The organism is Cryobacterium sp. N21, assembly GCF_002929575.1.
In the GTDB taxonomy this organism is placed as follows: Bacteria; Actinomycetota; Actinomycetes; order Actinomycetales; family Microbacteriaceae; genus Cryobacterium; species Cryobacterium flavum.
In genome coordinates this window covers 1-55018 of record NZ_PJJQ01000028.1, presented here as the reverse complement: position 1 = coordinate 55018, position 55018 = coordinate 1, and the positions used below count along the sequence as shown (strand labels likewise).

Below are 55018 nucleotides of genomic sequence, written 5' to 3'. Positions count from 1 at the left end.
TGCGCCTCATGAAGGCCCGCCTGGGGCGGCTGCGCATGCTCGTGCACGGCATCGGCGCCTGGGAGAACCCGCCCGTCAGCACGCAATCCGAGGTCTACGGCCTGCTCGACGGGTGGGGACTGCCGACCAGCAGCTACTTCAAGGTGGTCGAGTCGGTTGCCGAGGCTGCCGAGTTCATCGAGTACTACGGAGCCCACCGCGGCAGCGTGGTGCACGAACTCGACGGCATCGTCATCAAGATCGACGAACTGGCCCTGCACGCCGAACTCGGCGCCACAAACCGGGCACCGCGCTGGGCCATCGCCTACAAGTACCCGCCAGAGCAGGTCAACACGAAACTGCTCGACATTATCGTCAGTGTCGGCCGCACCGGCCGGGCGACCCCCTTCGCCGTGATGGAAAAGGTGCTCGTGGCCGGCAGTGAGGTGCGCCAGGCCACCCTGCACAACCAGGACGTCGTGAAGGCCAAGGGCGTGCTGATCGGCGACACGATCGTGCTGCGCAAGGCTGGCGACGTCATTCCCGAGGTGCTCGGCCCGGTCGTCGAGCTGCGCGACGGCACCGAACGCGAATTCGTCATGCCCCTGAACTGCCCGGAATGCGGCACTCCGCTGGCCCCGGCGAAGGAGGGCGATATCGATTTGCGCTGCCCGAACGCGCGCAGCTGCCCGGCCCAGGTACGCGGCCGGGTCGAGCACATCGGCAGTCGCGGCGGTCTCGACATCGAGGTTCTCGGCGAGGTTGCCGCCTCCGCGCTGACCCAGCCGATTGTGCCGGCCGACCCGCCGCTGCCCACCGAGGCGGGCCTGTTCGACCTCAAGCTGGCGGACCTGCTGCCGATCCAGGTGATCGTGCGCGACGCCGAAACCGGACTGCCGAAGGAAGACGACGACGGGGTCGCAAAAATCCGCATGCCGTTCTCGCGCAATCCGAACCCCGCCGAGAAGAAGGCGGGCCTGACCGGTTTGCAGCCCTCGGCGAGTGCCCTCAAACTGCTCGCCGAGATCGAGAAAGCCAAGACCAAGCCGCTCTGGCGCATCCTGGTATCGCTCAACATCCGTCACGTCGGCCCGGTCGCCGCCCGCGCACTGGCGAACCATTTCGGTTCGCTCGACGCCATTCGCGCGGCCAGCCGGGAGGAACTCGCCGAGGTCGACGGCGTCGGCGGCATTATCGCTGACGCGGTGCTCGCCTGGTTCCTGGTGGACTGGCACGTCGCAATCATCACCCAGTGGGCCGCGGCCGGCGTGCAATTCGCCACGCTGGGGCATTCAGGTCCTGGCGCGGCCGAGGCCGCCGGAGGAGTGCTCGCCGGGCTCACTGTCGTCGCTACCGGCTCGCTCGAGGGCTTCACGCGGGAGGGCGCCCAGGAGGCGATCATCGCCGCCGGCGGCAAGAGCGCGTCGAGCGTGTCGAAGAACACTGACTTCGTCGCCGCCGGGCCGGGCGCAGGATCCAAGCTCGGCAAGGCCGAAACCCTCGGCATCCGCATTCTCGACGCCGACGAGTTTCGTACCCTGCTCGCGGAGGGGCCGGCCGGGTTGGCGCCCGCGTCCTCACCTGCATCCACGTAGGCTGCCGCACAGGTTTCCTTGGTTTTGCGTGAAATTCCACCGGCCGCGCACCGAGCGTCCGACGTTGTTCGTAATGGGCCACTACAGCCAGTCCTCTTGAAATGCGGCTGCTGTCGGTGTAAGCCGAAATCAGGCCGATGCGTTGTCGCCTCTTTCGAAGGAGTGCCATGCCCAGCACATGCGATTACTATTTCTCCGCCGAACTCGTTCGTCGACCATGAGCCTGCTCCGTGGGTTCCTGGGCGGCGCGGCGGCTGGCGCGGCAGGCACCACCGCGCTCAACGCCGTGAGCTACCTCAGGATGGCGCTCAAAGGCAGACCGGCCAGCTCCACTCCGCAGGCCACCGTCGAGAAACTTGCCGACGTCGCCCAGCTCACAATCCCCGGATCTGACGTGGTGAGAAAAAATCGGATCGCGGGCATCGGGCCGATGACCGGTGTGATCGTGGGCGTGGGTGTTGGTGCACTGCTCGGACTCTTCCGCTCTGCCGGTTGGCGACCCGCGCCGGTGATGAGCGGACTGGCGGCCACGGTTGGCGCGCTGATTGGCGGCAACGTGCCGATGACGGTTCTCGGGGTGACCGACCCCCGCACCTGGACCGCCAAAGACTGGGCCAGCGACATCGCCCCGCACTGGCATATGGGGTTGTTGTCGCCGCTACCCTGTGGGGCTTCGGGCGGCAAGCGCCGTCCCGCTGAACGCGCCGTCCCGGTGAACGGGTCCCGGTGAACGGGTCGTCCGGCTGATCAGGGGCGGCACCCGCGAATGCCGCCCCGCCGAACTCGGCGACCATGTCGGTGCCTGTGATGGTTGCGCTTTCGGTTGGATCATTGGACGAACTCGTGTTCACTCCTTCCACGTTCGAGTCCGAGCGGTGAACGCGCCGCGGCGAGTTAGTTCGACAGTGGTCTACTCGGGCTTGAGGATGACTTTGGTCCACCCGTTATTGCGGTCGCCGAAGTTCTTGTAGGCATCCACGGCTTCGCTGAGCGGGACCTCGTGCGAAACGATCCATGAAGGCTTGGCCTTGCCCACGGCAATCAGGTCGCGCAATTGCCGATTGTATTTCTTCACCGGGCATTGGCCGCTGCCCATGCTTTGCCCCTTGAGCCACTGCAGGCCATAGTCAATGGCCAGCTTGCCCTGCTTANTCTGCCGGCAGAAAGACGCCGACAACGCCAATGCCCCCGGTGATGCGCACGGACTGAATCAGCCGATTCAGAGTCATAGCGGGATCTTCGGTGCCCTGTGGATCGTGGGCCTGATAGCCCACGCATTCACAACCCCGATCCGCGCCTTTACCCTTGGTCTGGTCCAGCACGAACTGAACCGGATCCACCTTCGAATCATCAACGGCGGTCGCACCGATCTGCTCAACGAGGGCCAGCCGGTCCGGGCGTCGGTCCACAACCCAGACTTTACTCGCGCCCTTGATCGTCGCGGACAGGGCGGCCATGAGCCCGACCGGACCCGCACCGTAGATCACCACGGTGTCACCGGGGATCACGCCGGCCATCTCGGTAGCGTGATAACCCGTCGGAAAGATGTCCGACAGCATCACGTAATCGTTTTGCTTTTCTATCGCGTCTTCACCCAAGCGCAGGCAGTTGCTGTCGCCGTAGGGCACGCGCAGCATTTGGGCTTGACCGCCGGGATACGGACCCATTCCCGCGAAGCCGTAAGCGGCGCCCGCGCCGACCGGGTCTGGTTGAGTGGTCATGCAATAGTTGGTAAAACCGCGTTCGCAATTCTTGCAAAATCCGCAGGAAATATTGAACGGCAACACGACCCGATCGCCGACCTTGACCGCGTCGACGCCGTTACCGATCTCGATGACCTCGCCCATATTTTCGTGGCCAAACGTGCGTCCAACTTCGAAGTCGGTGCGCCCCTCGTACATGTGCAAATCTGAACCGCAGATATTTGTTGCCGTAATGCGAACCAAAACATCAGTGGGACGTTCGATCTTGGCGTCCGGAACGTCTTCAACACTGACTTCATTTGGGCCCTTGTAAACGACTGCCTTCATTTCTTTTCACTCCTTGACTTTTTTGAATGTGGCTGCGGAAGATCCGTCTTCACTTTCGGAGGTATTGAATGGATGAATGTCCCGACAGTTCTAGACTGTGCGGAAAATGAGCATGCCTCAGTTTTATCACGATCGGACATGATCTGCCACTGCGCACCTCGTGGAGGTGGCTGTCCGGACGGTGACCAAATTCAGAGAACCCGACCTGACCGGAGTGCGCTTCAGGAACGAGCGGACGCCGTCACAGAATATCGAGCGGTTGTTTTCCGCGAGGCACCGGAAATGCGTTATCGAGAGCCAGACAATCTTCAGCATCGAGAACCACCGCGCCCGCGCCGACATTCTGGCGCACGTGCTCGAGAGACGAAGCCTTGGGGATCGCGATGATGCCCGGTTGCCGGATAACCCAGGCCAGGGCGATCTGGGCAGCAGTCACCCCGTGCCATTTTCCCAGTTCGGCCAGCAGCGGATGTTCCAACAGGGACGGTCCCTGCCCGAGCGGCGAATAGGCCATAAGCGGCATACGCTGGTGTTGCTGCCAAAGCAGCAGATCGAACTCGATGCCCCGACTGCCGAGGTTGTAGAGCACCTGGTTGGTGGCACATCCCTCGGGTACTGGCTCCAGATCATCCAGGTCGAAATTCGATAACCCCCAACTCCGAATCTTGCCAGCGGCACGGAGGTGTTCGAACCCGTCGACGGTCTCGGCGAGTGGAATACTGCCGGACCAATGCAGTAAGTAGACATCGAGTCGATCGGTTCCGAGCCGGCGCAGGCTGCGCTCGCACGCAGCGACGACACCGCTGCGGCTCGCATTATGTGGGTAGACCTTGCTGACCAGCACGACCTCATCGCGTCGCCCTCGAATGGCCTCGCCGACGAGTTCTTCCGAGGCACCGTCGCCATACATTTCGGCGGTGTCGATCACGGTCAGGCCGGCGTCGATCCCGGCGCCCAGGGCCGCCACCTCGGTCTTTCGCTTCGCGGGGTCTTCACCGAGATGCCAGGTTCCCTGCCCAATGACGGGTACCCGAACGCCGTTAAAGAAGTCGGTTTCGCGCATGCGGTTCCTTGCGTCGTGTGCATATCCAGACGGTCTGGCTTACGTAGTCTCAAGACTCAGAACGATCTTGCCCAGGTGGGAGTTCCCGGCCATCAGGTCCTGCGCTTGTTGGACTTCGGTCCAGGGCAGAATCCGATCAATCGATGGGCGTAGTGCTTCGAAAGCCGGGTCGACCTCGGCGCGCAGCGCGGCGACGATCTCGGCTTTTTTTCCGCAGCGTCGCGGGTGCGAAAAGTGACCCCAATGATGCTCAATCGTTTAAACGCCAGTGCTTCCAAATCAAGAACACCGTGGGCACCGCCGAGGCGCCCCACACCGACCAGGCGTCCCAGGAGTGCGGCGCAGCGAATATTGTCCGCAAGATACGGGCCACCAACATGGTCGATGATGACGTCGACCCCGCGGCCATCCGTCAGTTCCAAAACCCGATCAGCGAAACCGGCCTCGTTAACGTCGACCACGTGATCGGCACCCTGGGAACGGAGCAGGTCAGTTGCCCGGTCCGTGCGAACGGTTGCGATAACCGCTCCAGCGCCCAGGTATTTTGCCAACTGTACGTACTGAAGACGCACCGATGAGGCAGCCGCATGAATCAGCACCGTTTCGCCCGGCCTGAGGCCACCCGCGGTGCGGAGCGCGTTGTGCTCGGTCATCAACCCGAGGATGGCAGCGGCACCCTCCGCGTAGGACCACGCCCGCGGAATCGGTACGACCAGCGCAGCGTCGACAACGATTTCCTCGCTCAAACCGCCGCTGACGGTGGCCATGACACGGTCCCCGAACTGTACTCCCTTGACCTCGCATCCCACCGTGACGACATCGCCCGCGGCATCCAGCCCCACAACGACCGGTGCGCTGCCCGGGCTGACCGGTTGGTGGGTTCCGGCGCGCTGGGCAAGGTCGGCACGATTCAACGACGCAGTCCGCACACGGATCTTCACCTGACGCGGGCCCGGTTCAGGGCTCGGCAGATCGCGCATCGAAAGCACGGAACCACCCAGGTTCTGCTCAACAACAAGTGCTCTCATATCTAAAGTGTGCTCCTACGCGGTTAGTTCCCGCTGAAATTCTGGCTCCAGGAGACTTTTTTCTCCTCGTTGGCGATGCCAGGCTTCACAGGATCAAAGCGAATGGCCCACCGGTGCCGGTGCCGGTCCAGGCAACGGACACGGACGCCAGGGGCGCGGGTGCGCACCTGGTGCGGTCGGCGGATCGGGCTCGCGGCGGCTGGCGAATAGGATTGGGGTATCCACCCCAATGCGTATCGGAGTTCCATGTCGGAAATCACGGCTGAGCAGGTTGCCCATTTGGCATACCTTGCTCGGATCGACCTCAGCCCCCTCGAGATCACCAATCTCACCCACGACCTCGGCCAGATCGTCGACTCGATTGCCAAGGTCTCTGAGGTAGCCACCGCTGACACCCCGGCCACGAGCCACCCGATGCCGCTGACCAACGTCTACCGTGAAGACGTCGTCGTGCCATCACTGACCGTCGAGCAGGCCCTGTCCGGCGCCCCCGACCGCGCCGGTGACAAATTCCGCGTGCCCGCCATTCTGGACGAGGAGTAACCATGACCTATCTCACCAAGCTCTCCGCCGCAGCGCTCAGCGAGCTGCTGGTCAGCAAGCAGGTCAGCGCCGTCGAAGCGACCAGCGCGCACCTCGACCACATCACGGCCGTCGACACCGACCTGCACGCCTTTCTGCACGTGGCGGGCGAGGCCGCCCTGGCGACCGCCGCCCAGATTGACGCCCGCCGCGCTGCCGGCGAGGTGCTGAACCCGCTCGCCGGGGTTCCGATCGCGATCAAAGACGTGCTGGCCACCCAAGACATGCCCACCACCGCCGGGTCGAAAATTCTTGAAGGCTGGGTTCCGCCCTACGACGCGACCGTCGTTGCCCGACTGCGTGCGGCCGGCCTCGTGCCGCTCGGCAAGACCAACATGGACGAATTTGCCATGGGGTCCTCCACCGAACACTCCGCCTACGGAATTACTCGCAACCCCTGGGACCGCGACCGTATCCCCGGTGGCTCCGGTGGCGGCTCGGCCGCGGCCGTCGCTTCTTTCCAGGCGCCGCTCGCCCTCGGCAGCGACACCGGCGGATCCATCCGCCAGCCCGCCGCCGTCACCGGCTCGGTCGGCGTCAAGCCCACCTACGGCGGAGTCTCCCGCTACGGGGCGATCGCCCTGGCCTCCAGCCTCGACCAGGTCGGACCGGTCTCCCGCACGGTCTATGACGCTGCCCTGCTGCATGACGTCATCGGCGGCCACGACCCCCTCGACTCCACCTCGCTGACCGACAGCTGGCCGTCGATGGCCGCCGCCGCGCGCGACGGTCTCAAGGACGGCGCCCTCACGGGCGTGCGCATCGGCGTCATCAAGGAACTCTCCGGCGACGGATTCCAGGCTGGCGTCACCCAGCGCTTCAACGAAACCCTCGCGCTGCTCGTCGCCGCTGGCGCCGAGATCATCGAGGTCTCCGCACCGAACTTCGAGTATGCCGTCGCGGCGTATTACCTGATTCTGCCCGCCGAAGCGTCGAGTAACCTGGCCCGCTTCGACTCGGTGCGATTCGGCATCCGCGTCAACCCGGAAAGCGGTTCGCTCACGAGCGAGCACGTGATGAGCACCACCCGAGAGGCCGGTTTCGGTCCCGAAGTCAAGCGCCGTATCATCCTCGGCACCTACGCCCTGAGCGCCGGTTACTACGACGCGTACTACGGCAGCGCGCAGAAGGTGCGCACGCTCATTCAGCGTGACTTCGCCGCCGCGTTCGGCCAGGTCGACGTTCTGATGTCGCCGAGCGCCCCAACCACGGCGTTCAAGTTTGGTGAGAAGCTCGCCGATCCGATGGCTATGTACATCAACGACGTGACCACCATCCCGGCGAACCTGGCTGGTGTGCCCGGAATGAGCATCCCGATCGGGCTCGCGCCCGAAGACGGCCTGCCCGTCGGCCTGCAGATCATGGCCCCCGCCAAAGCGGATGCCCGCCTCTACACCGTCGGCGCCGCGATCGAGCAGCTGCTCGAAGCGAGCTGGGGGCACACCATGCTCAGCCAGGCTCCAGCCCTGACCCCGACCGAAATGTTTGCCAGCGAAGAGGGAGCCGTCTGATGAAGGCTGAATTGATGGACTTCGATAAGGCACTCGAACTGTTCGAGCCGGTGCTCGGCTTCGAGGTGCACGTCGAACTCAACACCAAGACCAAGATGTTCTGCGGCTGCGCCAACGAGTTCGGCTCCGGCGCCAACACGAACACCTGCCCGACCTGCCTCGGCCTGCCCGGCGGACTGCCGCAGGTGAACAAGAAGGCGCTGGAATCCAGCATCCGTTTGGGGCTGGCTTTGGGGTGTGAGATCGCCGAACACTCGCGGTTCGCCCGCAAGAACTACTTCTACCCCGACACGGCGAAGAACTTTCAGACCAGCCAGTACGACGACCCGATCTGCCACGACGGATCGATCACGATCGAACTCGAGAGCGGCCGCCTGGTCACCGTCGAGATCGAACGTGCGCACATGGAAGACGACGCCGGCAAGCTCACCCACATGGGTGGCGCGACCGGACGCATCCAGGGCGCCGACTACTCGCTCGTCGACTATAACCGTGGCGGTGTGCCACTGGTCGAGATCGTCACCCAGATGATCGAGGGCGCCGAACACGACGCCCCCGAGATCGGCAAGACCTACGTCGCCGCCATTCGCGAGATCGCCAAGGCGCTCGGCGTCTCCAACGCTCGCATGGAAGAGGGCAACGTGCGTTGCGACGCCAACGTCTCCCTGCGCCCGCGCGGGTCGAACGTGCTCGGCACCCGCACCGAGACCAAGAACGTCAACTCCCTGAGAAGCGTCGAGCGCGCGGTGCGCTACGAAATCCAGCGTCAGGCGGCCGTGCTTTCCGGCGGAGGCACCATTACGCAGGAGACCCGGCACTGGCACGAGGACACCGGAATCACGAGCGCCGGTCGGCCTAAGAGCGACGCCGACGACTACCGGTACTTTCCGGAGCCCGACCTGCTGCCGATGGCACCGTCGCGCGAATGGGTCGAAGAGCTGCGCCTGACCCTGCCCGAGCCGCCCGCGGCCCGTCGCAAGCGCTTGCAGGCGGCCTGGGGTTTTGTGAACCTCGAGTTCCAGGACGTCGTGAACTCCGACCTGCTCGACGCGGTCGAGGCGACCGTCGCCGCCGGGGCATCCGCTCAGGCATCGCGCAAGTGGTGGACCGGCGAAATCGCCCGGCTCGCCAACGTGGCCAACGTCGCCGCCGACTCGCTCGTGACGCCGGTGCAGCTCGCCGCGCTCATCGCACTGGTCGAAGCCGGAAGCCTCACCGACCGCCTGGCCCGCCAGGTGCTCGAAGGTGTCATCGCCGGCGAAGGAACCCCGGCCGAGGTCGTCGAAAGCCGGGGACTGGCCGTGGTCTCCGACGACGGCGCGCTCATCGCGGCGATCGACGCCGCACTGCTCGGCCAGCCCGACGTGCTCGCCAAGATTCGTGACGGCAAGGTGCAGGCCGCCGGCGCCGTCATCGGGGCCGTTATGAAGGCCATGCGCGGGCAAGCGGATGCCGCGCGCGTGCGCGAACTCGTGCTCGAACGCGCCGCCGCAATCGAGTAGCCGGTGACAACTCAGGCTTTCGGAGTGGGCGTGCAGGTCGTGGTGCACCTCGACCGCACCCGCTTTCCCGACTCCCTCATCGACGACCCGATCGGCGTGATCGTCGCGCCGGGGGAGTCGGAGGGCTCCGGGCTCTACGCACCGACCGTGCAGCGCGAGAAGTTCTGGGTCGTGGCCTTCGAGGAGCCGTTCGTCGGCCTCGACGGGTCGGGTCCGCACGACTCCGCGCGCATTCCGCAGAGCTTCCTGGAAGCGGCGCCGGAGGCGTGAACGTGACTGCTCCGGAGCAGGACGGACGCGCGCCGTCGACCCGCGACATCCGTCGGTGGCGGCAATACCTCGCCGACGAACAGGCCGAGGCCGCGGTCTACCGCGACCTCGCCAATCGTCGCGCCGGCGAAGAGCGGCAAATTCTGCTCGCCCTCGCCGACGCCGAAGGCCGGCACGAAGAACACTGGCGGAACCTGCTCGGCAGCGACGTCGGTTCACCGCGGCGCGGTGCTTTGCGCACCCGATTTCTTGGTCTGCTGGCCCGCCGGTTCGGTTCGGTGTTCGTGCTTGCCCTCGCCCAGCGGGCCGAGGGACGCTCGCCCTATCAAGCGGATGCCGACGCGACCAGCGCCATGGCCGCCGACGAAACCGTGCACGAAGAGGTCGTGCGCGGTCTCGCCGCCCGCGGCCGCAAACGCCTCTCCGGCACCTTTCGGGCCGCCGTGTTCGGCGTCAACGACGGGCTGGTGAGTAACCTCGCCCTCGTGCTCGGTATCGGCGCCACCGGTGTGCCGGCCGCGACCATTCTGTTCACCGGCATTGCCGGGCTGCTGGCCGGGGCGCTGTCGATGGGGGCCGGCGAATACGTCTCGGTGCGGTCCCAGCGAGAACTGCTCGAGGCATCCAGCCCCGCGGCTCCCGCCAAGAGCGTGCTCTCCCACCTCGACCTCGCCGCCAACGAGCTGACCCTGGTCTATCGCGCCCGTGGCATGTCCGAGGAGAAAGCTGAAACCTACGCCCGCGGCGTGCTGGCCACCGCGTACGCGGCAACCGGACCGATTGCCGCGGTCACCAAAGCGGCGCCGGAGCCCGACGAGCACGAGGCCATCGGAACGGGCACCGGCGCCGCCCTGTCGAGCTTCTGCTTCTTCGCCTCCGGCGCACTGCTGCCGGTGCTGCCCTACCTGTTCGGTCTGAGCGGCTACGCGGCCATCATCGTCGCGACTGTAATGGTGGGCGTGGCCCTGCTCGCCACCGGGGCTGTCGTGGGGCTGCTCTCCGGTGGTCCGCCGCTGAAACGAGCGTTGCGGCAGCTCGTCATCGGCCTCGGCGCGGCCGCCGTCACGTACCTGCTCGGGCTGGTGTTCGGCACCTCGATCGGCTAGCTCGGCGCCGGCCCGGCCACGATGGCCAGTCCAGTCTGTCCGCACCACTGGAACGTATGACCGGCCGGCAGGCCTGGTGCCCCGCCGGACTGGTCGTTGAGGTGTTCCGATAGACCGGGCAGGCGCAGCAGCGCGCCGGTCGCGAGGTGAGTGTCGGTCGAGACCACCACCCGGCCACTGGAGTTGATGACCGTGACCGAGACGCCGTCTGCGCCGAGGCGCGGTATGAGGCCGCGTTCGATCTCGTCGACCGAGAGGTCGATGCCGACAACCCCGATCAGCTCGGCGGCTCGATACACCGGAAGCGTCAGAGTGAGCGTGTACTCATCCGTGCACAGGTAGTCGACGTAGGGGCCGGTAATGTGTCGGCGTCCCGTCTGTTCTGGAACCCGCCACCATTCCAGCGCGGTGTAGTCCCGAAAACTCTCATCGAGAGGGTCTTCGACCGTTTCCAGATGGCGGATGCCGGTGGCGGGCAGCCCCGACACGGCCGGGTTCTGGCCGCCCAGCCACCAGGCCAGGTGCCAGCCCAGAAAGTTCGGCGCGGACACAAAACCGGCTCCGATGACGCACCCCTCGGAGTCGGTGAACTCGCGGCGCACCAGAGATTCCATCAGGGGATCCAGGTCGGCCCGGTCGGCGATACGATCCGGCCGCGCGGCATAGCGTTCCACCAGGTCTGCCCAGTGTTCCAGCCGAGCGAAGACCGGGTCGAAGACGGCGGCAACGGATGAAAAACCGGCCGCGGTCTGCGGCCCATCGTGCTCGGGAGTGAGCGTTTCGGGCGTCATGCGGGTGCACCCGTGGGAAGTACCGCGGTGGTGCTCACTGTCGCTGTGCTGTCGGTCATCGTTGACCTGCCCTTCAGTTCCAGGAGTGATTTCGCCTCGATAAGCCACTCGATGGACTCGATGATCTGCGTCACGGTCAGCTGTCGGGCGCGAGCGCCGTCCTCGGCGATGAGGGCCGCGACCGTCGCGCGCTGCACGGCCTGGCAGCGTTCGCGGCGGCTCGCGTCCCGCAGGCTGAGCCAGAGCAGGGAACCGAACTCGGCCTGCAGACGCAATTCTTCGCGCACGAGCCGGGCGGATTGGCTGAGCGCGGCCACCTCGAGACGGAAGGTACCCTGACCGCGGCGCGCGGCATCCGCTGTGCCGGCATCGGCGCGGTCGAGGATACGCTCGAGGTTCTCGATATCGGCCGCGCTGGCCCGGTCGGCGGCGAGCTCGGCAGCGAGACCTGCGATCGCGGAATAATGCACGCCCAGGTCGCGAACCTGCACCCGGGACCAGGCCACCAGGCGTTCATCCTGCAGGTCGGTCGCACCCCGCCCGGCGAACGTGACGAAACTGCCGCCGTCGCGGCCGCGCTTGGTGTGCACGAGCTTGTTCCGGCGCAGAATTTCCAGGGCTTCGCGGGCGGTGACCGTGGCCACGCCCAGCTGGCGGGCCAGCTCGGCCTCACTCGGCAGGCGTTCGCCGTCGTGCAGCACCCCGAGCACAATCGCATCGGTCAGCCGCTGCAACACCAGCTCGGCCCGGCCAGCGCCGTCAAGCGGGGCGAAAATGGCCGCGCGCGTTCCCGATCCGGCTCGGATGGACTGCGGCATCGGCGGCTCATTTCAGGTTGTGACACGACCGTAACATCCCGGCGCACATTTATGACATCTAACTCCATATGATTAGCCTGTGAGTGAGCAGGGAGTCGTTGAATGAGTGAGGAGATCTCGTGACCGGTGTGCAGCCCGCCATCCGTCTGACCGGTCTGACCAAGAGTTTTGGAAGCGTCCATGCCGTCGACGGCGTCGACCTGGATATCATCGAGGGGGAGTTCTTCTCCATGCTCGGCCCGTCGGGATCCGGAAAGACCACGGTTCTGCGCCTGATTGCCGGTTTCGAGCAGCCGACCAGCGGAACGATTTCGCTGCTCGGGCAGGACGTCACCGACCGGGCGCCGTTCGACCGCGACGTGAACACGGTGTTTCAGGACTACGCGTTGTTTCCGCACATGAGCGTGCTCGACAACGTGGCCTACGGGTTGCGGGTGCGCGGCGTCGCCAAGCGCGCCAGGCACGAACAGGCCCGTCAAGCCCTCGATACCGTGCGTTTGGGCAGTTTCGCCGATCGAAAGCCCAGCCAGCTCTCCGGCGGGCAGCGCCAGCGGGTGGCCCTGGCCCGGGCTACCGTCGTGCAGCCCAAGGTGCTGCTGCTCGACGAACCACTCGGCGCACTCGACCTCAAACTGCGCGAGCAGATGCAGGTCGAACTCAAGGAACTGCAGCGCACCCTGGGTATCACCTTCATTTTTGTCACCCACGACCAGCAGGAAGCCCTGACGCTCAGCGACCGCATCGCCGTGTTCAACGAGGGCAAAATCGAACAGCTCGGCACCCCGGCCGAGATCTACGAGCGCCCAGCTTCACCGTTCGTCGCGGCGTTCGTGGGCACCTCCAACATTTTCGATGACACCGTGTCGCAGACGCTTCTCGGTCGCGCTGGCACCCACTCGGTGCGCCCGGAGAAGGTTAGCGTGACCACCGAGAACCGGCCGCTTTCAGCCGATCGAACGGCCGCCGGCGTTCTCGCCGAGGTGATCTATGTCGGCAGCAGCACCCAGCTCATCGTCGACCTCGACGCCGGCACGCGGGTCGTCGTGCTCGAACAGAACGATGCGCACCGCGTGGCGACCAACGGGCGCGGCGCACGCGTCACCGTTGGCTGGAACGACTCCGACATCGTCACCCTCGCCCCACCAGTACTCACTTCCCACCCCTGACCGCACATCCCTGACCGCACCTCACGAATGGAGAAAGTCATGAAACGCAGTTCTACCCGTACCCGCTTCACCGCTGGCGCCCTCAGCGGCGTCGCGATCGTGTCGGTTGCCCTTCTTCTCACCGCCTGCGGTACCAGCCAGGGCGGCGGCACCGCTGCGCCGACCGAGGCTCAGGCCGAGCTCGGCGAGATGGAAGGCAGCGTCTCGCTGCTGGCCTGGCCCGGCTACGTCGAAGACGGCAGCAACGATCCAACGGTCGACTGGGTCAGCGCCTTCGAAGAGAAGACCGGCTGCACGGTCACCAGCAAGACTTACGGCACCTCCGACGAAGCGTTCAGCCTCATGAAGACCGGTGACTACGACGTCGTCGCGGCCTCCGGTGATGCCTCCCTGCGGCTTGTCGCCTCGGGGGACGTGGCGCCGGTCAACACCGACCTCATTCCCAACTACGCGGGCATCTTCGACTTTCTGAAGATGCAGTCCTGGAACAGCGTCGACGGTGTCTCCTACGGCATTCCGCACGGCTATGGTGCCAACTTGCTCATGTACAACACGGAGGTCGTGACCCCGGCACCCACGTCGTGGAATGTCGTCTTCGACAAGTCGTCCGACTACAAGGGTGCGGTGACCGCCTACGATTCGCCGATTTCGATAGCGGATGCCGCGGTCTACCTCATGGCGCACCAGCCGGAACTGGGAATTAAGAACCCGTACGCGCTCGACGAAACGCAGCTGGCGGCATCCGTTGAGCTGTTCAAGAACCAGCGCATCAACGTGGGCGAATACTGGTCGGACTACCTCAAGGAGGTGCAGGCCTTCGAAACCGGCGACACCGTGGTCGGTACCACCTGGCAGGTCATTCGCAACTCGCTCGCTGAGGGTACCCCGGCCGAAGTCGTGCTGCCCGAGGAAGGCGCGACTGGCTGGTCGGACACCTGGATGATCGCCGCAGGCGCGAAGAGCCCCAACTGCGCCTACGCCTGGCTGGACTACATCGCGAGCCCCGAAGCCAACGCGCAAGCCACCGAGTACTTCGGTGAGGCACCGTCCAACGCCGGAGCCTGCGACTTCACGGTCAACCCCGACCACTGTGCCAGCTACCACGCCGGCGACGCCGACTACGCGGCGCAGATCTGGTACTGGTCGACACCGATCGCGGAGTGCCTCGACGGGCGCACCGACGTGCAGTGCACCGATTACTCCGACTGGACCACCGCCTGGCAAGAAATCAAGGGCTAATCCGCCTGCTCGAGTCAGACAGAAGGAAGAATCATGACGGTTGACGCTCCCGCGCCACCCACCCGTCGGGCGGTGGTGCCCCAGCACCGTCGCACCATCGCCCGGCGGGGCTCGGTCTTTCTCAGCCGGCACCCACGACTGCGGCTGTCACTGCTGCTGAGTGCCCCCCTGTTCTGGCTCGGCCTGGTCTACGTCGCGGCCCTCGCCGCACTGCTGATCACCGCCCTGTGGACGGTGGACTCGTTCACCGGGCAGATTTCGCAAACCTGGACCCTCGACAACATCGTGGCGGTGCTCACAGGTTCGCTTTACCAAACCGTCACGCTGCGCACGGTCGGCGTGGCGCTGCTGGTCACGATCATCGACATTGTGATCGCGCTTCCAATCGCGTTCTACATGGCCAAGGTGGCGAGCCCTGGCGCCCAGCGGATTCTTGTGATCGCCATTCTGATGCCGCTCTGGGCGAGCTACCTGGTGAAGGCGTACGCCTGGCGATCGGTGCTCTCCCAGGGTGGAATTTTCGAATGGCTGGTGTCGCCGTTTGGCGGGCACAGTCCCGGTTACGGTCTGCCGGCAACGATCATCACCCTGTCCTACCTGTGGTTGCCGTACGTCATTCTGCCGATCTATGCGGGACTGGAGCGGGTGCCGGATTCACTGCTGGAGGCATCCGGTGATCTTGGCGGGGGTACCTGGGCGACGCTGCGCCTGGTAGTACTGCCCATGATCTGGCCGGCGATCATTGCCGGGTCGATCTTCAGTTTCTCACTGTCGCTCGGTGACTACATCACCGTAAATATCGTCGGCGGGGCCAACCAGATGCTCGGCAACCTCGTCTACACCAACGTGGGGGCCGCGAACAACCTGCCGCTCGCGGCCGCGATCGCGCTCATTCCCATTTTGATCATCTTCGCCTACCTCGCCGCCGTGCGGCGCACGGGCGCACTCAACAACCTGTAGGAGCCCTGCCATGCGTCTGAATCGCCCCGCCCGTGGTCTGCTCGCGGCCATCACGGCCGTGGTGCTGGCCCTTATTTATCTGCCCCTGCTCGTGGTCTTCGTGAACTCCTTCAGCACCAGCCAGAACCTCACCTGGCCGCCGCCGGGCTTCACCTTGGAATGGTGGGCCAAGGCGTTTCAGAGCGACGGTGCCCTTGACGCGGTGCTGACCAGCCTGCAAGTGGCCCTGGCCTCGACGGCGGTGGCGCTCGTGCTCGGCACGCTCATCTCGCTCGGGCTGCAACGCTTCGAATTCTTCGGCCGGGATGCCATCAGCCTGCTGGTCATCCTGCCGATCGCGCTGCCCGGCATCGTCACCGGCATCGCCCTGAACAATGCCTTCCGCACCGGACTCGGCGTGCAACTGTCGATTCTGACGCTCATCATCGCCCACGCCACGTTTTGTATCGTGACCGTGTTCAACAACGTGATCGCCCGGCTGCGGCGCCTCGGCACGAGCCTCGAAGATGCCTCGTCGGATCTCGGCGCCGGAATCTGGACCACGTTTCGCCTGGTGACCTTTCCCCAGTTGCGGTCAGCCCTGTTCGCCGGCGGCCTGCTCGCCTTCGCCCTGAGCTTTGACGAGATCATCGTGACGACGTTCACCGCCGGATCGAGTGTGAAGACCCTGCCGTTGTGGATTCTGGACAACCTGTTCCGGCCCCACCAGGCGCCGGTCGTCAATGTCATCGCCGTGGTGCTCGTGCTGGTTTCGATCATTCCCATCTACTTCGCGCAGCGCATTGCCGGCGCCGAAAAGGTTGTGCGCTAGCCGTTCGTGACCGGAACGGGTTAGGGTTTTTCGGTGGGCAGACAGGACGGCAGTGGGCGGCAGATTTCGGCGGACGACGTCGATGACCGATCAGCGACGGTGCTGCACGTTGACCTCGATGCGTTCTTCGTGTCGGTCGAGCTGCTGTCGCACCCCGAATACGTACGCCTGCCGGTGATCGTGGGCCACCGCGGGGGTCGGTCGGTCGTCACGGCGGCCAACTATATTGCGCGGCGCTACGGCGTGAACTCAGCGATGCCGATGGCACTCGCCCTGCGGCAGTGCCCGAACGCGATCGTGCTCGAGCCGCACATGGGCCTCTACAGGGACTATTCCACCCGGGTGATGAGCATTTTCGACGACGTCACCCCGCTCGTGGAACGGCTCGGCATCGACGAAGCCTTCCTCGACGTGGCCGGCGCAACCAATCTGTTCGGCTCCCCGGCCGTGATCGGCGAACTCATCCGCGCGCGGGTGCTCGCCGAGACCGGGCTGGTCTGCTCGGTGGGCGCGGCGTCGACCAAGTTTGTCGCCAAGCTTGCCTCCGGCCTGTCCAAACCCAACGGGCTGCTCGTCGTTCCGGCCGACGAAACGATCGAGTTCCTGCATCCGCTGCCCGTGACGGCCCTGTGGGGCGTAGGGGCGGCCACCGAGCAGACCCTGACCCGCCTCGGCCTGAAACTCATCGGCGACATCGCGCACGCGCCGCTGGACGTGCTGAAAAGGACGCTCGGGGAGGCATCCGGTCACAAGCTGTTCGAGCTGTCCTGGGGGCGTGACCCGCGTTCGGTGACGCTCGAGCGGGAGGAGAAGAGCGTCGGCCACGAGGTCACGTTCAAGCACGACGTGACCGACATTGACCGACTGCGCAGCGAGTTGCTGCGGCAGTGTGACCTCGTTGCGGCGCGGCTGCGGAGGGGCGATCTGGTTGCCAGGCGCGTGTCACTCAAGCTGCGCTACACCGATTTCAGCACGGTCACCCGTTCGCGCACCCTCGCCGAGCCCAGCAATGTCGGGCGGCGCATCTACGAGGAGGCCGTGGCCGCGTTCGACCTACTGGCCGCGGCGGGCATCCGCGTGCGCCTGATCGGGGTGCGGGCCGAGCAGCTGGGTACGGCGTCGGGATCGGTGGGGCTGTGGGATCCCGACGAGGATTGGCGGGGCGCCGAGCTGGCGGTCGACTCCGTGACCGAGCGATTCGGGGCGGGAATCGTGCGTCCGGCCTCGTTCTTCAAACCTCGCCCATAAGGCACGAGTCGACTACCCTGTTGGAATGACCAGCCTCCCGGAAAAACTCGCAGAAACGTTCCGTTCCGCCGGTGTGAAATCGGCGTACGGTGACCCCGTGCAAATCGACGGCGTCACCCTCGTACCCGTTGCGCTCACCTATTACGGCTTCGGCGGCGGCGACGCCGGTGAGGGCGGTGCCGGATCCGGCGGAGGCGGGGGCGGAGTGTCGCTGCCGATCGGCGCCTACGTGAAGTCGGGTGGTACCGCCCGGTTCGAGCCGAATGTCATCGCGCTGCTCGCCGTCGGCGCGCCGTTCCTGCTCGTGGCCGGCCGCGCCCTGGCCCGGGTGATCCGGGCCCTGAAGAAGTAGCCGCCCCTGCTGATGCTGCCCGTGGACGGGGCCCGGGCCCCGTCCACGGGCCCAGTTTATAGACTGGGCCCGTGGTCCTAAGGTGGGCCCGGGCGAGTGCCGCGCGGCTTGCGCGCAGAGCGGATGCGGCGCGGCCAGCGCGGCCGACGCGCGAACCGACCCGCGAACCCGCCCTGCGTGAACCGACGGCGCAGCCAGCGTGGCAGCCGACGCCGCAGCCAAGCCGGAAAGTGCCACGGGCCGCTCACCGGTAGGCCCGCAGCGATACGACGGCGGCGCAGAATGAAGCGGCGCATCAATACGAGGTATAGCCCTGCCAGCACGAGCAGAATGCCGATGCTCATCTCGTGATCCCCATGCCACAAGTCTAAGCGGGGCACTAGAATTGAACACGATCACGGGAGTCCGGTACACCGGGCTGAGAGGAAGCTGACCAAGCTTCGACCGTCGAACCTGATCTGGATCATGCCAGCGCAGGGAGGCTTCTCGATCCCGTGCCCTGTATTCACCTACGGAAAGGGCACGAACAGTGCACGCTACAACGACATCATTCAATCAGTCCAGCCGCGACGCATCGACGGCGAAAAAGCCGCGCAACTTTCGCTGGCGCGTCGTCGACATCGTCGTCGCGAGCGTCATTGGCGTGGCGAGCGGCGTCATCTTCTGGGCCTGGGGCCTCGCCTGGTCGCCGCTCAGCGCGATCCTCACGTTCACGCCCGGCCTCGAAGGCCTGTTGGCCGGCGGCTGGTTGTTTGCCGGAGTGCTCGGCGGCCTCATCATTCGCAAGCCCGGTGCGGCCCTCTACACCGAGGTCATCGCGGCCGTCGTGTCGATGCTGATCGGCACCCAGTGGGGCTTCTCCACGCTCATCTGGGGCATCGTCGAGGGCCTCGGCGCGGAGATCGTGCTGGCCCTGTTCTTGTACGCCAACTGGCGTCTCGGCGTCGCCCTCCTCGCCGGCGCCGGCGCCGGCGTGGCCGTTGGGCTGCTCGACACGACCGTCAGTTATGCGGCACTGGATATCGGTTTCAAGGCCGTCTACTTCGTATCCGCCGTCGTATCGGGCACTGTGCTCGCCGGGCTGCTGTCCTGGCTCGCCGTGCGCGGCCTGGCCCGCACCGGCGCGCTCAACCGATTCGCCGCCGGCCGGGAAGGTTCGCGCGCACCCGCCGCGATCAGTTAAGCGGATGCCAGCCCCTTCGTCGCACGCGTCCGCTCGCGGCCCGCAGATTCGGCCCGTGCAGATCGAAGCCCGAGGCTGGGGCTGGCGCCATGCCGGACGCCACAACCAAGCGGTGTCGAGGCTCGACCTGCGGATCGAGCCCGGCGAACGGGTCTTGCTGCTCGGGGCCAGCGGCGCCGGCAAGAGCACCCTGGTGCACGCGTTGGCCGGAGTGCTCGGCGACGCCGAGGACGGCGACGAGACGGGCAGTCTGCTCATTGACGGCAGGCGCGCGGCCGCGGCGCGGGGTCGGGTCGGACTCGTGCTGCAGGACCCGGACTCCCAGGTGGTACTCGCCCGGGTCGGCGACGACGTGGCGTTCGGCTGCGAGAACCTGGCTGTTCCGCGGGCAGAGATCTGGCCGCGCGTGCGGCGTGCCCTTGCCGAGGTCGGTCTGAACCTGCCGCTCGACCATCCCACGTCGAGCCTGAGTGGCGGCCAGAAACAGCGCCTGGCCCTGGCCGGTGTGCTGGCCATGCAGCCCGGACTACTACTGCTCGACGAACCGACCGCGAACCTCGACCCGGTCGGGGTCATCGAGGTGCGTGACGCCGTCGTGCGCTCTCTCGACCATTCCGGGGCCACCCTCGTCGTCATCGAACACCGCGTTGAGGTCTGGCAGGACGTCGTCGACCGCGTCATCGTGCTCGACCCGACCGGCGGTGCGCTGGCCGACGGGCCGACGCGCGAGATTCTCGCCATCCAGGGCGAGCGGCTGGCTCAGGCCGGCGTCTGGGTGCCAGCCCTGCCACCCCGGTTTCCGGTGCGGCACCCGATCAGCAATCCTCAGAGCCTGTTGCGGGCCGAGGGACTCGCGGTCGGGCGTGTTCCGTTTGGCCGACGCGCGGCATCCGTTGTCGCTGACGGAATCACCCTCTCCGTCGACGCCGGCAGGGCCACCGTCGTGACAGGGCCGAACGGCGCCGGCAAGTCCACCCTCGTCCTGACCCTGGCCGGTCTGTTGAAACCGGCCGGCGGAACGCTGCGCGCGAGCGACAGCCTGGCGGCTGGCATCCCGGCTGAGCCGCACCGGTGGCGCTCCCGGCAGCTGCTCACCCGCATCGGTGCCGTCTTCCAAGACCCCGAGCACCAGTTTCTGGCCGCCACGGTGCGCGGCGACCTGACTATCGGCCCGCACGCCCTCGGACTGAGCCCGGCTGAGCAGACCAGCCGCGTCGACGAGCTCATGCACCGGCTGCGGCTCGACTACCTCGCCGACGCCAACCCGTTCACCCTGTCCGGCGGCGAAAAGAGACGGATGTCCGTCGCCACCGTTCTCGCCACCCGCCCTCGCCTGCTCGTGCTCGATGAGCCGACGTTCGGGCAGGATTCCCGCACCTGGCAGGAACTCGTGGGCCTGCTCGCCGAGCTGCTCGACGAAGGCACCGCAATCGTTGCGGTCACCCACGACGCCCAGTTCGTCAGCGCTCTCGCAGATGAGGAGTATCGACTCGGCACGCCGATCACTCTGGGGGTGGCCAAGCCGTGAGCCTGATGACCCCCAGCATCCGCCCCAGCGTGGTTGCCCGCCTCAACCCGGTGGCCAAGCTCGCCGTTGCCCTCATCGTGAGCTGTGCGCTGCTGCTGTCGATCGACTGGGTGTCGGCGGGCGTGGCCCTGCTGCTCGAGGCCGTGCTACTCGCCTGGTGCGGCCTGAGCGCCCGCCATTTCTGGCTGCGCACGGCGCCGGTCTGGATCGCAGCGCCCATGGCATCGATCACGACGATTCTTTACGGTGAAGACTCCGGCGCGCTGCTCTGGCAGTTCGGCTTCATCTCGGTGACCGAGGGCTCCGCCCAGCTGGGTCTGGCCATCGGGCTGAGAGTGCTCGCGATCGGCCTGCCCGGCATCGTTCTGCTTGCCACGACCGACCCGACCGATCTCGCCGACGCCCTGGCCCAGGTACTGCGCCTGCCAGCTCGGTTCGTACTCGGCGGACTGGCCGGGCTGCGACTCGTGGGCATGTTCATCGACGACTGGCATTCGCTCGGACTTGCCCGGCGAGCCCGCGGGGTCGGCGATGGCGGCGGTCTGCGCGGCGCCGCCCGCCGGTTCTTCGGCCCGGCCTTCTCCCTGCTCGTCATCTCGGTGCGACGCGGCAGTAAGCTCGCCACGGCCATGGAAGCCCGCGGCTTCGGCAGCGACGAGCCCCGTACGTGGGCGAGGCCATCGCGCGTTCGGGCAGCGGATGCCGCTCTCGTCGCCATTGGATTTGCCATCGCCGGCATCGCCATCGGCGTCGCGGTGTGGGCAGAGACCTGGAGCTTTATTCTTGCCTGAAGCCAGCCCCAATATTAACTCGTTGCTGGCACCGCTGCTGCGAGCCCTGGCCGCGGCCGGACCGAACCCGGTCGTGCTCCTCGACGGGCCGAGCGGCGCCGGCAAGAGCACCCTCGCCGAGGCCCTCGTGGCCCACTGGCCGGGCGCGAACACGCCGCAGCTGGTGCGGATGGACGACATCTACCCAGGCTGGGACGGCCTCGACGCGGCGGTCGAGCACCTGCACCGGTGCATTCTCCTACCCCGATACAGCGGAAGCCCCGCGGCCTGGCAGCGTTACGACTGGGCCGTGAACGAGCCGGCGGAGTGGCATCCGCTTGACGCCGCCCGACCGCTGATCGTGGAGGGCTGCGGAACCCTCGCCGCCCGGCACGAAGCGCTCAGCGACGTGCGTGTCTGGCTTGCGGCGGACGACGAGCTGCGCAAACGGCGCGCGCTGGGTCGCGACGGCGAAGCCTTTCGAAGCCACTGGGACCAGTGGCAGCAGGAATGGGCCAGCTACCTCTCACGGGAAACGCCCGAGATTCGGGCAACGGTTCGCCTGCAGGCCACACGGGACTAGATTGGCTTCCATGAGCCCAGACAGTGACACCCCGACCCTGTACATCGCCGAGTTCATCGACGGCCCGCTTGAGGGTCAGATCGATTCCCGCGCGCTCGTGCGGGGAAAACACGCGCCCCGCATCAGCATGGTTGCCGCCGTCGGCGGCCTCGAGTCGGTGTTCTGGTACGACGAGGTCGACGAACGTGACGTGAGCGGGCAACTCCGCGTACGGTACGCCTTCGACCAGGGCGACAGCGACCCCATCGACACCGAGGTTGAGCCGCTGTAGAACTACTGGTCGAGCAGGGCCGTGATCATCACGATCGGATGCAGCAGCCGCCAGCCCGGCCCCGGGTCGGCGATGCCCTGGTCCAGTTTCAGCGCCGCCGAGAGTTTCTCCCCGGCAACGGTGAGCCGCACCTGGCCCACGTTCGCGCCGGTGCGGGCCGTGGCGAAGTCCTTGAGCTCGACCGTTGCGGCCTCGGGAGTCGTGGCCTGCCAGGCGTAGCGGGTGCGCGACACCCCGACCACGGCCGAGGCCTCATCGCCCCACGCCGATTCGAACGTGGCATAGGCATCGCCGGCGGCCAGAACCGGCAGCGGTCCCACGCCAGCCCGCGCGCTCGCCATGAGGGCGGTCAGGTCTGCCGTGAGCGCATCATAGGTCGGCTCACCGATAAACGCACCGGAGAACGTGAAACTTGAGGCGCCGTCACTGACCGTGGCGGTGAACAGAAAGCAGACCCCGGCGGCATCCGTATAGCTGCGCGAAACGCCTGTGATGCCCTCCTCGGGCAAGTACGACGTCGTATTCTGCACTCCGCGACGGTTCGCCAAAGCGGTTGCAGGACTGGCCAGCATCGAAGACACGATCGGGTCGGTCGCGGCCAGGCCGGCGAGGTGGGCCAGATCGGTGGCGGTTCCGGCGCTCGCATCGTGCAGCCCGGTGGCGTCGACGACGGAGGTGCCGGTCAGCCCGTTGTCGGACAGCCAGGCGTTGGCAGCCACCACGTAGGCGTCGACCGAACCGAACGCCCAGCGGGCCACGGTATCGGCGTGATTGTTGCTCGATCCGAGCAGCAGCGCCTGCAGTAGCTCGAGTTCGGCCCACTGCTCGTCGGCGAAGACAGCGACCGAGCGCGCTCCGGCCTTGTCGTAGTCGAGGTAGCTCTGAAAATCGGCGGCCGTGAGCGTCACGATCGGGCCAGACTCGCCCGCCACAATCGGTTTCGCGTCGAGAACGACGAGGGCGGTCACCACTTTGGCAATGGAGGCCAGGGGAAGCGCCTCGGCCGTGCCCGCGACCGCGATCGGCGCCGAAGGTTGCGAACCCTCCGCGCGGGTTGACGTCGTGCCGGACGCGTCGCTGGTCGTGGCGGCGAGAACGGTGATTGCGCTCGCGCCGTTGGCGGGAAGCACCGGGGGAGTGGGTGCCGTGGCCGTGGCGGCGGGCGTGACCGTGAAGGCGGTGACCGGTGGCAGGGGCCCCAGCAGCGTCGCGGGGCCGTAGACGCCGAAACCGAGGATCACCACGGTTCCGACCAGAATGCCAACGAGACGGCCGGGACGGAAGGAGCTCATTCTTCAAGGCTAGACCGCTCGGAGTCAGCCCCAGCCGAGTTCGTGCAGCCTGTCGTCATCAATGCCGTAGAAATGGGCGATTTCATGCACCAGGGTGATGTGAATTTCATCGTGCAGGTCGTCCAGGGTTTCGCAGATCGCCAAAAGCGGCTCACGATACAGCACAATACGATCGGGCATCTCACCAAAGCCGTACTGGCCGCGCTCGGTGAGGGCGACCCCGTCATACAGGCCCAGGATGTTGAGGGTGCCGTCTTCGGGACGGTCTTCGACCACGAAGATCACGTTGTCGAGCCCGTCGACCATGTCGTCGGGCAGAAGATCGAGTTCGTCAACGACGAGGCGCTCGAATGCGGACGCGTCAAGTTGTAACATCGCGGCCTGCCTTCGACGCCCGACAAGCCAGTGTTTCATTGGGGTGAGTAACGGGGATTGAACCCGCGACCTCCTGGACCACAACCAGGCGCTCTGCCAACTGAGCTATACCCACCATGCGTCCCCACGATTTCACGCGGGGCAACTCAGCAATCCTATTACACCTCGGAGGCGAATAAGTGCACAACTTCGGCCGCGTGCGACTTGGCCTCGTCACTGGTCGGGCCCGGGTCGGCCACGAACACCGTCTGACGGTAGTACGCGAGCTCGCGAATTGATTCAAGAATGTCGGCGAGGGCGCGGTGGCCCCCGTCTTTCGCCGGGGCGTTGAAGTACACCCGCGGGTACCAGCGTCGGGCGAGCTCCTTGATTGAGGACACGTCGACGTTGCGGTAGTGCAGCTGGTTGTCAAGGCGCGGCATGTAACGGGTGAGGAAGGCCCGGTCGGTGCCGATAGAGTTGCCGGCCAGCGGAGCCTTTTGCTCGGACGGGATGAACTTCAAGACATATTCGAGAACCTGGAACTCGGCCTCGGCGGCGCTGACGCCGCCCGGAATCTCGGTGATCAGACCAGAGGAGGTGTGCATATTGCGCACGAAGTCGCCCATGTTTTCGAGGGCGGAGTCATTGGGCTTGATGATGATGTCAAGGCCGGGGTCAAGCACATTGAGGTCGTAGTCGGTGATGACGACGGCAATCTCGACGAGTTCGTCGCGGTCCAGGTCGAGCCCTGTCATCTCGCAATCGATCCAAACCAGTCGGTCGGGACTTTTCGACGTCGGGGAGGTCGCGGGGGATGTTGTCGGTGCTGTACCAGTCGTGCTGTTCGTCATTCGTCGAGTCTACCGGTGGCCTGCGACAGGGCCTGTAAACTTGAGGGCTACCGATGTTCAACGCACCACCTGCGAGGCCCTGATGGAATTCACACTGTATTCGTCGTCATTTTGCGAACCGTGCATGCAAACGCGAGCGGTCCTCGCCGAGGCGAAACGGCTGGTTTCCGGGGCGACGATGCGCGAGATCGACGTGGCCGGTGAACCCGAGCAGGCCGAGGCGCTGCTCATTCGCAACACTCCCACGGTCATCATCACCAACGGTGTCGGTGCCGAGGTTTTTCGTGCGGCGGGTGTTCCCACCCTCGCGCAGGTGCTCGTCGCGGCCGCCAAGGCGCTCTGACGTTTACGGCTCGTTGGTCACGCTCCCGCTACGCCGCCCTGCACTGCCCGGCCCTCCGGAGAGATCACATCGCCGTAGTACTCGATCACGAATGACCGCGCCAGCCGGCCGGCCGTGGGCCCGTCACCCGCGGAGATCGCGGCCAGAATTTCCCGGTCGTGGGCCAGCGACAATTCCATCTTGGCCGCCGAGTCGGGTGAACGATCGAGTCCGCCGGTGACCATGTCGATGAGCGCTCCGCGGGTTGCCTCCCCACAGATCTGCATGAGCTGGTTGTCACTGGCGGCCCACACGCTGGCGTGGAACGCGACATCCGCTCGGCTGAAGGCGACCGGACCGTGCGCGATCTCTGCCTGCATGGCGTCTACGGCGGCGCGCATCGCCTCCAGCTGCTCCTCGGTGCGGTGCTGCGCGGCCAGGGTGCAGGCGGCGTCCTCCAGCATGATGCGAAACTCCACGAGCTCCGACAGTGCGATGGTTTCCAGGCGCACCAAACGGTTCACGGTCTTGGTGAGAATGGCCGGAGACGCTTGCAGAACCTCCGGTCCGCGCGGGTCGCCGGGCCGCGAGCGCACCAGCCCTGTGCTCTCGAGTACGCGCAGCGCCTCCCGGATGGTCGACCGGCTCACTTCGAAGGTGAGCATCAGTTCGCGCTCGCTTGGCAGGCGATCGCCGGGGCGGAGGTCGCGTGTGCTGATGGCTGACTCGATCTGCTCGACGACGCGTTCGTAGGCTTTGACAGTTTTCACGGCGGTAAATGCGGCTTTGCGAGTCATTGGCACTCCCTCGAGGTTGCGACCGGCGTCATAGAACTGGCGCCAATTGAAGCGGTGTCAATATCGGGGTCGATCTTGACGATCTGAGATCTACATGTAAAGCTGACTTTGGTACAGAGTGTACTGGTCTGACCATGTATTTCTCCGGTATGGACAGCACATTTCCACAGTATTTCTGGCCGCTCGTTTTCGGGCCAGCCGAACCAGAGGGGCACGTTCGAATGAGGGCACACACCCGGCGAAGCCTGTTCGCCAGCATTGCCACGGTCATGGTTGCGTCGATGGCCCTGGTCGGTTGTTCCACCGGTTCGACGACCGCCGAGGGGGAGCCGGACACATCGTTGACCGTTGGTCTGCTGGCCACGCCCGGCAACCTCGACTACACCACGACCGCCGGTGCCGCCATTCCACAAGCACTGCTCTACAACGTCTACGAGGGACTGGTGAAACTCGACAACGACGGCACCATCATCCCCTTGCTCGCCACATCCTGGACCGTCAGCGACGACGGCCTGGTCTATGACTTTCTGCTGCACGAGGGCGTGACCTTTTCCGACGGGTCGCCGTTCACGGCCGAGAGCGTCAAGTTCAGCCTGGAACGGGTCAAGGACAACTGGACCGCCAACGGGCCGGCCTACCTTGATCCGATCGCCAGCATCGAGGCCGTCAGCGACACCGAGGCCCGCATCACCCTGTCAAAGCCGAGCAACAGCTGGCTCTTCAATATGACTGGTCCGGTCGGCACGATGTTCACCGAATCCGGAATCGCTGACCTGGCCACGGCCCCGGTAGGCACCGGGCCGTACACGGTCAGCTCGTTCAAAACCGGGGACAGCCTCGTGCTTGCCGCCAACACCGACTACTGGGGCGAGGCCCCCTATATGACCGACGTCACCCTGCGCTACTTCACGGACGCAACAGCGCAGACCAATGCCCTGCTGAGCGGCGACATCAACCTCATCTCGGGCATCTCGCAGTTTCAGCTGGTCGACCAGTTCAAGGCCAACGCCGACTTCCAGGTGCTCGAGGGCGCCAGCACGGGCGAGGTTACCCTGTCGATGAACAACGCGAGCGACGCATTCAGTGACGTTCGGGTGCGGCAGGCGGTCGTGTATGCGATCGACCGTCAGGCCGTCATGGACACGGCGAACAGCGGTTACGGCCTGCTGATCGGCTCCATGGTGCCGCCGACCGACCCCTGGTACGACAAGGGTCTGGCCGATCTGTACCCCTACGACCCCGAGAAAGCCACCGAACTGCTCGACGAAGCCGGAGTCAGCGACCTGACTGTGGCTTTCAAGATTCCCAACCTTCCGTACGCCGTGGCCGGGGCGCAGGTCGTCAAGGACCAGCTCGCCAAGGTGGGCATCACCGCCAACGTGACGGCCCTCGAATTTCCCGCCGTGTGGCTCGATGACGTCTTCTCGGGCCACGACTACGACATGTCGCTCATCATGCACAGTGAACCGCGTGACGTGACGGTCTTCGCCGCCCCCACTTACTACGCGGGGTACAACTCGCCCGAGGTGATGACCAAATTTGCCGAAGCGGATGCCGCCGACCCGGCCACCTACATCGAACTGATGAAGGAGGCCACGACCACCATGGCCGAGGAAGCCGCCGCAGATTGGCTCTATCTGCAGCCGGCCATCTCCCTCGCCGACGCTGACCTGCTCGGGGTGCCCAAGAACACGCCGAGCCTCGCGCTGGACCTGTCGACCATCGCACGATAGGGCGAGGTTGCCGGAACGCGTACGGTTGGTGTGAAACAGTCAGAGGAAAGTTATGGTTCTTGTGGTTCTGCGCCGCATCGGCGTGTTCGCCACCACGGTCGTCGTGGCCTCAATCGTGACGTTTTTGATGCTGTCGATTCTGCCCGGCAACGCCGCACGCATCGCCCTGGGCGTGCAGGCGAGTGAAGCGGATGTTGCAGCGCAAGCCACACTCATGGGTCTCGACCGCCCCGCGATCGTGCGCTACCTGGACTGGTTCGGGCACGTGCTCATCGGCGACTTCGGCACCTCCACTGTGTCGCGTCAGCCGATCGGGCCCGAAATAGCGGATGCCCTCGGCATCACCGTGATCCTGGTGCTGACCAGCGTCGTGCTCGCCCTGCTGTTTGCGATCCCGTTCGGAATCCTGACCGCAGTCAGGCAGCGAAAGCCCGACGGAGCGATTCTCTCCGGCATCAGCCAGATCGGCGTCGCCGTGCCGGGGTTTCTGGCCGGGATGCTGCTCGTCACCGTCTTCGCCGTGACGCTCCGCTGGCTACCGGCGGGCGGCTGGGTTGACCCCGGCGAGGACTTCGGCGGATTCCTCGAGCACCTGATCCTCCCCGCGATCGCCCTCGGCAGTGTGCAGGGTGCCGTGCTCAGCCGCTACGTGCGCTCATCCGTTTTGGAGGTCATGCGGGAAGACTTCATCCGCACCGCCAGGGCCAAAGGCCTCGGCGCGGGGCGGGCACTGTTTCGGCACGGGCTGCGGAACGCTGCCGTTCCGGTGATGACCGTGCTCGGCCTGCAGATTGCCACCCTTTTGGTCGGCGCCGTCGTGATCGAGCGGGTGTTCAGCATTCCCGGCCTCGGCAGCCTGCTGCTCGACAAGGTCGCCCTGCGCGACCTGCCCGCCGTTCAGGGCATCGTGCTCGTACTGGTCGTGTTCGTGCTGGCGCTGAACTTTCTGGTCGACCTCGCCTTCACCGTGATCGATCCCCGACTCCGGAGCGCCACATGACCGCCATCAAGCCAAGGACGCCGACGCGACGTGCTGCCGGTCACAGCGGCCGAGCCACGCTCTGGGCCGGACTCGTGCTCATCGGCCTCGTCGTGCTGGCCGCCGTCGTCTCGGCTTTCTGGACCCCGTTCGATCCCGAAGGCGTCTTCTCCGATTCCATCCTGCGCCCGCCCGGCGCCGAACATCTGCTGGGCACCGACAGTTTCGGGCGAGACGTCTTCAGCTCCATTCTGCGCGGCGCACAGATCTCACTGCTCGTGGGTACGGTCGCGGTCGGGATCGCGGCCGTGCTCGGCGTGCCGTTCGGTATCGTGGCCGGCATGAATCCGGGCCGACTCGACCAGTTCATGATGCGCGGCAACGACATCTCGCTCGCCTTCCCGGCCCTGCTGCTCGCAATCATCTTCGGTGCCATCTTCGGCGCCGGCACCGTCACGGCCATGGTGGCCCTCGGCATCGGCACGGCACCGGCGTTCGCCCTCATCGCCCGCAGCGGCACCATGCAGATCATGAGCCGTGAATACGTGCAGGCCGCCCGCGCCTCGGGCAAGAGCGGCCTCTTCATCGGCATGCGGCACATTCTGCCCAATATCAGCGGCATGCTCATCGTGCAGGCGTCGGTCTCCTTCGGCATCGCCGTTCTCGCCGAAGCAGCCCTCTCCTATCTGGGGCTCGGCACCCCGCCGCCGACCCCGTCGTGGGGCCGCATGCTGCAGGATGCCCAGGGTTATCTGTTCATTGAACCGCTGCTCATCGTCTGGCCGGGAATCGCCATCGCCATCGCGGTGCTCGGCTTCAACCTGCTCGGGGATGGCCTCCGCGATCGCTTCGACCCCAGAATGCAGGTGAATCGATGACCGTGCCTACCCTCAGCGTAAACGACCTACGGGTTGCCTCGCCCTTCGCCGACCTGCTGCACGGCATCAGCTTCGACATCTCCGCCGGCGAACGGGTCGGCCTGATCGGGGAATCCGGGTCGGGAAAGTCGCTCACCGCGACCTCCGTCATGGGGCTGCTGCCGGAAACCCTCACGGCCACCGGCACGATCCGGCTGAACGGGGTCGACGCCGACCTGCTCACCGCGCCCGAACGCCGCCTGAACCAATTGCGCGGCACCACCATGGCCATGGTTTTTCAGGAACCGATGACCGCCCTGAACCCGCTCATGCGGGTCGGCACCCAGGTTGCCGAGATCATGACGGTGCACCACACGGAAACCGGGCGGCGCCAGGCTCGGCAGCGGGCCGTCGAGCTTCTGGCCCTGGTCAAACTACCCAACCCTGCCGAGGCGGCCCTCGCCTTTCCGCACCAGCTCTCCGGCGGGCAACGCCAACGGGTGATGCTAGCGATGGCCATGGCCAACGACCCGCTTTTGTTGCTCTGCGACGAACCGACCACGGCCCTCGACGTCACGGTGCAGGCCGAGGTGCTGAAGCTCATCGGCAACCTCGTCACCGAGCGCGGCACCGCGCTGCTGCTGATCACCCACGACATCGCCGTGGTCGCCGAAGTCTGCCAGCGGGTGCTCGTGATGTACCGGGGCGAGATCGTCGAAGACGGGCCGGTGGGGCGCGTGTTGACCGCGCCGCAGCATCCGTACACGCAAAAACTGATCGCGGCCTCCGACCTCTCCTCGGTCGATGACCGCGGCCGCCTGCACACCATGTCGATGCCGGTCGTCGGCAGGCCACCCGCGGCAGTATCCGCGCCCCGTCAGATTCACACGGATGCCGCCGCCGCGGTAATCCGGCCGCCGCACCGCGCCGTCCACCAGCGCCTCGAGCCGGGCGATCCTCCGGTGATCTTCAACGAGGTGACCGGTGCGCCCGCCATCTCGGTGCGCGACCTCAGCCGGCAGTACCGACGACGCGGCGGCGGACTGTTCGCAACGGCACCCATCGTGCATGGTCTGCGCGACGTGTCCTTCGACGTGGCCGAGGGTCAGCGATTCGGCATCGTGGGGGAGTCCGGCTCCGGCAAATCCACCCTCATGCGCATCCTCTGCGCCCTCGACCAACCGACGACCGGCACGGTCGACGTGCTCGGGCAACCCATCGCGGGAGCCTCCGAACGGCACCTGCGCGACTTTCGCAGCCAGGTGCAGATCGTGTTCCAGGACCCGATGGGGTCCCTCGATCCGCGCATGAAGGTGCGTGACATCGTCGCCGAACCCCTGCGCAATGTCAATCGGGCCGAGGCCCTTGCCCGGGTGGAGGCCCAGCTCAATGCGGTCGGGCTCGACGCCGATGTGATGAACCGGCATCCGCACCAGTTCTCCGGCGGCCAGCGGCAACGCATCTCCATTGCACGGGCCCTCATCACCAGGCCCCGGGTTCTGGTGGCCGACGAGGCGGTCAGCGCCCTCGACGTGTCGGTGCGCGCCCAGGTGCTGAACCTGCTCGCCGACCTGGTCGACGAATACCAGCTCACGCTCGTGTTCGTCTCGCACGACCTCGGTGTTATTCGCCACCTCTGCGACACCGTGGCCGTCATCTCCGACGGTCGCATCGTCGAATGCGGGCCCACCGCCGACGTCTACGACAGTCCGTTGCACCCGTACACGCGCCAACTGGTCAGCGCCACGCCATCCATGGACGAGCTGGCCCGCCGCGTCGCCCCCTGAAGCCGCACCTGACCCATTGGAGATGCCATGACCGAGACCGCGCCAATCGAATGCCTGTCGGCGACCGAGCTCGTAGCGCGCTACCGCAGCGGCGACCTCTCTCCGGTGGAGGTGACGCTTGCGGTAGTCGACAAAGCCGAGCGGCTGCAGCCCGAGTTGAACTGCTTTTGGGGCCTCGATCGGGTCGGAGCGCTCGATGCGGCCGCGGCCAGCGAACGGCGCTGGGCCGCTGGGCATCCGCTCGGCACCATCGACGGCGTACCCACCAGTATCAAGGAAAATGTGGCCGTGCGCGGCTTCAGCCAGCCGTCCGGCACCGCCGCCAAGTTCGACGCCGTCGTCGCGACCGAAGACGGGCCGAGCGCCGCGCGCATCCGCGAGGCCGGCGGGGTCATCTTCGGCGTCACGGTCATGCCCGACTACGGCATGCTCTCCTCCGGCGTGTCGAGCCTGCACGGAATCACCCGCAGCCCTTGGAACCCGGCCTGGACCGTCGGCGGGTCAAGCGCCGGCGCGGGCGCTGCGGCCGCGGCCGGAATCGGTCCGCTACACACCGGCTCCGACATCGGCGGCTCCCTGCGACTGCCGGCCACCTGGCTGGGGCTCGTGACCCTGAAACCGAGTTTCGGCCGTATCGCCGTTGACCCGCCGTACATGGGCCGGGTGGCCGGGCCGCTGACCAGAACAGTGGATGACGCCGCCCTGCTCATGGGCGTGCTCACCCAGCCAGACCCGCGCGACTACACCAGTCTCGGCGAGCAGAACCTGGACTGGACCGACGTGCACTGCGGCGGCGACGGGGTCGCGGGACTGCGGGTCGGGTACCACCTGGCCGGCGGAGCGGGTATGGCGACCGACCCGGAGGTGGCGGCATCCGTTTTGCAGGCAGTGGAACGCTTCGCAGCGGCCGGCGCGATCGTGGAGGAGATCGCCCCGCCGATGACCGAGAAGTACCTCGCCGACCTCGACCTGTTTCTGCGGGTGCGTTCCCTCGCCGACTATGAGGTGCTCCAACCGGCCCGGCAGGCGATGGTTCTCGACTTCATTCGGGACTGGGTGCTGGGTGGCGCTGGCGTGTCGGGCACCGAGGTGGTGCGGTGTTACCAGAGCATTCAGGACCTGCGCGCGGCGACCGTCGCGGCCACGGCGCCGTATGACGTCGTGCTGTCGCCGGTGTCACCGGTCGCCGCGTTTCCGGCGGAGTGGCCGATGCCGACCAATGATGCGGCCACCTCGCTCGACCACATCGCGTTTACCGCGCCGTACAACTTCTCGGAGCAGCCGGCCAGCTCGGTGAACTGCGGATTCACGGCCGACGGTCGCCCGATCGGGCTGCACATTGCCGGGCGCCGGTTCGAAGATCTGGCGGTTCTGCGGGCCACCCACTGGTACGAGCAGGCGCGGCCCGAGTCGGCCGAGCCGGTCTGGCCGTTTCACACCGTTCACGAGCCGGCTCACTAACCGACCGGCTCCCTTCGGCTGGCCTCGAGGAGCCCCGCCCACGGGGCTATTCGTCGGTCAGGGGGTGGCCGCTGGTCTCCTCGGTTTCTCCGGGTGGGCGCCACCCGAGTTCCTTGGAGATTGTCGTTGTCGTCGCGAGGAGTTCTGGCAGTAGCTTTCTGAGTTGAGTCAGATCTGCCTTGTTCTTGAACGCCGTGACGGAAATGCCACCAACGACGGCGTTCGCATGGTCCCAAACCGGCGCTGCGATGCAATTGGTGAAGGATTCAAACTCGCCGTCGTCCGTTGCCCATCCCTGCTCCCGCACAGTTTCCAGGAGGACGAGGAAATCCTTCCTCGCCGTGATAGTGGTCGGGGTGAACTTCTCAAAGGTCGCTTGAGCGATGATGGCGTCACGCTGTTCGGGCGGGAGGTTGGCGAGCGTTGCCTTACTCACGCCTGCGGTGTGGATGACGACGAAATCGCCAATCCGGGTGTTGAGACTGATCGCCTGCGCCGGTTCGATCTTGTCGACGTAGATGATGTGGTCGCCTTGCGGGACGGCGAATTGGATGGTGTGACCGAGCCGATCGCCCAGTGCAACAATGTGCGGATGAACGACGCTGCGCAGATCGAATTGGTCGAGGGCACGTTGTGCGAGTCCTGCCAATCGAAAGCCCACGCCGTACCGCCCGAGTTCATCACGGCGCACGAAACCGCCCGCGGTCAGGGTTTGCACTAAACGCAGCGCCGTGGTGCGATGAACCCCCATTTCCGCAGCGACCTCTTTGAGTTCACGTGGGTGCACGCTGCAGAATTCGAGAATTTCGATAGCGCGCCTGACTGTTTGGCTCATCCGTCCATCTCCCGATTCAACTCCGCCGACAGCCCGGATCACTGATGGCTATTGCCTTCACCGGGCGTGCCCGGTGCGGGTACGACGATCGTGCCGCTCCACCTCATGTTACCGATTCACCGTCACCGCGTCGGTGCCCCTGTTTCGGGCCGCCACCGGGGAGTCGATCCCAGTACGCCGACCGTCAGGAGCACGTTCGCGAACCGTCGGACGTCGCCGGTGACGATGCACAGGGCCAGGTCGGGTGATCGCGCAACAGTGTAGAACGTGAAGCGATCCACGAAATCGGCGGTGACCATCCCCGCGATGGTTTCGACGACCTCGTCCTGGACCTGGCTCGGAATGGCGTCGGGCGCAGGACGAATCATGGTGATTTTCTCCACCGGGATCGACTCTAGAATCAGGCATAGGACATCGGGAACGGTGGGCACTCCCGCCTCCAGATTGAGGTGGACCGTCGTGGCGTTGGGACCGACGGCCGTGCGCGCCGGATAATGCCCGTCCGTGATCAGCACGGTTGATCCGTGGCCTGCTCCAGCCAGCGCGCCAAGAATCTGTGGATGAATAAGTCGCGACGTGATCATCAGGCCGTCGCCTAGGCGAAGTACGCTCCGCCGTTGATGTTCACGGTCGTGCCAGTCACGAACGCTGACAGCTCAGACGCGAGCCAAAGAGCTGGACCAGCCACATCCGCTGGAATGCCGGCGCGCTGCAGCGGAATTGTGCTGAGGGTGACCCGTTTCGATTCCGCGGTCGTGAACGTGTCGTGGAAGGGGGTCGCCTCGATGAAGCCGGGGGCCAGTGCGTTGACAGTGATGTTCCGTGGCGCCACCTCCTTGGCTAATCCGCGGGTGAATCCGAACATGGCTGCCTTGGACGCCGCATAAGCCGTTGCACCGCTGTGTGCACCGTTGATTCCCGCGAGAGAGGCGACGTTGATGATGCGCCCGCCATCTCGGATGAACGGCATCGCGTAGTGGGTCGCCAGAAAGGTGCTGTCGAGGTTGGTTGCCATAACCGTTCGCCACAGTTCGAAGCTCATCTCGCCAATGCTGGAACGCTGCACGAGACCGCCGACATTATTTACGAGAATATCGAGGCCACCCAGATCGCGATTAATCGTAGCGAAGGCTGCCTGCACCGCGCCTTCGTCGGTTGCCTCGAGGCCGACGGCCACGAGCGGCGAGCCGGTCGCAGCCTCGATCCGATTGACGAAATCATCGTCTGGCGCGTGCGTACGGTATGTTACGGCGATCCGGGCACCGGAATCGGCAAACTGTAGGGCGATCTCTCGACCGATTCCGACACCCCCACCGGTGATCAGGGCGGTCTTGTTTTCGAGAAGCTGCGTCATAGTGTTCCTTTTGTCTGTTGGTTGGAAAATGTGGGTGGCTATTTCATGCCGCTCATCGCGACACCCTTGACGAGGTACCGCTGCAGGGTGATGAACAGAATGATCGTCGGAATCATGCTGATCATGGTCGCGGCGTTGATCAGGTTCCACTGGTTGAACTCGCCCCCGGCAAAGTTGACGAGTCCAACAGTGACGGTATACATCGACTCGTTCTGGGCCACGAGCATCGGCCAGAGAAAGGTATTCCAGGTGAACATGAACTTGATGATGATGAACACCACGATTGCCGGCGCCACCATCGGTGTGATGATCCGGATCAGAATTCGTAGGTCGCTCGCACCGTCAACCCGGGCCGCCTCGACATAGCTGTAGGGAATACCCTCCATGAATTGGCGCAGAAGGTACAGCCCGAGAACAGTGAACAGATCGGGAAAGGCCAACCCGACATAGGTGTTGGTCAGGCCTGCGCCGGAGATCATCAGGTACATCGGAATCACGAGTGCTTCCTGCGGAACCATGAACAGCGCGAGCACCACGAGAAACAGCGGTTCTTTGAATGGAAAGGTGAAGTAGGCGAAGGCATACGCACCGAGGAGCGCGATAACCAAGCTCGTGACGATTCCGATCCCGGTGACCACGAACGAGTTGACGATGTATCGACCGAAGTCGTATTGCGCAAAGAGTTGCACGTAATTGCTGAAATTGAAGAAGTTGTCCGGAAGCCACTTCACTGGAAGCTGAAGGATCTCGTCGGGAGCCTTGAGCGACGACAGGGCCACCCATGCCAGAGGCAGGAGCATGACGAAGCTGCCAAGGAGCAGGGCGGAAAAGAGGCCGACCTGTTTGATGGATCCCTTGGTGCGGCGCCGAGGCCGGCGGGGAGCGTTGACGGCGCGTTTTTCTGCTCCGGCACTAGTGCTGCGACCTTCTGCTGTCGGAGAAGCGGATGCGAGATCGGTCGGGGTGGTCACTCTGAGATGTCCTTCGTAAAGACCTTGCGGATGATGCCGGTGACGAGCACGAGGAAGACGAACAGCGCGACAACGTAGACGGCCGACTCACCCCAACGATCGAGGCGAAAGGCGAGCTCGTAAATTTCCATCACCATGGACCGGCTGGAGCCGACCGGCCCACCGCTCGTCGCTACGAAAGGAAGTTCGAACAGCTTTAACGCATTCATCACCTCGACGCTCGCGACCAGGACCAACTGCCGGTTGAGCAGTGGCAGGGTCACGGACCACAGCAATCTGATGGGTCCCGCGCCATCCAGGCGGGCTGCTTCGTAGTACGAACGATCAATCGCGTTCAACCCGGCGAGCAGAATGATGACGTTGAATCCAAGCCGTGCCCACACATACATGACGGCGAGGGAGGGGATAGATTGGGCTTCTGACGTGAGCCATTCCTGCCCGGAGATACCCAGACCGCCCAGGATGTCGTTTGCCAGGCCGTAGGCGGGATTGAAGATCCACAGCCAGACGAAGGCGACGGCGGTGAGGGAGGCGACGACCGGAGCAAAGTAGAGCGCGCGCACCAGGCTTGCTCCCCTCGTGATCGTCAGGGCGTTGAAACCCAACGCGACGACGAGCGAGAGGACTATTCCGATTGGTACCGTCAGAAATGTGAAGTAGACGGTGTTCCCGGCTGCGTTGAGAAAACGATCACTCGTGAGGACGGACGTGTAATTGTCCAGCCAGATGAAATCGCGCCGGCCGATAACCGACCAGTCGTAGAAGCTGATCAAAATGTTGTAACCGAGCGGGATGATGAACAACAAGACGACGAAGAAGAGAGTCGGCGCCAGGAAGGCATAGGCACGGATAGTACTTCGACGTGACTTGGCTGATCTGGACTTCACCGCTGGACGGGTCGAAGGCGGTGCCACGGAGGGTTCTGTCGTGGGGGAGATCGTCGTGACCACGACGCACCCTACCGCTCGCCGCGTTCCAGAAGTGAATCCACCTCGGCTACGGCACCGTCGAGGCTCTCTCGCACGTCGGCCCCCTGCAGAGCGGATTCGATGGCGGCTCCGATCGTCACGGCGATCTGGTTTGTGTACGGGGCATCGTAGGTCGGGCCGGCGCCCTCACTGATCTGTCTTTCGACCGCATTGAAATCACTGCGCTCCGTCACCCACGGGTCGGAGAAATTTTCAGTCCACACCGGCATGTAGCCCTCGAGTTGGGCGAGCTCCAGGTCGAGCTCCGGATCGGAGACTGTGCGCATCCAGTCCCAGGCGATGTCTTTGTTGGGGCTGTTGTCGTTGACCATCCAGGCCCAGTTGAAGAGCAGGCTCACCTGCGGGTAGCCTGCTTCACCATCCGGATAGGGAACGACGGCAAAGTTCACCTGCGGCGCATTTTGTTCCAGCCAGCCCTCGTACCACCCTTCGCGAAAGGTCATGGACGAGAGCCCCTGGGCGAAGGTGTCGTCCGGCACGCCGAGTTCAAGGCTGGACACCTGATCCTTCTCAACGAGGTCTTGCATGTACTGAATTCCGGCGACGGTCTCATCGCTGTTAAGGAAGCCTTCTGCGGTTGACTGGTCCTCGGCATAGAGGCGGCCTCCAAAAGCGTGAATGTACGGGAGGGCTTTGTCAACGATTCCGGTCGGGTTGCCCGAATAACGAAGCGCCATGCCGTTGCGTGTGACCTTGTCGCCGTCCCGGATGGCCAGCGCCTGCGCATACTCGCGCAGTTCCTCAAAAGTCTGGGGCGGCTCGGCCGGGTCCAGCCCTACCTCGACGAACTGGTCCTGGTTGTAGTAAAGCTGCATGCCCAAGTCGGTGCTGACTGGGTAGCCGTGCCAGGCTCCGTCGATCTGAAAGTTCTTGCTCGTGACGGGAGTGAGCTTGTCGTCCCACAGCGTTTGAAGGTCGTCGGGGGCTTCGGCGGCGATGCCCAGGGCGCCGCCGTAGTACGACACTTGCCCCATGAAAATATCGGGTGCGTCCCGTCCGCTGGCAAAACCAGCCGTATACCGGGCCTCGTACTGTCCGTAGGGGATATCGACGTACTCGACGGTCACGTTCGGGTACTTCTTCTCAAAGTCGGCGACGTTGTCCTGGTAGAAGGACGTCGTCTTGCGCCACTGATCCTGAGGATTCCACACCCGAATCGTGGCCTCACGCTCAGCATCGGTCGGCGCTGGAGTGCACGCCGTCATCGACACCGCGATGAGGGCTGTGGCCACTGCTGTCGCTATCCGCTTGTTCCGCATAAGTCCTCCTTGACTTATTCAGGAGTGAGCGTTCTTCGCACACCCTGTGCAACATTCGCACATAGTAGAAAAATAGTGGATGCGCCGGCGCCTGTCAAGAGACGGGGGCGCGAAGTTGCGAATGTTTCGACACTGCTGTGGCGCGCCTTTTCGGCGCGAACAATCCACCCGTGCTGCCCGCAGTGCGGCACGGTCGTCGTCCACGGGCGTACTGATTCGGGTGGCCGTGGGTCAGCTGGCGCGCTAAGCGCTCGGCGGGTCGAAGCGGCCGTCGACCGCGGTCCAGCCGCCGTCGACGGTGAGCACCGACCCGGTGACAAACCGCGACGCGTCCGAGGCGAGATAGACCACGGCACCGGCCAACTCGCCCGGGCTCGACCAGCGGCCGAGCGCGCTCTTGGCGGCGTAGGCGTTGTACCAGTCGGGATTGTTCTTGATCTGCGCTGTCAGCGGGGTTTCCACGACGCCGGGGGAGATCGCGTTCACGCGCACCCCGGCCGGTCCGTATTCGGCCGCGGCCGTGCGAAGCAACTGCACCAGCCCGGCCTTGGTCGCAGCATAGACGCCCTGGCCCGGCTCAACCGTGACCGCCCGAATCGAGGCGAAGCCAATGATGCTGCCGCCGTTGTTAGCGGCCATGGCCGGCGCAAAGGCCTGAATGAGCACGAAAGCGGCCCGCAGGTTCAGATTCACCACGCGGTCGAATTCGTCGAGGGTGTAGTCCGCGATGCGTTTGCGCACGTTGGTCGCGGCCGTGAAGACGAGTGCGGCGAGATCCGGCAGGTCGCCGGCAACGGCCCGCACGGCCGCCTGGTCGAGCACGTCAACCTGCAGCGAGGTCGCTCCGGCACCGAGCCCGGAAGCGGTGGCCGCCGCGCTGGCCGCATCGCGGTCGGCACAGATGACCGTGGCTCCGTGGGCGTGCAGGGCGCGGGCGCTCTCCCGGCCGATGCCGCTGCCGGCCCCGATCACGAGAACGCGGCGACCGGAAAACTGGAACAGTTGGGTGTAGTCCACGGTATTTCTTTCTGAATGGGTTACGGGCGGATCATGGCCATGCGGGTCACGGTGAACTCCTCGATGGCAAACCGGGGACCTTCCCGGCCCGTGCCGGAATCCTTCACGCCGCCGTAGGGCATAATGTCGGAGCGAAATCCGGGGATCTCGTTGACCACGACGCCGCCGACATCGAGCTCATTGATGGCGCGAAACGCTCGCTGCAGTGAACTCGTGTAGATCGCGGCCTGCAGGCCGTAACGCGAGCGGTTGACCAGCTCGATCGCCGACCCGAGATCGGAGACGCGCTGCAGAATGACGACCGGTCCAAAGATTTCCTCGCACCAGGCCTGGGCATCCGGCGAAACGTCGGCCAGCACGGTCGGCGCAATGCTGCGCTCGACCAGATGGCCGCCGGCCAGAACCCGGGCCCCACCGGCCCGGGCGGCGGCGATCCAGGCCAGAATGCGCCGGGTGGCGGCCTCGTTGATGACCGGCGCCACCCGCGTGCTGTCATCGCGCGGGTCGCCGACGCGCACCTCGGGGAGGCGGGCCAGCAGCATCCGCTCGAATTCGTCGGCGATCGCGTCGTGCACCAGAATGCGCTGCACCGAGATGCAGGCCTGACCGTTGGCGTAGAAGCCGCCGCGAATCACCGCGTCGACGGCTTTCTCGACGTCGGCGTCGCTCGCGACGATCAGAGCGGTATTGGCGCCCAGCTCCAACACGACCTTTCGTGGTGCAGCCGAGCGCGCTATCTGGTGCCCGACGGCGGCGGAACCGGTGAAGGAGACCACCGCCACCCGGGGGTCACGCACGAGCGCGTCACCGACGTCGATACCCCCGGTGACGAGCTGAACGGCAGCGGGCGACACCCCGTGTTCGCGCAGCACGCCGCGAATCAGGTCGACCGCCCACAGCGTCGACAGCGGGGTGTTCGGTGCCGGCTTGATGATGATCGGGCAGCCCGCCGCAATCGCCGGGGCCAGTTTGTGGCTGGCCAGCAGTAGCGGATAGTTGAAGCCGGTGATGCCCACGACGATTCCGGCCGGCCGCCGCGTCCAGTAGCCGATCATTCCCACACCGCTCGGCTGCAGGTCAAGGGGAACGGTCTCGCCGTGCTGGTGCGCGACTTCTTCGACGCTCGCCGACCATGTTGTGAGGGCGCGGGCCACCTCGGTGCGGCAGTCCACGAGCGGTTTGCCGGTCTCCAGCACGAGCAGCTGCTCGAATTCTGCCGTGCGCTCGGCGAGCGCGTCATGAATACCGACGAGCAGGGTACGACGGATGCCCGTGCTCAGCCCGGCCAGTTCCGCGCGCACCGAGGCGGCGGCATCCACTGCAAGCGAGGCTTGCGCCGCAGTGCCGACCGGCGACAGCGCGACGGGAGAGCCGTCGAATGGGAACACGATTTCCGCCTGCTCGGGGCAATCCACCCAGCGCTCGCCGATGGGGAGCCCGGCAGGGTAGGGAATCGAGAACAAAGTCACGGGACCGCTTTCTGTCATTGCGACGGGAGGTACTGGTCTTCCTACTGGTCTGACCAGTAACCTAACTAGAGTATCGAGCGCCGATGATCAGGTCAATGACCTGCCTCGGCACGAATCTATCAATGGGAGAAACGATGACCAGCACAGCGAGAGTCCACCGGCTGGCCGTGATTCGCGGTGACGGCATCGGCCCCGAGGTCATTGATGCTTCCCTCGACGTGCTCGTGGCAGCAGAGTCGGTGTTCGGTTTTAGCACCGAACTCATCGAGATCTCAGCCGGCGCCCGGCACTACCTGGCCACCGGCGAACTCTGGACTCCGGCCCTGCGGGAGCAGCTCCGCGCACAGGACGCCATTCTGTTCGGCGCGATGGGCGATCCCGCCGTCGCGCCCGGCATTCTGGAACGCGGGTTCATTCTCGAGATGCGACGCACTTTTCAGCAGGCCGTGAACCTGCGCCCGGTCAAGCTTTATCCGGGTGTGGTTACACCGATCGCCGGCCTTACCCCGGAACGCTGCGACCTCGTGATCGTGCGAGAGAACACCGAGGGCTCCTACGTGGGGCGGGGATCGACCGTGCACGCCGGTACCCCGCACGCCGTGGCCGTGCAGGAATCCGTCAATACCCGCATGGGCGTTGAGCGCGTGGTCGAGTTCGCATTTCGCCTGGCCGAGCGTCGGGGTGGCACGCTGACCCTGTGCCACAAGAAGAACATCCTGGTCGAGGCCGGTACCCTCTGGCAGTCGACGGTCGACGACCTCAGCGGGCGCTTTCCGACCGTTCCCGTGGACTACGTACACGTCGACGCTTTCTGCTTTTACCTGCCGACCACTCCGGAACGGTTCAACGTGGTCGTCACCGACAATCTGTTCGGCGACATCATTACCGATCTCGGCGCGGCCATCCAGGGTGGCCTCGGCGTCGCCGCGAGCGCGAACCTGAACCTCGACGGGTCCGGACCAAGCATGTTCGAGGCCATTCACGGCTCCGCGCCCGACATAGCCGGTCGCGGCTGGGCGAACCCGATCGGCGCGATACTGTCTACCGCCATGTGCCTCGCCCACCTCGGCGAGGCCGACGCTGCGCGGGCCATCGAGGCCGCCGCCGTCTACGTTCTGGCCCAGTTGCCGGCGACCGCCGGCCCGGGTATGGGCTTCTCGACCGCCGAGCTGGGCCGCGATATCGCGTCGCTCGTGCGCAGCAGTGCGCCCGTGCCGATCGTGCCCGGCTACTCCGTCATGGACGACCTGGCCGCCCTGCGCTGAGGAGGGGAACGCCGAGTGGTTGAGCGGTCCGTCAGCCGATGGTCATGAATACGACCGTGCCGCCAAGAACCGTCATGAGCACAGCCACGACCATGCCGATGATCGGAACCCAGAACGCACGGCGCCGCTGAACCATCCGAACGATCGAGATCACGATGCTGATGAGAACAACTGACGCTGGGCCGAAGGTAGCGATGCCCGAGCCGATTGTCAGCCCGGTACAGTCGGCGGCTGAGCAGTTTGTCACAGCCAGAAAGATTCCCATGACGCCGAGCACCCACGCGAGTCCGACACTGAGCAGCAGGAGTGCGCTGGTGCCGAGAACCGACCCGAGTGTGCTCGATGGCCCCGCCGGTTTCCCTGGCGGTTTCTCCGCCGGTTGACCGTCAACGGACTTTCGGTGTGCCTGATTGGTCATGGTGCTCCTGGAGTGGATAGGACGGTTGGTGTGAGCTCAGCCTAGGGGTTGATAACCTTGACCAGTCCCGCCCCCGTAGCTCAGTGGATAGAGCACCGGCCTTCTAATCCGATTGTCGTAGGTTCGATTCCTACCGGGGGCACCAAAAAAAAGTCTGACCAGGGTTTCTTGTCCTCACTGATGGGGCAAGACTTGATTCACTCAACGCTTATTCAACGTTTATTCCGCGGCGCCCGACCCCTGTGGGTGCTCGGAAAGAAGGTACGCGACCCAGTTCGATTCACCTAGTGTGACCTTGGGCACCTACGGGTTATGGATGCTACAAGTCTCTCGGGCTCGGTTTGGAACCCGTACTCACGACGAGCGAGCTCACCAAGTATCTCGGCGTGCACGTGCAGGCGATCTACGACCTGCGTACCGATGGCCGCGGCCCATCCGGCATTCGAGTCGGACGGGAGATTCGCTATCGCGTTTCCGATGTTCTTCGGTGGCTGGACGGTCTTCACGAGCCCGTCCCGTCCATGGGCGGCCGCGGGGGCGAGCGCTGATGGCCGGCCGACCCCGACTGCCGATCAGCACGTTCGGCGCGATAAAGACAACCGAGGTCGGTGCAGGGCGTTTCCGGGCGATGGCTCGTTTTCGCGACTGGGACGGTCAGTCGAGGCAAGTCACCGCTACCGGCTCGAGTCGCAACGCGGCGGAGACCGCGCTCAAGGTCGAGCTGGCCACGCGGATGCGCGTCGGTAACGTCGGTAACGTCGGCGACTCAGCGAACGCACGCTCGCCGTTTAGAATGCTGGCCGAGGCCTGGCTGGAGGACCTGATGCTCGACGTCGACCGCGCGAACGGTACAAAAACCGTCTACGAGTACGAGCTTCGCGGGCTTGTGCTTCCCTTTTTCGAGCACTTCACGGTTCGGGAAGTGACCGTCGGCCGCATTGAGCTTTTCCTGAAGGTGCAGCGCGCGATCTCGTACGCGCGGGCCAAGCACTCCCGCACGATCCTCAGCATGGTGCTGGGGTTTGCCGTGCGGCGGGGAATCATCGCGCGCAATCCGGTGAAGGAAACCTCGCGGATGAAGAAGCCCCAGCACACCCCGAAGGCGCTTACGCCGGATCAGGTAGCCGCAATCCGCCTCGCGGCCCGCGACTGGCGCACAGCAGAGGGCAGGATGGGGCCCAAACCCGACGGGCAGGTGCGGGACCTGATCGAGGTGATGCTCGGCCCGGCGACGCGCATCGGCGAGACGCTTGCGCTTCGAAAGTGCGACATAGATATGACCGCCGACCCGCCTTGGGCGCACATCCGCGGAACGCTCGTCGTGCAAAGTGGCGCCGGCGTGCTTCGTCGTCAGGCGCATCCCAAAACGCATGAGTCGAACCGGGTCGTCGCCGTGCCGCAATTCGCGGCAGAGGTGATCGATACCCGAATGACGATGTTCGCCGTTGTACCAGTCGTAGAATTCGGTGCAGAATGAGCGTGCTTCGGCGAGGCTGTAGAAACGGTTGGGGAACTCGGGCCGATACTTCAAAATCTTGAAATGCGACTCCGAAAATGGATTGTCGTTACTCGTATGTGGGCGGGAGTGTGACTTGGTCACGCCCAGGTCGGCGAGCAGGAATGCGACGGGTTTTGACGCCATCGAGGACCCGTTGTCGGAGTGGATTGTCAGCTGGTCTCGACGAATGTTTTGCTTCTCGATGGTGTCGAACAGGAGCCGCTCGGCGAGTTGGTGAGATTCCCGGGTCGCGACCATCCAGCCGACGACGTACCGCGAGTAAATGTCGATGATCGTATACAGATGGAAGTACGACCATTTGGCCGGCCCCTTGAGCTTGGATATATCCCACGACCAGGTCATGTTGGGTCCGGTGGTGATGAGTTCGGGCTTGATGCGTGCCGGGTGCTCGGCTGAGCGCGACGTTCCCCGGTCTCGCCGTGAGCGCGGAGGAGGCGATACATCGTCGCCACCGAGCACAGGTAGGTGCCCTCGTCGAGGAGGATCGCCTGAATCTCCGCCGGCGCTTTGTCCACGAACCGGCTCGACCGCAGGACCTCCAGAACGACGTTGCGCTCCGGCTCGGTCAGTGCCCGAGGCTGCTTCATCGGCTCCGGCCGGGGCCGCGGGGATGAGGGCGGCCGCGGTGCGCGGGGGTGCTGCCGGTAGTGCGTAGCCCGGGATCGTCGCACGGCTCGGCATGCGTGCCTGGTGCCGACGAGCGGGACGAGTTTGGTGATGGTGGCGTCGATTACTTCTCGGTGTTCGTCGCACTGCTGTTGGTCGAGAGTTGATCCAACAGAGCCGAGAGTTTTCCCTGGATCACGATCACCTGCCTCGCCGTATCCAACTCACCCGACAGTCGGAGATTCTCTTTCAGCAGCCGGACCGCGTCCTTCTCCGCGATGCTGGCAGGTGGCGCTCCTGCCGGCCGTGCCAGCGCAACCAGCACTCCTTTATCTCGCTGGTCACGCCACGAGCTGACCAAGGAGGTATACAGCTTTTCTCGTCGGAGCAGCGCCCCGCGGCCCTGCCGATCGAGGCGGTCATACTCGGTCAGAATGTCGCGTTTGTACTTGGCTGTGTAGGTCCGCCGCCGTGCACGCTCGGGAACTTGGGGATCGGGAACATCTTCCATCCTTTTCCATCCCTACAGCCTGCCCGCTCGAGCTGAGCCCTGTCATTACTGCGTTCGTCAAGGGAACCCTTTCCCGCCTTCTACGACACTATTCGGGACGGTCCCGGTGCCTCAAACAAGGTTGACAGAGAGGGGCGCGTGCCGCTGCAGCGGCACTGTCGCGTGCGCTGCACAGCCCTCGATAATTACCCAAGGCGAACTAACCCCAACGGTACGCAGTACTTGGACAGCCAGCAGCCTGCAGCAACTATCCCTCGAACGTGCGTTGCTTCTAGCGGATCCTCAGGCGGAGCTCTGGCTGACAAGTAGGTCGACTGCTTGAGTCTCCAGTCGCGCACGAGGCGACTATCGTTCAGCGCATCATCGACAGCAAATGTGTCGCGGCCTGCCCTTCGGTCATCGCAGTCATCGATGGCAATGTGAGTACGTAGCGTGAGAAGATCACACCGATGAGCGCTGTGGCTATGCGACGGGCGCGCTGCTGGCCGAATTCCACCGTCAGCGTTTCAAATACGGTGTGCTGGAGGTATGACGACAGCGCATGTGCGTGTGGGCCACCAGCGATGAGTTGGCGGGCGAACCTGGTGAGCTGCTCGCCTTGCTCAGGATGCTCCCATACAGCTATCAGCCCGCGCGCGAGGCGTGCGAGATCAATTTTCCCGTCGGGCATTATTGCCGCGGCGATCACGTGGTGAAGGGCTACGCGCAACGAAACGGCCGCCGCAATGAGGTCATCCCTTGACCCGAAATAATAATTGACCAGAGTATGGCTGACGCCGACTTCATTCGCCAGGTTACGGGAAGAGATCTCGGTCAGGTCGCCGACCTCAAAGTGGCGCTGTGCGGCATCGAGCAGGCGTTTTCTGGCGAAGGCTCCACCGAGGGGTCGTCCGCGTACGTTATTGACCACACTCGCATGATTGCATGTTGAGGAGGATTCTGTACGCATGAATAAAAATTTCGAGACCGACTGTGTGATTGTCGGCGGCGGTCCAGCCGGAATGACGACGGCACTATTGCTGCTCCGTAATGGTGTGAAGGTCACTGTGATTGAGAAGCACGCAGACTTCCTCCGCGACTTTCGCGGTGACACGATTCACCCGTCCACCCAGGAACTACTCGAGGAACTCGGTCTTCTCAACGAGTTCCTCGCCCGACCTCACTCCGACATGGAACGCGTGACTCTCAGCTGGTACAGTACCGAGCTTGTGCTGGCCGACTTCAGTCATCTTCCCACCCGCCGCAAAACCATGACGTTCATGCCGCAGTGGGACTTCCTCGACCTGCTCGCTGACGCGTGCTCGAGACATCCTGGGTTCCGCCTTCTCCGATCGACTCGTATCGACGCATTATCCAGCGAGGAAGGTCGGATCGTCGGGGTCACCGGCACTGCGCCCGACGGCGACGTGAGTGTCCGTGGTCGCCTCGTCATCGACGCCTCCGGTCGTGACTCGGTTGTCCGTGCCCAGGCCGGTCTAACTCCGGTCGGTGTCGCGGCGGCAATGGATGTGCTCTGGTTTCGACTGTCGAAGCGGCCCGATGAGCATTACCCGTTCATCCAAGCGGGCGCCGGAATGATCATCACTATCGACCGTGACGATTTCTTCCAGATCGCTCATGTGATCCCGGCCGGCAGCTGGAACGGCTCGGAAGACGACATCGCTCAGATGAAACAGCGCATAGCTTTCATCGCCCCGAGGATGCAGGAAGCCGTTGCAGCCATCTCCGCCGCCGACGTGCAAGTGCTGAACGTACGGCTAGAACGCCTGCGCCACTGGAGTGTCGATGGGCTCCTCTGCATAGGGGACGCAGCTCACGCTATGTCGCCGGCCGGTGGCGTCGGCATCAACCTCGCGATTCAGGATGCCGTCGCGACCGCTCGCATCCTAGGACCCGGGCTGCGCAGCGGAACGCCCAGCCGCGCCGACCTCCGTCGCGTACAGCGTCGGCGATCCTGGCCGGCGCGCATCACTCAGATGGTTCAACGCCGACTACAGGAACCGCTGCTATCCACGCACGCGCCCGGGACCCCGTTGCCACTACCGCTACAACTCCTCCGGGACCACCCTTCCTCCGCCCGGCTTACCGGGCGATTCGTCGGACTGGGCGCGAGGCCAGAGCACATCCATTAAACGTGTGAGACCAAGTCTCGTTGTCCTGAAACGCAAGATCTGTGCTCGTAGTGCCCGACGGTTCCGGACTGAGTGCGGACGGAGCTATCACTAAGCTGGGCAAGTCATTTCGAGCAGGATTACAGATCGAATGGGAGGCGTCACGGGAAAGGCGCCAACCGGGGCAAAGGACGGCTCGAAATCCGACTACTTCTGGGTCGGCTAGCGCCACACTCTTAATCCCAAATTTCATTTCACGGACGGTGAGCGACGCAGTTCGGGCACGAAACCGGCCACCGCTTCAAGAAGCTGGAATTGTGTCACAAGGGAACCCTCTGCGGGGCGCGCCTTGAGGGTAGAGGATTGATAGCTTGACGGGATGATTACTCAAACGCTCATTGTCGCTGCGGTGTGCTTTCGCGACGGCGCCGGCAGGATACTCACCGTCCGTAAGCGTGGTACAAGTTTTTTCATGCTGCCCGGTGGCAAATCCGAGCCCGGGGAAACTTCCGGTGCGGCCGCTCTCCGGGAAGTTTATGAGGAGCTGGGCGTAACGGTCGCGAAGGAAGACCTCGCCCTGCTGGGCAGCTGGACTGCCGCCGCCGCAAACGAGTTGGACACAATCGTCGACGCGACCAATCATCGTAGCGATGTCGTCATAGCGCCGGTAGCGTCGGCGGAAATTGTTGAGCTGAGATGGGTAGATCCCACCGTCACGACCGAACTGGACTTTCCACTCGCGCCGCTGCTCCTTGAATTCGTGTTTCCCGCTCTGGCTGCCTAATGCAGGTCGCAATCTTCACTGGATCCGCGTCTGGTCACCGCCCAGTGTCTGCTGAAGGTGCAGCCCGGCTCGCTCGCACGTTGGCTGAGCCGGAATCGGGATCGTTTATGGCGGCGGCAATGTTGGCTTGATGGGCGTCATCGCGATCGAGGCCGTCAGCCACGGTGGTTCCGTCATCGGCGTTATGCCGGGCTCTCTCGTCGACCGAGAATTGGCCCATCCGGGCCTCACCCGACTGGAAATCGTTGAGTCCATGCAGAGCGCAAAGCCCACATGGCAGAGTTGTCCGACGCCTTCATCGCTCTTCCGGGCGGGACCGAGACCCTGGAGGAATTCTTCGAGGTCTGGACCTGGCAGCAGCTAGGAATCCACAACAAACCAGTCGCTCTGTACAACATCGATGGCTTCTGGGGTCCCCTCATCGCGACGATCGATGCCGGCGTGGACGCAGGATTTCTCCGGAGGACCTACCGGGACTCGCTGATCATTTCCGACAACGCTCAAGACTTGCTCAGCCAGCTCACGATCTGAGGAGCCAGCACCGCATAAATGGAATGAACGAGGCACACCACCCGTGGTTCCTCTGCAGTAAAGTCTTACCAAACGGCCGAACGACAGCCGAGAGCGATAAGGCGACCGTGGCGCCCATGCAGGCGTTCAATATCTGTCTCGGCGACCCCGTAAGCCGAACCTTCATCGCTTCACTTGATGCCCCAGGTCAGCCATGCCCACTGCGATGATTTCGGCCAAAAGCGTGGCGTAGCGTCCGTTGGGATCAAGATCGGGATCGAATACTGTGACTTGGCCTCCGATCGCTCCGGGGGCGAGCGCCTTAAGGAGTTCGACGAGTTGTTCCGGGTTGAGCCCGCCAGGATCGGGGCTGTCAACGGCCGGCATGAAGATGGGGTCGAGCACGTCGACATCGAGGTGCAGCCAGTAGCCGGCGCTCCCAATGGTGGTTCGAGCGGCTCTCGCCGTCTCGGTCATTCCGATCTCGTTCGATCGGCGGGCGGGTAGGACGAGGCCGAGGAAGCGTCGGACCTCGTCGACATGTTGGTCGTCCTCGCGGCATCCAATGTGAACGGTGTTGGCGGGCGAGAAGTACGGTTTGCGGCCGTCGATGTTGGCGACTGCCGGCCAGTGCAGACCAACGGCCGCGGCGAGATCCTCTCCGGCGACGCTGGCGCACTGATCCGAGTTTCCGGGATGACGGAAGTCTGTGTGCCCATCGATGTGAACGAGGCCCGCGTTGTTCTGGAGCGCGAGCCCAGCCGCCACGAGAAGGCTGCAGTCACCTCCGATCACCAGCGGTGCCCGGCCGTTGGCGATGACTCCAGCGATCCGGCGCGCGAGGCGACGCGCGTGGGAGATCAACTGAGCTTCGTTTCGCACGTGGCCGGCGGCGCGAGTGATGTCGTCATCGACGTACCGACCGGGAAGGACAGCTCCTCCGTCGACAGCGCCGTCTACTCTCAAACGACGGAACAGACCCGCTTCTCGAAGTGCCTCAGGCGCCTTGGACGTGCCCGGCACGCTTCCCGGCTCGGGAGGTCGAAGCCCCAGGTTGGACGGTGCAGATAGTAGCGTGATCACGCCCCCAGACTGTCAGGTCCTCATACCGACGTCGACTATTCCCGACGGCCGTACCTGTATAAAAGTCCGCCGAAGCAGAAGTGCCCGTCAACCGAACCCACTACGAGACGAGTGATTTGTCGCGAGAGGTCCGCAAGCGCCCAGGCGACGTGCGCGAAAGTCTCGCCGCCAATGCGATCGGATTTTATAGACGAATCTTCCAAGGTGAAGCCAGGGACGACGAAGCGAATGGACCCATGAACAAGCACCTCGTTGTTGGAGCGGGCCTGATCGGCTGTCCGCTCGCCGAACGCCTCGCGGCGCGCGGCTACACGGTGACCATCGCGACCCGCTCAGGCTCTACCGCCGTCGGCCCTACCACCCTGGTACTGGATGCCAGTGATCCGGCCACCTTTGTGCAAGCTGCAACGGATGCCTCGACCATCTTTGTCTGCACGAATCCGCCATACACCGACTGGGCCGCACAATGGCCGCCCATCTTCGATGCGGCCATCGCCGCCGCATCCGCCATGGGCGCCCGGAACGTCGTGATGGGCAACCTGTACCCGTATGGGTCGCCGACCGGCGCAATGTCCGAACACTCTCCCGCGACGACCACCGAAGTCAAGGGACTGATTCGCCGGGCCGGATGGGCGAAGATACGCACCGCCCACGACACCGGCTACATCAGCGCCGTCGAGGTGCGCGCCAGCGACTACGTCGCGCGGCATACAGCTCTCCGCGACTCAAAACGAAATCCAGTAGACACCGAGCGAACCCACTGCGAAGCGGGCGACTAGGAGCAAGACGATGACCGCTATTGCGATGGTCAGCCAGAGCCGCCATCGGCGGCCGGTATTCGCGATGGCCAACGCGATGAGGATGGGAACGGAGAGATACATCATGGACACGACCAGTAGGGGAGCGGCGAATCCAAGGGAAGATACGCCACTTACTGAGGCGATGACGGCCACCGAAGGGATCAAGGAAATGGCTGTGGTAATGGTTCCAACTACTCCGACCGCCCAAGCGAGCACGAATTGGATAGTGCGTGTGAGTCGCGGTTTCTCGGCTATCACTTCGTTGTTACCTTCCGCGTGCTGGTTGTTGGTTCGAGTAAGGATGCACAAAATGATGGGGTCAGCGTCGACTTGCCAGAGGATGCCGGCGTCGTTGACGATGCCATAACTTCCTGCACCGGTCTTATCCGCGAGCTCGTATGCGCCGGTCAGTCCCGCGCGCGTACGGGTGGGCGCAAGGGGGCACCTCAGTGCATTTCGGCCTGTTGCCGTAACCAGTCCATGGCCAAAGTGCTTGCGTTCAGAATTGAGACGTGGCCGTCTCGTGGTCGGGTCCAGAGTTCGGCGTTGGGGAGGTGCTCGAGGAGCCACTGGGAGTGGGAGGGAGGGACGATGCGGTCGTCGCCACCGTGTGCGAGGAGTACGGGTATCCGGACGCGTGACAGATCAACGCCCCATGGTTTCACGAAGGCAAGGTCGTCAGCGATCAGCCCCTCGGGGCCAGCTGCCGTCGCGGTCCCCGCGTCTGCGTTGAGTGATGTCCACTCCGATTTCAGCGCGGCGTAGTCTCGCGAATTGAAACTTTCTTCATCGAAGTTGGAAGTTCGTTCGTAGATTACGCGGGCATCTTCTCCGTGTTGCGCCGCGCGCAGGGACGGCCCACCGCCGGCCATTCCGACGAACCAGTTGAAGTCTGTCGTGAAGGGCGCGAGACTCGCGAACGTTGCTACAGCCCACACCCGGTCACCCGGAATCGCGGCGCAGGCGAGGGCGTGTGGTGCGCCCCCGGAAGCGCCCATGACGGCGATCTGGTCGATGCCCATCGCATTGATGAGTTGCTCGACGTCGGCTGCGGCGTTAATGACGGTGCGACCGGGTTGAGTTGTCGAGTCTCCGTAGCTTGGTCGTGCGTATGAGATCCAGCGGATGCCGCGCAGCGCCGCGGCTCGCAGGTGCGGTTCGAGGGCTGCTCCGGTTTGTGGCGAGCCGTGGTGCCAGACAACGGTTTGGGCAGCGTGAACTCCGTTGGTGCTGTCGTGAACGTCTAGTGTTCGCCCGTCGGTCAGGGTGATGCGCATCAGCGTCTCGTTTCTGCCAGGCGTTTGCCCAGGTAGCGTTTCTCGGCCTCTGATGGGGCCAGTTGAAGTGCTTTCTCGTATTCGGTTGCGGCTTCGGTCCTTCGACCCATCCTGCGCAACAGATCGGCGCGTGTCGCCGGGAGTAGGTAGTAGTCGTCCATACCCCGAGTGGTTACGAGCGCGTCGATAAGGGCTAGGCCGACTACTGGTCCCTGGGACATGGCCACCGCGACCGCGCGATTGAGTTCCACGATCGGTGAGGCATCGATGACGGCGAGAGCGTCGTACAGTTCAGCGATGCGCGCGAAGTTAGTGCTTGCAGCATCCGGAGCCTCGAGGTGGCAGGCGGCAATGCGGGCCTGCAGCCCATACCGGCCTGCGCGCGGTACAAGCGACCGAAGGATGGTGAGGGCCTCGGTGATGGCATCCCGGTCCCACAACGATCTGTCTTGCTCTTCGAGGGTGACGATATCTCCGACAGCGTCGGTGCGAGCTGCGGTACGCGCGTGATGCAGCAGCATCAGGGCAAGGAGCGCGCGAACTTCATCGTCGTCGGGCATCAGCTCAACGAGCAGCCGGGTGAGCCGGATTGCTTCACGAAGGAGAGGAACTCGGATGAGAACCGCCCCGCCGGTAGCGGAGTATCCCTCGGTGAACAACAAGTACAGCACCGCCAGCACACCGTCGCGCCGTTCCGGCATGAGGTGGGGCGGTGGCACACGGTAGGGGATACCGGCGTGCTTGATCTTTGCCCTGGCACGCACCAGTCTTTTTTCCATCGCCGGTTCGGTCACGAGAAAGGCACGCGCGATCTGCGCGGGAGTGAGGCCCGCTACCGTTCGCAGCGTCAAGGCAACGCGGGCATCCATCGGAAGTGCGGGGTGGCAGCAGGTGAAAATGAGACGAAGACGATCATCGAAATCTCCACTAATGTCCGGATCGGGCTCGACCGGTTCGTACTCTTCGACGGCAACCCGCCGAAGCGCGCGATCTTCCGCGCCCGCATGCCGAAGCAGGTCGATCGCCCGCCTCTTGGCCACCGTGGTCAGCCACGCGCCAGGATTGTCCGGAATACCACCTTTGCGCCAGTCAGAGAACGCCCTTACAAACGCATCCTGTGCACAATCCTCGGCAAGGGCGAAGTCGCCGGTCATTCGAATCACAGTGGAGATGATGCGCGCAGTTTCCTCGGCAGAGGCACGCGCGATAGCATCCGCTACTCGATCGGCCACATCGGCCTGATCTCGATCTGACCGAGCTGGGCCATCGGATGCCTCGCCGCGATCTCAATCGCCGCGTCGAGGTCGCCGCACTCGATCACGTCATATCCAGCGATCCACTCCGTCGTTTCAGCGAACGGCCCAGCAGTGACGCTGAGCCGCCCACCACGCAGTTTTACCGTGGTCGCATCATTCGCCGGGCGCAGACGGTCGCCGTGACGCCTGGTGCCCCCATCAGTGGTTTCGGCTACCCATTCCTCGATGGTGTGGACAGTCGGTTCGGTCGTCGGCGCCGTCGAGTCTGTGCAGATGAATAGCATGTATTCCATAAGTCGGTCCTTTGCTTGTCGTTGTGTGAATTCGACGTACGGGATGAGCACCTCAGGACAACGCGTCAAAACGCGGTGTCCTCATAGTCTTTCGCTATACGTCGCAGTAAGAAACACATCACTGAAGGAGTTCCCATTGAAGTACATGATTCTGATCCACGCGAGTGCAGCCAGCGAACTTGCCATCCAAAGCGAAGCCCTCGCTGAGTTCGAAGCCGCCCACGGCGCAGTTATCGGCGAGCTCTCAACCACCGGCGAGTTGATCGACACGCACGAGCTGGAAGTCCCCGGCGCGAAAGTGGTTCGCACTAACGGCGGTCTTTCTGTAACCAACGGACCATTCGCGGAAACCACCGAATGGGTGGGCGGGTACTACATCATCGACGTCGCAAGCGAAGATCGCGCGATCGAGATTGCTGCACGCTTCGTTGAAGCCCGCTACGCGGCGGTCGAAGTGCGCGCCCTCGGTTTGCCACCGCTCTAGCGACTTGAAATCGTTCAGTAGGAAGTCATTAAATCAGCTGACCAGCGTGCGGACGCTGGCGAACATGCCGGCGGAAGTGATGGGCGGGCGGGAGCGGGTTACCGTCGCTCTTCCGGTTCCGAGAGGTCGCGAACGGTCCTTCCGGGGACAGGAGCATCCGCATGTGGTGGTCTGCGTGGTGGCGCCACCACACGCTCATGCCGAAGGTTGGTTCCAGGCGTAGTGCTTCCCTCTCCTGCGAGAACGCGACATCCGAGATTGCAGGACTTTACGAAAGTGGGAACGGCCGGGAGTGCCAGCAGGCGGTCATCGCCTGTGAAGAGACCCTTTGGTTTCTCGTCTGGAAGCGGGAAGTCTCCGTGTTTAAAAGCAATCAAACAAGAGCTTTCATCAGGTCCCACGCGCGCTGTATCGGTCCTTACGATCGGGGACAGCTCGTTAGGTCGTCGAATGAAATGTCATGAGGAACCTTATCGATGAAACCAAGAGTGATGGGCGCGGAACCCGGGAGGCACGTAGAGCGCTGGCATGATGCCTCAGACAATGCGTGTTCGCCACGGCTCGTGATCGTGCGCGAGTCAGACCAGCTCGGGGCCGAGCGCGCGCACCCGCAGCTGGCCTTCAGCGTGCGGCTCGTCGAGCTCCCGACGCTGGACGTAGACCGGTTTACCGGCGAAAAGGTGGTTGCCGCCGCGGTGGTGGTTGATTTGTGAGTCACTAGGACCTCTAGTGACTCCTCCATTTTGGTCAAGCGCCGACGGCTTTCCAAGGGGATCGTGTGCGCAGCCGGAACGCCGGTTCTGAGTGCGTGAGGTGCGTCAGCGAGGTAGTTGCCCAGAGCCTCGAGCAGGCCCCGGGTGACTTCCTTTCGGCCCGGCCCATCGGCCCAGAACTGGTCGAAGAAGACGCCGTGCTCGACGTGCGTGAACCGGGTGCCCGCGTTGAGCGTCTCGAACTCCAACGACGCCACCGACGTCGACATGTGGACCCCGTCGAGCCACATGTTGTAGGTCGTGATGATGCGGACGTGCTTGACGATGTTGGTGTACGTGGCCTCGTACCGCGAGACCAGACCGTCGTGAAATGTCCCCTCGTCGACGTCGCGTCCGCCGACGCGAAAGTCTAACGCCCACTCACCGGGCTCAATGGTGTCGCCGGCGCCGTACCAGCCCCGCTTCTGGTCCTCTTCGGCGAACGCGTCCCAGACGCGCTTGAGAGGAACGGGGTAGTCGCGGGTCAGGGTGAACCCGGCGCGGGCGAGTCGGCGTTCGATCGTCATGAGTACGTCCTATCGTGCGAAATTAACGTGGATCGTGCCACTCTCGGCCACTTCCGTTGTTACCGTGTGGGTGAGGTCGAGGCTGGGCAGGTCGTCCCACAGTCGA

The 55018-nt window shown here is 64.5% G+C and carries 62 protein-coding genes, 2 tRNA genes and 1 riboswitch (1 of these 65 cut by a window edge); of the genes, 32 read left to right on the top strand and 32 right to left on the bottom strand.

Going from position 1 to position 55018, the window contains the following annotated elements; all coding sequences use genetic code 11:
- Together ligA and CXY77_RS04535 are read left to right on the top strand one after the other, a co-directional pair.
- Nucleotides 1–1574: the 3' portion of an NAD-dependent DNA ligase LigA gene (gene ligA, locus CXY77_RS04540; protein WP_104088219.1), read on the top strand. 688 nt of this gene lie to the left of the window's left edge; the window shows 1574 of its 2262 coding nt (coding positions 689–2262); the start codon falls outside the window, past its left edge; the stop codon is at nt 1572–1574.
- A gap of 217 nt (nt 1575–1791) precedes the next feature.
- Complete coding sequence (locus tag CXY77_RS04535; RefSeq protein ID WP_199181880.1) at nt 1792–2304, top strand: hypothetical protein; 513 nt, start codon at nt 1792–1794, stop codon at nt 2302–2304.
- A 180-nt stretch (nt 2305–2484) separates the two neighbouring features.
- Here CXY77_RS04535 and CXY77_RS20560 read toward each other — a convergent pair whose 3' ends face one another.
- The 5 genes from CXY77_RS20560 to CXY77_RS04520 all read right to left on the bottom strand — a co-directional run bounded on the left by CXY77_RS20560 (nt 2485) and on the right by CXY77_RS04520 (nt 5695).
- Nucleotides 2485–2628 (bottom strand): hypothetical protein, encoded by a 144-nt coding sequence (locus CXY77_RS20560; protein WP_233197228.1) that lies wholly within the window; start codon nt 2626–2628, stop codon nt 2485–2487.
- A 94-nt stretch (nt 2629–2722) separates the two neighbouring features.
- Nucleotides 2723–3604: an alcohol dehydrogenase catalytic domain-containing protein gene (locus CXY77_RS04530; protein ID WP_233197227.1), complete on the bottom strand. Its 882-nt coding sequence runs from the start codon at nt 3602–3604 to the stop codon at nt 2723–2725.
- Between the two features lie 241 nt (nt 3605–3845).
- Nucleotides 3846–4667, bottom strand: coding sequence for an aldo/keto reductase (locus tag CXY77_RS04525; RefSeq protein ID WP_104129761.1), 822 nt, complete (start codon nt 4665–4667; stop codon nt 3846–3848).
- Between the two features lie 39 nt (nt 4668–4706).
- Nucleotides 4707–4796 (bottom strand): hypothetical protein, encoded by a 90-nt coding sequence (locus CXY77_RS21030; RefSeq protein WP_369827247.1) that lies wholly within the window; start codon nt 4794–4796, stop codon nt 4707–4709.
- Nucleotides 4760–5695 (bottom strand): zinc-binding dehydrogenase, encoded by a 936-nt coding sequence (locus CXY77_RS04520; protein WP_198412700.1) that lies wholly within the window; start codon nt 5693–5695, stop codon nt 4760–4762. The genes CXY77_RS21030 and CXY77_RS04520 overlap by 37 nt, the downstream gene beginning before the upstream one ends.
- 246 nt (nt 5696–5941) lie before the next feature.
- Here CXY77_RS04520 and gatC point away from each other — a divergent pair, with 246 nt between their 5' ends.
- The 5 genes from gatC to CXY77_RS04495 are packed head-to-tail and all read left to right on the top strand — an operon-like array spanning nt 5942 to nt 10666.
- Nucleotides 5942–6238: an Asp-tRNA(Asn)/Glu-tRNA(Gln) amidotransferase subunit GatC gene (gatC, locus tag CXY77_RS04515; RefSeq protein ID WP_092341157.1), complete on the top strand. Its 297-nt coding sequence runs from the start codon at nt 5942–5944 to the stop codon at nt 6236–6238.
- Nucleotides 6239–6240: 2 nt separating this feature from the next.
- Nucleotides 6241–7788, top strand: coding sequence for an Asp-tRNA(Asn)/Glu-tRNA(Gln) amidotransferase subunit GatA (gene gatA / locus CXY77_RS04510; RefSeq protein WP_104129760.1), 1548 nt, complete (start codon nt 6241–6243; stop codon nt 7786–7788).
- Nucleotides 7785–9290, top strand: a complete 1506-nt coding sequence (gene gatB, locus CXY77_RS04505; protein ID WP_199181884.1) for an Asp-tRNA(Asn)/Glu-tRNA(Gln) amidotransferase subunit GatB — start codon at nt 7785–7787, stop codon at nt 9288–9290. Before gatA ends, gatB begins: the two co-directional genes overlap by 4 nt.
- 3 nt (nt 9291–9293) lie before the next feature.
- Nucleotides 9294–9560 carry a hypothetical protein gene (locus tag CXY77_RS04500; protein WP_134344282.1) on the top strand — a complete coding sequence of 89 codons (267 nt, stop codon included), beginning with the start codon at nt 9294–9296 and terminating at the stop codon, nt 9558–9560.
- Between the two features lie 2 nt (nt 9561–9562).
- Nucleotides 9563–10666, top strand: a complete 1104-nt coding sequence (locus tag CXY77_RS04495; protein WP_104088280.1) for a VIT1/CCC1 transporter family protein — start codon at nt 9563–9565, stop codon at nt 10664–10666.
- Here CXY77_RS04495 and CXY77_RS04490 read toward each other — a convergent pair.
- On the bottom strand, nt 10663–11457 hold the full coding sequence (locus CXY77_RS04490; protein ID WP_092341153.1) for a cache domain-containing protein: 795 nt from the start codon (nt 11455–11457) through the stop codon (nt 10663–10665). The two genes, CXY77_RS04495 and CXY77_RS04490, sit on opposite strands and share 4 nt — an antisense overlap.
- Nucleotides 11454–12275, bottom strand: a complete 822-nt coding sequence (locus CXY77_RS04485; protein ID WP_092341152.1) for a FadR/GntR family transcriptional regulator — start codon at nt 12273–12275, stop codon at nt 11454–11456. The genes CXY77_RS04490 and CXY77_RS04485 overlap by 4 nt, the downstream gene beginning before the upstream one ends.
- 119 nt (nt 12276–12394) lie before the next feature.
- Between CXY77_RS04485 and CXY77_RS04480 the strand changes: the two genes are divergently transcribed.
- From CXY77_RS04480 to CXY77_RS04455, 6 genes are read left to right on the top strand one after another with little or no spacing between them, the layout of a single operon-like run.
- Complete coding sequence (locus tag CXY77_RS04480) at nt 12395–13441, top strand: ABC transporter ATP-binding protein (RefSeq protein ID WP_092341151.1); 1047 nt, start codon at nt 12395–12397, stop codon at nt 13439–13441.
- Between the two features lie 39 nt (nt 13442–13480).
- A complete protein-coding gene (locus CXY77_RS04475) occupies nt 13481–14680 on the top strand; it encodes an ABC transporter substrate-binding protein (protein WP_092341150.1) in 1200 nt (399 codons plus the stop codon).
- Nucleotides 14681–14713: 33 nt separating this feature from the next.
- Nucleotides 14714–15640, top strand: a complete 927-nt coding sequence (locus CXY77_RS04470) for an ABC transporter permease (RefSeq protein WP_092341149.1) — start codon at nt 14714–14716, stop codon at nt 15638–15640.
- Nucleotides 15641–15650: 10 nt separating this feature from the next.
- Nucleotides 15651–16451, top strand: a complete 801-nt coding sequence (locus CXY77_RS04465) for an ABC transporter permease (RefSeq protein WP_104129759.1) — start codon at nt 15651–15653, stop codon at nt 16449–16451.
- Between the two features lie 33 nt (nt 16452–16484).
- On the top strand, nt 16485–17699 hold the full coding sequence (gene dinB, locus CXY77_RS04460) for a DNA polymerase IV (protein WP_104129758.1): 1215 nt from the start codon (nt 16485–16487) through the stop codon (nt 17697–17699).
- 25 nt (nt 17700–17724) lie between these two features.
- Nucleotides 17725–18051 (top strand): hypothetical protein, encoded by a 327-nt coding sequence (locus CXY77_RS04455; RefSeq protein ID WP_092341146.1) that lies wholly within the window; start codon nt 17725–17727, stop codon nt 18049–18051.
- 77 nt (nt 18052–18128) lie between these two features.
- Here CXY77_RS04455 and CXY77_RS04450 read toward each other — a convergent pair whose 3' ends face one another.
- Nucleotides 18129–18395, bottom strand: a complete 267-nt coding sequence (locus tag CXY77_RS04450; RefSeq protein WP_092341145.1) for a hypothetical protein — start codon at nt 18393–18395, stop codon at nt 18129–18131.
- Nucleotides 18396–18438: 43 nt separating this feature from the next.
- Nucleotides 18439–18548, top strand: a riboswitch (TPP riboswitch).
- Between the two features lie 32 nt (nt 18549–18580).
- On the opposite strand from CXY77_RS04450, the gene CXY77_RS04445 reads away from it, so the two are divergent.
- From CXY77_RS04445 to CXY77_RS04425, 5 genes are read left to right on the top strand one after another with little or no spacing between them, the layout of a single operon-like run.
- Nucleotides 18581–19234 (top strand): ECF transporter S component, encoded by a 654-nt coding sequence (locus CXY77_RS04445; RefSeq protein ID WP_092341144.1) that lies wholly within the window; start codon nt 18581–18583, stop codon nt 19232–19234.
- A 4-nt stretch (nt 19235–19238) separates the two neighbouring features.
- A complete protein-coding gene (locus tag CXY77_RS04440) occupies nt 19239–20762 on the top strand; it encodes an ABC transporter ATP-binding protein (RefSeq protein ID WP_092341143.1) in 1524 nt (507 codons plus the stop codon).
- Nucleotides 20763–20767: 5 nt separating this feature from the next.
- Nucleotides 20768–21553: an energy-coupling factor transporter transmembrane component T gene (locus CXY77_RS04435; RefSeq protein WP_199181883.1), complete on the top strand. Its 786-nt coding sequence runs from the start codon at nt 20768–20770 to the stop codon at nt 21551–21553.
- The gene (locus CXY77_RS04430) at nt 21546–22115 is read left to right on the top strand and encodes an AAA family ATPase (protein WP_233197226.1); all 570 of its coding nucleotides are present in this window, start codon (nt 21546–21548) and stop codon (nt 22113–22115) included. The genes CXY77_RS04435 and CXY77_RS04430 overlap by 8 nt, the downstream gene beginning before the upstream one ends.
- A 10-nt stretch (nt 22116–22125) precedes the next feature.
- A complete protein-coding gene (locus CXY77_RS04425) occupies nt 22126–22386 on the top strand; it encodes a hypothetical protein (RefSeq protein WP_092341140.1) in 261 nt (86 codons plus the stop codon).
- Between the two features lie 2 nt (nt 22387–22388).
- Here CXY77_RS04425 and CXY77_RS04420 read toward each other — a convergent pair whose 3' ends face one another.
- The 4 genes from CXY77_RS04420 to orn form a co-directional block, all read right to left on the bottom strand.
- Nucleotides 22389–23678: a hypothetical protein gene (locus CXY77_RS04420; protein WP_092341139.1), complete on the bottom strand. Its 1290-nt coding sequence runs from the start codon at nt 23676–23678 to the stop codon at nt 22389–22391.
- Nucleotides 23679–23702: 24 nt separating this feature from the next.
- Nucleotides 23703–24053: a metallopeptidase family protein gene (locus tag CXY77_RS04415; protein WP_092341138.1), complete on the bottom strand. Its 351-nt coding sequence runs from the start codon at nt 24051–24053 to the stop codon at nt 23703–23705.
- Nucleotides 24054–24092: 39 nt separating this feature from the next.
- Nucleotides 24093–24168: transfer RNA gene (locus tag CXY77_RS04410), tRNA-His, on the bottom strand.
- 43 nt (nt 24169–24211) lie between these two features.
- Entirely contained in the window at nt 24212–24886 is a 675-nt protein-coding gene (orn, locus tag CXY77_RS04405) for an oligoribonuclease (RefSeq protein WP_092341137.1), read from the bottom strand.
- Nucleotides 24887–25010: 124 nt separating this feature from the next.
- On the opposite strand from orn, the gene CXY77_RS04400 reads away from it, so the two are divergent.
- Nucleotides 25011–25229 carry a thioredoxin gene (locus CXY77_RS04400; RefSeq protein ID WP_233197225.1) on the top strand — a complete coding sequence of 73 codons (219 nt, stop codon included), beginning with the start codon at nt 25011–25013 and terminating at the stop codon, nt 25227–25229.
- A gap of 17 nt (nt 25230–25246) precedes the next feature.
- Here the strand turns inward: CXY77_RS04400 and CXY77_RS04395 are convergent, their stop codons facing one another.
- On the bottom strand, nt 25247–26005 hold the full coding sequence (locus tag CXY77_RS04395) for a FadR/GntR family transcriptional regulator (protein WP_104129755.1): 759 nt from the start codon (nt 26003–26005) through the stop codon (nt 25247–25249).
- Between the two features lie 221 nt (nt 26006–26226).
- Here CXY77_RS04395 and CXY77_RS04390 point away from each other — a divergent pair, with 221 nt between their 5' ends.
- Genes CXY77_RS04390 through CXY77_RS04370 form a run of 5 tightly spaced genes read left to right on the top strand, consistent with a single transcriptional unit; the run spans nt 26227 to nt 32822 of the window.
- The gene (locus CXY77_RS04390; protein ID WP_104088279.1) at nt 26227–27738 is read left to right on the top strand and encodes an ABC transporter substrate-binding protein; all 1512 of its coding nucleotides are present in this window, start codon (nt 26227–26229) and stop codon (nt 27736–27738) included.
- 52 nt (nt 27739–27790) lie between these two features.
- A complete protein-coding gene (locus tag CXY77_RS04385) occupies nt 27791–28738 on the top strand; it encodes an ABC transporter permease (protein WP_104088204.1) in 948 nt (315 codons plus the stop codon).
- Complete coding sequence (locus CXY77_RS04380; protein WP_092341133.1) at nt 28735–29595, top strand: ABC transporter permease; 861 nt, start codon at nt 28735–28737, stop codon at nt 29593–29595. Before CXY77_RS04385 ends, CXY77_RS04380 begins: the two co-directional genes overlap by 4 nt.
- Entirely contained in the window at nt 29592–31361 is a 1770-nt protein-coding gene (locus tag CXY77_RS04375) for an ABC transporter ATP-binding protein (RefSeq protein WP_104088202.1), read from the top strand. Before CXY77_RS04380 ends, CXY77_RS04375 begins: the two co-directional genes overlap by 4 nt.
- Nucleotides 31362–31388: 27 nt before the next feature.
- A complete protein-coding gene (locus tag CXY77_RS04370) occupies nt 31389–32822 on the top strand; it encodes an amidase (protein ID WP_104129754.1) in 1434 nt (477 codons plus the stop codon).
- A 46-nt stretch (nt 32823–32868) separates the two neighbouring features.
- Here the strand turns inward: CXY77_RS04370 and CXY77_RS04365 are convergent, their stop codons facing one another.
- The 8 genes from CXY77_RS04365 to CXY77_RS04330 all read right to left on the bottom strand — a co-directional run bounded on the left by CXY77_RS04365 (nt 32869) and on the right by CXY77_RS04330 (nt 40716).
- The gene (locus CXY77_RS04365; protein WP_092341130.1) at nt 32869–33657 is read right to left on the bottom strand and encodes an IclR family transcriptional regulator; all 789 of its coding nucleotides are present in this window, start codon (nt 33655–33657) and stop codon (nt 32869–32871) included.
- 122 nt (nt 33658–33779) lie between these two features.
- Complete coding sequence (locus CXY77_RS04360) at nt 33780–34241, bottom strand: RbsD/FucU family protein (protein ID WP_092341129.1); 462 nt, start codon at nt 34239–34241, stop codon at nt 33780–33782.
- 11 nt (nt 34242–34252) lie between these two features.
- Nucleotides 34253–35011, bottom strand: coding sequence for an SDR family NAD(P)-dependent oxidoreductase (locus CXY77_RS04355; protein ID WP_092341128.1), 759 nt, complete (start codon nt 35009–35011; stop codon nt 34253–34255).
- A gap of 38 nt (nt 35012–35049) precedes the next feature.
- A complete protein-coding gene (locus tag CXY77_RS04350) occupies nt 35050–35982 on the bottom strand; it encodes a carbohydrate ABC transporter permease (protein ID WP_092341127.1) in 933 nt (310 codons plus the stop codon).
- Entirely contained in the window at nt 35979–36869 is an 891-nt protein-coding gene (locus tag CXY77_RS04345; RefSeq protein WP_158252779.1) for a carbohydrate ABC transporter permease, read from the bottom strand. The genes CXY77_RS04350 and CXY77_RS04345 overlap by 4 nt, the downstream gene beginning before the upstream one ends.
- Before the next feature lie 71 nt (nt 36870–36940).
- Entirely contained in the window at nt 36941–38230 is a 1290-nt protein-coding gene (locus CXY77_RS04340; RefSeq protein WP_104088199.1) for an ABC transporter substrate-binding protein, read from the bottom strand.
- 243 nt (nt 38231–38473) lie between these two features.
- Complete coding sequence (locus CXY77_RS04335; protein WP_104129753.1) at nt 38474–39247, bottom strand: SDR family NAD(P)-dependent oxidoreductase; 774 nt, start codon at nt 39245–39247, stop codon at nt 38474–38476.
- Nucleotides 39248–39267: 20 nt separating this feature from the next.
- Nucleotides 39268–40716, bottom strand: coding sequence for an aldehyde dehydrogenase family protein (locus CXY77_RS04330; protein WP_233197224.1), 1449 nt, complete (start codon nt 40714–40716; stop codon nt 39268–39270).
- 134 nt (nt 40717–40850) lie between these two features.
- Between CXY77_RS04330 and CXY77_RS04325 the strand changes: the two genes are divergently transcribed.
- Complete coding sequence (locus CXY77_RS04325; RefSeq protein WP_092341123.1) at nt 40851–41981, top strand: 3-isopropylmalate dehydrogenase; 1131 nt, start codon at nt 40851–40853, stop codon at nt 41979–41981.
- Nucleotides 41982–42012: 31 nt separating this feature from the next.
- Here CXY77_RS04325 and CXY77_RS04320 read toward each other — a convergent pair whose 3' ends face one another.
- Complete coding sequence (locus CXY77_RS04320) at nt 42013–42399, bottom strand: hypothetical protein (protein WP_092341122.1); 387 nt, start codon at nt 42397–42399, stop codon at nt 42013–42015.
- 69 nt (nt 42400–42468) lie between these two features.
- Here CXY77_RS04320 and CXY77_RS04315 point away from each other — a divergent pair.
- A tRNA-Arg gene (locus tag CXY77_RS04315) sits at nt 42469–42544 on the top strand.
- Nucleotides 42545–42740: 196 nt separating this feature from the next.
- A complete protein-coding gene (locus tag CXY77_RS04310; protein ID WP_104129752.1) occupies nt 42741–42947 on the top strand; it encodes a helix-turn-helix domain-containing protein in 207 nt (68 codons plus the stop codon).
- 218 nt (nt 42948–43165) lie between these two features.
- Here CXY77_RS04310 and CXY77_RS21025 read toward each other — a convergent pair whose 3' ends face one another.
- The 4 genes from CXY77_RS21025 to CXY77_RS04295 all read right to left on the bottom strand — a co-directional run bounded on the left by CXY77_RS21025 (nt 43166) and on the right by CXY77_RS04295 (nt 45945).
- Nucleotides 43166–44260 (bottom strand): DDE-type integrase/transposase/recombinase, encoded by a 1095-nt coding sequence (locus CXY77_RS21025; protein ID WP_158252778.1) that lies wholly within the window; start codon nt 44258–44260, stop codon nt 43166–43168.
- Nucleotides 44257–44505: a hypothetical protein gene (locus tag CXY77_RS20095; RefSeq protein WP_158252777.1), complete on the bottom strand. Its 249-nt coding sequence runs from the start codon at nt 44503–44505 to the stop codon at nt 44257–44259. Before CXY77_RS20095 ends, CXY77_RS21025 begins: the two co-directional genes overlap by 4 nt.
- 143 nt (nt 44506–44648) lie before the next feature.
- Nucleotides 44649–45035 carry a hypothetical protein gene (locus tag CXY77_RS04300; RefSeq protein ID WP_104129750.1) on the bottom strand — a complete coding sequence of 129 codons (387 nt, stop codon included), beginning with the start codon at nt 45033–45035 and terminating at the stop codon, nt 44649–44651.
- 352 nt (nt 45036–45387) lie between these two features.
- Nucleotides 45388–45945, bottom strand: coding sequence for a TetR family transcriptional regulator (locus CXY77_RS04295; protein WP_158252776.1), 558 nt, complete (start codon nt 45943–45945; stop codon nt 45388–45390).
- Between the two features lie 37 nt (nt 45946–45982).
- On the opposite strand from CXY77_RS04295, the gene CXY77_RS04290 reads away from it, so the two are divergent.
- The 3 genes from CXY77_RS04290 (at nt 45983) to CXY77_RS20315 (ending at nt 48461) form a co-directional block, all read left to right on the top strand.
- Nucleotides 45983–47167, top strand: coding sequence for an FAD-dependent oxidoreductase (locus CXY77_RS04290; RefSeq protein ID WP_092341117.1), 1185 nt, complete (start codon nt 45983–45985; stop codon nt 47165–47167).
- Nucleotides 47168–47525: 358 nt separating this feature from the next.
- Nucleotides 47526–47930, top strand: a complete 405-nt coding sequence (locus CXY77_RS04285; RefSeq protein ID WP_104088193.1) for an NUDIX domain-containing protein — start codon at nt 47526–47528, stop codon at nt 47928–47930.
- Between the two features lie 273 nt (nt 47931–48203).
- Nucleotides 48204–48461: an LOG family protein gene (locus CXY77_RS20315; protein ID WP_199181878.1), complete on the top strand. Its 258-nt coding sequence runs from the start codon at nt 48204–48206 to the stop codon at nt 48459–48461.
- 162 nt (nt 48462–48623) lie between these two features.
- Here the strand turns inward: CXY77_RS20315 and CXY77_RS04275 are convergent, their stop codons facing one another.
- Nucleotides 48624–49523, bottom strand: a complete 900-nt coding sequence (locus tag CXY77_RS04275) for an arginase family protein (protein WP_104088191.1) — start codon at nt 49521–49523, stop codon at nt 48624–48626.
- Nucleotides 49524–49759: 236 nt separating this feature from the next.
- Here CXY77_RS04275 and CXY77_RS04270 point away from each other — a divergent pair, with 236 nt between their 5' ends.
- On the top strand, nt 49760–50302 hold the full coding sequence (locus CXY77_RS04270; RefSeq protein WP_104088190.1) for a hypothetical protein: 543 nt from the start codon (nt 49760–49762) through the stop codon (nt 50300–50302).
- A 467-nt stretch (nt 50303–50769) separates the two neighbouring features.
- On the opposite strand, the gene CXY77_RS04260 is transcribed toward CXY77_RS04270, so the two are convergent.
- The 3 genes from CXY77_RS04260 to CXY77_RS04250 all read right to left on the bottom strand — a co-directional run bounded on the left by CXY77_RS04260 (nt 50770) and on the right by CXY77_RS04250 (nt 53149).
- On the bottom strand, nt 50770–51600 hold the full coding sequence (locus tag CXY77_RS04260) for an alpha/beta fold hydrolase (RefSeq protein ID WP_104088186.1): 831 nt from the start codon (nt 51598–51600) through the stop codon (nt 50770–50772).
- Nucleotides 51600–52754: an RNA polymerase sigma factor gene (locus CXY77_RS04255; RefSeq protein WP_104088278.1), complete on the bottom strand. Its 1155-nt coding sequence runs from the start codon at nt 52752–52754 to the stop codon at nt 51600–51602. Before CXY77_RS04255 ends, CXY77_RS04260 begins: the two co-directional genes overlap by 1 nt.
- A 62-nt stretch (nt 52755–52816) precedes the next feature.
- Nucleotides 52817–53149 (bottom strand): YciI family protein, encoded by a 333-nt coding sequence (locus tag CXY77_RS04250; RefSeq protein ID WP_092341111.1) that lies wholly within the window; start codon nt 53147–53149, stop codon nt 52817–52819.
- 145 nt (nt 53150–53294) lie between these two features.
- Here CXY77_RS04250 and CXY77_RS20090 point away from each other — a divergent pair, with 145 nt between their 5' ends.
- Nucleotides 53295–53633 (top strand): YciI family protein, encoded by a 339-nt coding sequence (locus CXY77_RS20090; RefSeq protein ID WP_233197237.1) that lies wholly within the window; start codon nt 53295–53297, stop codon nt 53631–53633.
- A 28-nt stretch (nt 53634–53661) separates the two neighbouring features.
- Here the strand turns inward: CXY77_RS20090 and CXY77_RS20840 are convergent, their stop codons facing one another.
- Together CXY77_RS20840 and CXY77_RS20545 are read right to left on the bottom strand one after the other, a co-directional pair.
- Nucleotides 53662–53850 (bottom strand): DUF4913 domain-containing protein, encoded by a 189-nt coding sequence (locus CXY77_RS20840; RefSeq protein ID WP_338061590.1) that lies wholly within the window; start codon nt 53848–53850, stop codon nt 53662–53664.
- A 201-nt stretch (nt 53851–54051) separates the two neighbouring features.
- The gene (locus CXY77_RS20545; protein ID WP_233197222.1) at nt 54052–54912 is read right to left on the bottom strand and encodes an SRPBCC domain-containing protein; all 861 of its coding nucleotides are present in this window, start codon (nt 54910–54912) and stop codon (nt 54052–54054) included.
- Nucleotides 54913–55018: the final 106 nt, after the last annotated feature.

Bases quoted from the DNA above. Each gene is read 5' to 3' on its own strand.
- CXY77_RS04380 (WP_092341133.1), top strand. From the start codon at position 28,735: ATGACCGCCATCAAGCCAAGGACGCCGACGCGACGTGCTGCCGGTCAC.
- CXY77_RS04520 (WP_198412700.1), bottom strand. From the start codon at position 5,695: ATGAGAGCACTTGTTGTTGAGCAGAACCTGGGTGGTTCCGTGCTTTCG.
- CXY77_RS04395 (WP_104129755.1), bottom strand. From the start codon at position 26,005: ATGACTCGCAAAGCCGCATTTACCGCCGTGAAAACTGTCAAAGCCTAC.
- CXY77_RS04370 (WP_104129754.1), top strand. From the start codon at position 31,389: ATGACCGAGACCGCGCCAATCGAATGCCTGTCGGCGACCGAGCTCGTA.
- CXY77_RS04450 (WP_092341145.1), bottom strand. From the start codon at position 18,395: ATGAGCATCGGCATTCTGCTCGTGCTGGCAGGGCTATACCTCGTATTG.
- CXY77_RS04385 (WP_104088204.1), top strand. From the start codon at position 27,791: ATGGTTCTTGTGGTTCTGCGCCGCATCGGCGTGTTCGCCACCACGGTC.
- CXY77_RS04485 (WP_092341152.1), bottom strand. From the start codon at position 12,275: ATGCCGCAGTCCATCCGAGCCGGATCGGGAACGCGCGCGGCCATTTTC.
- CXY77_RS04360 (WP_092341129.1), bottom strand. From the start codon at position 34,241: ATGATCACGTCGCGACTTATTCATCCACAGATTCTTGGCGCGCTGGCT.
- CXY77_RS04320 (WP_092341122.1), bottom strand. From the start codon at position 42,399: ATGACCAATCAGGCACACCGAAAGTCCGTTGACGGTCAACCGGCGGAG.
- CXY77_RS04325 (WP_092341123.1), top strand. From the start codon at position 40,851: ATGACCAGCACAGCGAGAGTCCACCGGCTGGCCGTGATTCGCGGTGAC.
- CXY77_RS04525 (WP_104129761.1), bottom strand. From the start codon at position 4,667: ATGCGCGAAACCGACTTCTTTAACGGCGTTCGGGTACCCGTCATTGGG.
- CXY77_RS04375 (WP_104088202.1), top strand. From the start codon at position 29,592: ATGACCGTGCCTACCCTCAGCGTAAACGACCTACGGGTTGCCTCGCCC.
- CXY77_RS04475 (WP_092341150.1), top strand. From the start codon at position 13,481: ATGAAACGCAGTTCTACCCGTACCCGCTTCACCGCTGGCGCCCTCAGC.
- CXY77_RS04400 (WP_233197225.1), top strand. From the start codon at position 25,011: ATGCAAACGCGAGCGGTCCTCGCCGAGGCGAAACGGCTGGTTTCCGGG.
- gatA (WP_104129760.1), top strand. From the start codon at position 6,241: ATGACCTATCTCACCAAGCTCTCCGCCGCAGCGCTCAGCGAGCTGCTG.
- CXY77_RS04290 (WP_092341117.1), top strand. From the start codon at position 45,983: ATGAATAAAAATTTCGAGACCGACTGTGTGATTGTCGGCGGCGGTCCA.
- CXY77_RS04435 (WP_199181883.1), top strand. From the start codon at position 20,768: ATGACCCCCAGCATCCGCCCCAGCGTGGTTGCCCGCCTCAACCCGGTG.
- CXY77_RS04270 (WP_104088190.1), top strand. From the start codon at position 49,760: ATGAACAAGCACCTCGTTGTTGGAGCGGGCCTGATCGGCTGTCCGCTC.
- CXY77_RS04340 (WP_104088199.1), bottom strand. From the start codon at position 38,230: ATGCGGAACAAGCGGATAGCGACAGCAGTGGCCACAGCCCTCATCGCG.
- CXY77_RS04285 (WP_104088193.1), top strand. From the start codon at position 47,526: ATGATTACTCAAACGCTCATTGTCGCTGCGGTGTGCTTTCGCGACGGC.
- CXY77_RS04300 (WP_104129750.1), bottom strand. From the start codon at position 45,035: ATGGAAGATGTTCCCGATCCCCAAGTTCCCGAGCGTGCACGGCGGCGG.
- CXY77_RS20545 (WP_233197222.1), bottom strand. From the start codon at position 54,912: ATGACGATCGAACGCCGACTCGCCCGCGCCGGGTTCACCCTGACCCGC.
- CXY77_RS04255 (WP_104088278.1), bottom strand. From the start codon at position 52,754: ATGACCGGCGACTTCGCCCTTGCCGAGGATTGTGCACAGGATGCGTTT.
- CXY77_RS04355 (WP_092341128.1), bottom strand. From the start codon at position 35,011: ATGACGCAGCTTCTCGAAAACAAGACCGCCCTGATCACCGGTGGGGGT.
- CXY77_RS04420 (WP_092341139.1), bottom strand. From the start codon at position 23,678: ATGAGCTCCTTCCGTCCCGGCCGTCTCGTTGGCATTCTGGTCGGAACC.
- CXY77_RS04465 (WP_104129759.1), top strand. From the start codon at position 15,651: ATGCGTCTGAATCGCCCCGCCCGTGGTCTGCTCGCGGCCATCACGGCC.
- CXY77_RS20315 (WP_199181878.1), top strand. From the start codon at position 48,204: ATGGCAGAGTTGTCCGACGCCTTCATCGCTCTTCCGGGCGGGACCGAG.
- CXY77_RS04260 (WP_104088186.1), bottom strand. From the start codon at position 51,600: ATGCGCATCACCCTGACCGACGGGCGAACACTAGACGTTCACGACAGC.
- CXY77_RS21025 (WP_158252778.1), bottom strand. From the start codon at position 44,260: ATGACCTGGTCGTGGGATATATCCAAGCTCAAGGGGCCGGCCAAATGG.
- CXY77_RS04470 (WP_092341149.1), top strand. From the start codon at position 14,714: ATGACGGTTGACGCTCCCGCGCCACCCACCCGTCGGGCGGTGGTGCCC.
- CXY77_RS04415 (WP_092341138.1), bottom strand. From the start codon at position 24,053: ATGTTACAACTTGACGCGTCCGCATTCGAGCGCCTCGTCGTTGACGAA.
- CXY77_RS04390 (WP_104088279.1), top strand. From the start codon at position 26,227: ATGAGGGCACACACCCGGCGAAGCCTGTTCGCCAGCATTGCCACGGTC.
- CXY77_RS04535 (WP_199181880.1), top strand. From the start codon at position 1,792: ATGAGCCTGCTCCGTGGGTTCCTGGGCGGCGCGGCGGCTGGCGCGGCA.
- CXY77_RS04455 (WP_092341146.1), top strand. From the start codon at position 17,725: ATGACCAGCCTCCCGGAAAAACTCGCAGAAACGTTCCGTTCCGCCGGT.
- gatC (WP_092341157.1), top strand. From the start codon at position 5,942: ATGTCGGAAATCACGGCTGAGCAGGTTGCCCATTTGGCATACCTTGCT.
- CXY77_RS04425 (WP_092341140.1), top strand. From the start codon at position 22,126: ATGAGCCCAGACAGTGACACCCCGACCCTGTACATCGCCGAGTTCATC.
- CXY77_RS20095 (WP_158252777.1), bottom strand. From the start codon at position 44,505: ATGAAGCAGCCTCGGGCACTGACCGAGCCGGAGCGCAACGTCGTTCTG.
- CXY77_RS04490 (WP_092341153.1), bottom strand. From the start codon at position 11,457: ATGACGCCCGAAACGCTCACTCCCGAGCACGATGGGCCGCAGACCGCG.
- CXY77_RS04250 (WP_092341111.1), bottom strand. From the start codon at position 53,149: ATGGAATACATGCTATTCATCTGCACAGACTCGACGGCGCCGACGACC.
- CXY77_RS04365 (WP_092341130.1), bottom strand. From the start codon at position 33,657: ATGAGCCAAACAGTCAGGCGCGCTATCGAAATTCTCGAATTCTGCAGC.
- CXY77_RS04440 (WP_092341143.1), top strand. From the start codon at position 19,239: ATGCCAGCCCCTTCGTCGCACGCGTCCGCTCGCGGCCCGCAGATTCGG.
- orn (WP_092341137.1), bottom strand. From the start codon at position 24,886: ATGACGAACAGCACGACTGGTACAGCACCGACAACATCCCCCGCGACC.
- CXY77_RS20090 (WP_233197237.1), top strand. From the start codon at position 53,295: ATGATTCTGATCCACGCGAGTGCAGCCAGCGAACTTGCCATCCAAAGC.